The organism is Cryobacterium sp. Hh7 (assembly GCF_004403155.1).
GTDB lineage: Bacteria > Actinomycetota > Actinomycetes > Actinomycetales > Microbacteriaceae > Cryobacterium > Cryobacterium levicorallinum.
Map to the genome: position 1 here is coordinate 170,533 of NZ_SOHG01000040.1, position 56,900 is coordinate 227,432.

54 protein-coding genes and 1 tRNA gene (1 of these 55 running past the window's edge) are annotated in these 56,900 nt (G+C 64.7%); 12 read left to right on the top strand and 43 right to left on the bottom strand.

Annotated features, from left to right (window positions below):
• Positions 1-581: the final stretch of an aminotransferase class III-fold pyridoxal phosphate-dependent enzyme gene (locus E3T43_RS12325; protein ID WP_134472627.1), read on the top strand. 766 nt of this gene lie to the left of the window's left edge; 581 of the gene's 1,347 nt are visible here — the last part of the coding sequence; its start codon lies off the left edge, out of view; it ends in the stop codon at positions 579-581.
• 159 nt (positions 582-740) lie between these two features.
• On the opposite strand, the gene E3T43_RS12330 is transcribed toward E3T43_RS12325, so the two are convergent.
• The 4 genes from E3T43_RS12330 to E3T43_RS12345 form a co-directional block, all read right to left on the bottom strand.
• Positions 741-1,538, bottom strand: a complete 798-nt coding sequence (locus E3T43_RS12330) for a hypothetical protein (protein WP_134472628.1) — start codon at positions 1,536-1,538, stop codon at positions 741-743.
• 156 nt (positions 1,539-1,694) lie between these two features.
• Positions 1,695-2,828 (bottom strand): hypothetical protein, encoded by a 1,134-nt coding sequence (locus tag E3T43_RS12335; RefSeq protein WP_134472629.1) that lies wholly within the window; start codon positions 2,826-2,828, stop codon positions 1,695-1,697.
• Positions 2,825-3,184, bottom strand: a complete 360-nt coding sequence (locus E3T43_RS12340) for a PadR family transcriptional regulator (protein ID WP_134472630.1) — start codon at positions 3,182-3,184, stop codon at positions 2,825-2,827. Before E3T43_RS12340 ends, E3T43_RS12335 begins: the two co-directional genes overlap by 4 nt.
• A 196-nt stretch (positions 3,185-3,380) precedes the next feature.
• A complete protein-coding gene (locus E3T43_RS12345; RefSeq protein ID WP_134472631.1) occupies positions 3,381-3,860 on the bottom strand; it encodes an OsmC family protein in 480 nt (159 codons plus the stop codon).
• 93 nt (positions 3,861-3,953) lie between these two features.
• Here E3T43_RS12345 and gabT point away from each other — a divergent pair, with 93 nt between their 5' ends.
• Positions 3,954-5,321, top strand: a complete 1,368-nt coding sequence (gabT, locus tag E3T43_RS12350; protein WP_134472632.1) for a 4-aminobutyrate--2-oxoglutarate transaminase — start codon at positions 3,954-3,956, stop codon at positions 5,319-5,321.
• Positions 5,302-6,318, top strand: coding sequence for an asparaginase (locus tag E3T43_RS12355; RefSeq protein WP_134472633.1), 1,017 nt, complete (start codon positions 5,302-5,304; stop codon positions 6,316-6,318). The genes gabT and E3T43_RS12355 overlap by 20 nt, the downstream gene beginning before the upstream one ends.
• On the opposite strand, the gene E3T43_RS12360 is transcribed toward E3T43_RS12355, so the two are convergent.
• The gene (locus tag E3T43_RS12360) at positions 6,309-6,656 is read right to left on the bottom strand and encodes an FAD-binding protein (RefSeq protein ID WP_241978966.1); all 348 of its coding nucleotides are present in this window, start codon (positions 6,654-6,656) and stop codon (positions 6,309-6,311) included. The genes E3T43_RS12355 and E3T43_RS12360 overlap by 10 nt on opposite strands.
• Entirely contained in the window at positions 6,653-6,880 is a 228-nt protein-coding gene (locus E3T43_RS19045; protein WP_198414366.1) for a hypothetical protein, read from the bottom strand. The genes E3T43_RS12360 and E3T43_RS19045 overlap by 4 nt, the downstream gene beginning before the upstream one ends.
• Here E3T43_RS19045 and E3T43_RS12365 point away from each other — a divergent pair.
• A complete protein-coding gene (locus E3T43_RS12365) occupies positions 6,827-7,210 on the top strand; it encodes an FAD-dependent oxidoreductase (RefSeq protein WP_198414359.1) in 384 nt (127 codons plus the stop codon). The genes E3T43_RS19045 and E3T43_RS12365 overlap by 54 nt on opposite strands.
• Here the strand turns inward: E3T43_RS12365 and E3T43_RS12370 are convergent.
• The 4 genes from E3T43_RS12370 to E3T43_RS12385 are packed head-to-tail and all read right to left on the bottom strand — an operon-like array spanning position 7,207 to position 11,342.
• Complete coding sequence (locus E3T43_RS12370; protein WP_174843073.1) at positions 7,207-8,013, bottom strand: ABC transporter permease; 807 nt, start codon at positions 8,011-8,013, stop codon at positions 7,207-7,209. The genes E3T43_RS12365 and E3T43_RS12370 overlap by 4 nt on opposite strands.
• Complete coding sequence (locus E3T43_RS12375) at positions 8,010-8,927, bottom strand: ABC transporter permease (RefSeq protein ID WP_134472636.1); 918 nt, start codon at positions 8,925-8,927, stop codon at positions 8,010-8,012. The genes E3T43_RS12370 and E3T43_RS12375 overlap by 4 nt, the downstream gene beginning before the upstream one ends.
• Before the next feature lies 1 nt (position 8,928).
• Positions 8,929-10,128: an ABC transporter ATP-binding protein gene (locus E3T43_RS12380; protein ID WP_104131312.1), complete on the bottom strand. Its 1,200-nt coding sequence runs from the start codon at positions 10,126-10,128 to the stop codon at positions 8,929-8,931.
• Entirely contained in the window at positions 10,128-11,342 is a 1,215-nt protein-coding gene (locus tag E3T43_RS12385) for a PotD/PotF family extracellular solute-binding protein (protein ID WP_134472637.1), read from the bottom strand. The genes E3T43_RS12380 and E3T43_RS12385 overlap by 1 nt, the downstream gene beginning before the upstream one ends.
• Before the next feature lie 220 nt (positions 11,343-11,562).
• On the opposite strand from E3T43_RS12385, the gene ald reads away from it, so the two are divergent.
• A complete protein-coding gene (ald, locus tag E3T43_RS12390) occupies positions 11,563-12,678 on the top strand; it encodes an alanine dehydrogenase (RefSeq protein WP_134472638.1) in 1,116 nt (371 codons plus the stop codon).
• Here the strand turns inward: ald and E3T43_RS12395 are convergent.
• The 8 genes from E3T43_RS12395 to E3T43_RS12430 all read right to left on the bottom strand — a co-directional run bounded on the left by E3T43_RS12395 (position 12,675) and on the right by E3T43_RS12430 (position 22,322).
• Positions 12,675-15,629 carry an FtsK/SpoIIIE domain-containing protein gene (locus tag E3T43_RS12395; RefSeq protein WP_134472639.1) on the bottom strand — a complete coding sequence of 985 codons (2,955 nt, stop codon included), beginning with the start codon at positions 15,627-15,629 and terminating at the stop codon, positions 12,675-12,677. The genes ald and E3T43_RS12395 overlap by 4 nt on opposite strands.
• A 108-nt stretch (positions 15,630-15,737) precedes the next feature.
• Positions 15,738-16,313 (bottom strand): FHA domain-containing protein, encoded by a 576-nt coding sequence (locus E3T43_RS12400; RefSeq protein ID WP_241978961.1) that lies wholly within the window; start codon positions 16,311-16,313, stop codon positions 15,738-15,740.
• 11 nt (positions 16,314-16,324) lie between these two features.
• A complete protein-coding gene (locus tag E3T43_RS12405; protein ID WP_134472640.1) occupies positions 16,325-16,678 on the bottom strand; it encodes a zinc ribbon domain-containing protein YjdM in 354 nt (117 codons plus the stop codon).
• Positions 16,679-16,701: 23 nt separating this feature from the next.
• Positions 16,702-17,235: a hypothetical protein gene (locus E3T43_RS12410; RefSeq protein ID WP_134472641.1), complete on the bottom strand. Its 534-nt coding sequence runs from the start codon at positions 17,233-17,235 to the stop codon at positions 16,702-16,704.
• Positions 17,232-17,615, bottom strand: coding sequence for a PadR family transcriptional regulator (locus tag E3T43_RS12415; RefSeq protein ID WP_134472642.1), 384 nt, complete (start codon positions 17,613-17,615; stop codon positions 17,232-17,234). Before E3T43_RS12415 ends, E3T43_RS12410 begins: the two co-directional genes overlap by 4 nt.
• A gap of 164 nt (positions 17,616-17,779) precedes the next feature.
• A complete protein-coding gene (locus E3T43_RS12420; protein WP_134472643.1) occupies positions 17,780-19,738 on the bottom strand; it encodes an HNH endonuclease signature motif containing protein in 1,959 nt (652 codons plus the stop codon).
• 236 nt (positions 19,739-19,974) lie between these two features.
• Positions 19,975-20,778 (bottom strand): PP2C family serine/threonine-protein phosphatase, encoded by an 804-nt coding sequence (locus tag E3T43_RS12425; RefSeq protein ID WP_134472644.1) that lies wholly within the window; start codon positions 20,776-20,778, stop codon positions 19,975-19,977.
• A 107-nt stretch (positions 20,779-20,885) separates the two neighbouring features.
• Entirely contained in the window at positions 20,886-22,322 is a 1,437-nt protein-coding gene (locus tag E3T43_RS12430) for a gamma-aminobutyraldehyde dehydrogenase (RefSeq protein WP_134441183.1), read from the bottom strand.
• 123 nt (positions 22,323-22,445) lie between these two features.
• Here E3T43_RS12430 and E3T43_RS12435 point away from each other — a divergent pair, with 123 nt between their 5' ends.
• Both E3T43_RS12435 and E3T43_RS12440 read left to right on the top strand, forming a co-directional pair.
• Positions 22,446-22,928: an Lrp/AsnC family transcriptional regulator gene (locus tag E3T43_RS12435; protein ID WP_092448738.1), complete on the top strand. Its 483-nt coding sequence runs from the start codon at positions 22,446-22,448 to the stop codon at positions 22,926-22,928.
• 5 nt (positions 22,929-22,933) lie between these two features.
• Positions 22,934-24,364 carry an aspartate aminotransferase family protein gene (locus tag E3T43_RS12440; protein WP_134472645.1) on the top strand — a complete coding sequence of 477 codons (1,431 nt, stop codon included), beginning with the start codon at positions 22,934-22,936 and terminating at the stop codon, positions 24,362-24,364.
• Between the two features lie 70 nt (positions 24,365-24,434).
• On the opposite strand, the gene E3T43_RS12445 is transcribed toward E3T43_RS12440, so the two are convergent.
• The 4 genes from E3T43_RS12445 to E3T43_RS12460 all read right to left on the bottom strand — a co-directional run bounded on the left by E3T43_RS12445 (position 24,435) and on the right by E3T43_RS12460 (position 30,664).
• Positions 24,435-25,745: a DUF4192 domain-containing protein gene (locus E3T43_RS12445; protein ID WP_134472646.1), complete on the bottom strand. Its 1,311-nt coding sequence runs from the start codon at positions 25,743-25,745 to the stop codon at positions 24,435-24,437.
• A gap of 93 nt (positions 25,746-25,838) precedes the next feature.
• Positions 25,839-27,803 carry an ABC transporter ATP-binding protein gene (locus E3T43_RS12450; protein WP_134472647.1) on the bottom strand — a complete coding sequence of 655 codons (1,965 nt, stop codon included), beginning with the start codon at positions 27,801-27,803 and terminating at the stop codon, positions 25,839-25,841.
• On the bottom strand, positions 27,800-29,533 hold the full coding sequence (locus E3T43_RS12455; RefSeq protein WP_134472648.1) for an ABC transporter ATP-binding protein: 1,734 nt from the start codon (positions 29,531-29,533) through the stop codon (positions 27,800-27,802). Before E3T43_RS12455 ends, E3T43_RS12450 begins: the two co-directional genes overlap by 4 nt.
• Before the next feature lie 168 nt (positions 29,534-29,701).
• Entirely contained in the window at positions 29,702-30,664 is a 963-nt protein-coding gene (locus E3T43_RS12460; RefSeq protein WP_134472649.1) for an aldo/keto reductase, read from the bottom strand.
• A 133-nt stretch (positions 30,665-30,797) separates the two neighbouring features.
• Here E3T43_RS12460 and E3T43_RS12465 point away from each other — a divergent pair, with 133 nt between their 5' ends.
• Positions 30,798-31,295 (top strand): methylated-DNA--[protein]-cysteine S-methyltransferase, encoded by a 498-nt coding sequence (locus tag E3T43_RS12465; RefSeq protein ID WP_134472650.1) that lies wholly within the window; start codon positions 30,798-30,800, stop codon positions 31,293-31,295.
• A gap of 26 nt (positions 31,296-31,321) precedes the next feature.
• On the opposite strand, the gene E3T43_RS12470 is transcribed toward E3T43_RS12465, so the two are convergent.
• The 13 genes from E3T43_RS12470 to prmC all read right to left on the bottom strand — a co-directional run bounded on the left by E3T43_RS12470 (position 31,322) and on the right by prmC (position 42,843).
• A complete protein-coding gene (locus E3T43_RS12470) occupies positions 31,322-32,137 on the bottom strand; it encodes a YaaA family protein (RefSeq protein ID WP_134472651.1) in 816 nt (271 codons plus the stop codon).
• Between the two features lie 13 nt (positions 32,138-32,150).
• Positions 32,151-32,414 (bottom strand): F0F1 ATP synthase subunit epsilon, encoded by a 264-nt coding sequence (locus E3T43_RS12475; RefSeq protein WP_134472652.1) that lies wholly within the window; start codon positions 32,412-32,414, stop codon positions 32,151-32,153.
• A gap of 2 nt (positions 32,415-32,416) precedes the next feature.
• Positions 32,417-33,880, bottom strand: a complete 1,464-nt coding sequence (gene atpD / locus E3T43_RS12480; RefSeq protein ID WP_092448745.1) for a F0F1 ATP synthase subunit beta — start codon at positions 33,878-33,880, stop codon at positions 32,417-32,419.
• A gap of 17 nt (positions 33,881-33,897) precedes the next feature.
• Positions 33,898-34,800 carry a F0F1 ATP synthase subunit gamma gene (locus E3T43_RS12485; RefSeq protein WP_134472653.1) on the bottom strand — a complete coding sequence of 301 codons (903 nt, stop codon included), beginning with the start codon at positions 34,798-34,800 and terminating at the stop codon, positions 33,898-33,900.
• 60 nt (positions 34,801-34,860) lie between these two features.
• Complete coding sequence (gene atpA, locus E3T43_RS12490) at positions 34,861-36,498, bottom strand: F0F1 ATP synthase subunit alpha (protein WP_134472691.1); 1,638 nt, start codon at positions 36,496-36,498, stop codon at positions 34,861-34,863.
• A 113-nt stretch (positions 36,499-36,611) separates the two neighbouring features.
• On the bottom strand, positions 36,612-37,409 hold the full coding sequence (locus E3T43_RS12495) for a F0F1 ATP synthase subunit delta (protein ID WP_134469857.1): 798 nt from the start codon (positions 37,407-37,409) through the stop codon (positions 36,612-36,614).
• A 3-nt stretch (positions 37,410-37,412) separates the two neighbouring features.
• Positions 37,413-37,973 (bottom strand): F0F1 ATP synthase subunit B, encoded by a 561-nt coding sequence (locus tag E3T43_RS12500; RefSeq protein ID WP_134444797.1) that lies wholly within the window; start codon positions 37,971-37,973, stop codon positions 37,413-37,415.
• A 29-nt stretch (positions 37,974-38,002) separates the two neighbouring features.
• Positions 38,003-38,239: an ATP synthase F0 subunit C gene (gene atpE / locus E3T43_RS12505; protein ID WP_092448748.1), complete on the bottom strand. Its 237-nt coding sequence runs from the start codon at positions 38,237-38,239 to the stop codon at positions 38,003-38,005.
• A gap of 53 nt (positions 38,240-38,292) precedes the next feature.
• The gene (atpB, locus tag E3T43_RS12510) at positions 38,293-39,081 is read right to left on the bottom strand and encodes a F0F1 ATP synthase subunit A (RefSeq protein WP_241978968.1); all 789 of its coding nucleotides are present in this window, start codon (positions 39,079-39,081) and stop codon (positions 38,293-38,295) included.
• 195 nt (positions 39,082-39,276) lie between these two features.
• On the bottom strand, positions 39,277-39,753 hold the full coding sequence (locus E3T43_RS12515) for a hypothetical protein (protein ID WP_134444777.1): 477 nt from the start codon (positions 39,751-39,753) through the stop codon (positions 39,277-39,279).
• A complete protein-coding gene (locus E3T43_RS12520) occupies positions 39,750-41,033 on the bottom strand; it encodes an MraY family glycosyltransferase (RefSeq protein WP_134472655.1) in 1,284 nt (427 codons plus the stop codon). Before E3T43_RS12520 ends, E3T43_RS12515 begins: the two co-directional genes overlap by 4 nt.
• A 3-nt stretch (positions 41,034-41,036) precedes the next feature.
• Positions 41,037-41,888, bottom strand: a complete 852-nt coding sequence (locus tag E3T43_RS12525) for an L-threonylcarbamoyladenylate synthase (RefSeq protein WP_134472656.1) — start codon at positions 41,886-41,888, stop codon at positions 41,037-41,039.
• Between the two features lie 70 nt (positions 41,889-41,958).
• Positions 41,959-42,843 (bottom strand): peptide chain release factor N(5)-glutamine methyltransferase, encoded by an 885-nt coding sequence (gene prmC / locus E3T43_RS12530; RefSeq protein ID WP_134472657.1) that lies wholly within the window; start codon positions 42,841-42,843, stop codon positions 41,959-41,961.
• A 90-nt stretch (positions 42,844-42,933) separates the two neighbouring features.
• Between prmC and cysK the strand changes: the two genes are divergently transcribed.
• Positions 42,934-43,884, top strand: coding sequence for a cysteine synthase A (cysK, locus tag E3T43_RS12535; RefSeq protein ID WP_134472658.1), 951 nt, complete (start codon positions 42,934-42,936; stop codon positions 43,882-43,884).
• 15 nt (positions 43,885-43,899) lie between these two features.
• Entirely contained in the window at positions 43,900-44,505 is a 606-nt protein-coding gene (gene epsC, locus E3T43_RS12540) for a serine O-acetyltransferase EpsC (RefSeq protein WP_198414360.1), read from the top strand.
• 90 nt (positions 44,506-44,595) lie between these two features.
• On the opposite strand, the gene prfA is transcribed toward epsC, so the two are convergent.
• The 8 genes from prfA to argS form a co-directional block, all read right to left on the bottom strand.
• Positions 44,596-45,675 carry a peptide chain release factor 1 gene (gene prfA / locus E3T43_RS12545; RefSeq protein WP_092448756.1) on the bottom strand — a complete coding sequence of 360 codons (1,080 nt, stop codon included), beginning with the start codon at positions 45,673-45,675 and terminating at the stop codon, positions 44,596-44,598.
• Positions 45,675-48,176, bottom strand: coding sequence for a transcription termination factor Rho (gene rho / locus E3T43_RS12550; protein WP_134472659.1), 2,502 nt, complete (start codon positions 48,174-48,176; stop codon positions 45,675-45,677). Before rho ends, prfA begins: the two co-directional genes overlap by 1 nt.
• 277 nt (positions 48,177-48,453) lie before the next feature.
• Positions 48,454-49,413 (bottom strand): homoserine kinase, encoded by a 960-nt coding sequence (gene thrB / locus E3T43_RS12555; RefSeq protein ID WP_092448758.1) that lies wholly within the window; start codon positions 49,411-49,413, stop codon positions 48,454-48,456.
• Complete coding sequence (gene thrC / locus E3T43_RS12560; protein WP_134469839.1) at positions 49,410-50,537, bottom strand: threonine synthase; 1,128 nt, start codon at positions 50,535-50,537, stop codon at positions 49,410-49,412. The genes thrB and thrC overlap by 4 nt, the downstream gene beginning before the upstream one ends.
• Positions 50,537-51,874, bottom strand: coding sequence for a homoserine dehydrogenase (locus E3T43_RS12565; RefSeq protein ID WP_241978962.1), 1,338 nt, complete (start codon positions 51,872-51,874; stop codon positions 50,537-50,539). Before E3T43_RS12565 ends, thrC begins: the two co-directional genes overlap by 1 nt.
• Positions 51,871-53,289, bottom strand: a complete 1,419-nt coding sequence (gene lysA, locus E3T43_RS12570; protein WP_134472660.1) for a diaminopimelate decarboxylase — start codon at positions 53,287-53,289, stop codon at positions 51,871-51,873. The genes E3T43_RS12565 and lysA overlap by 4 nt, the downstream gene beginning before the upstream one ends.
• Positions 53,290-53,425: 136 nt before the next feature.
• Entirely contained in the window at positions 53,426-54,187 is a 762-nt protein-coding gene (locus E3T43_RS12575; protein ID WP_166791316.1) for a DUF2993 domain-containing protein, read from the bottom strand.
• A gap of 2 nt (positions 54,188-54,189) precedes the next feature.
• Positions 54,190-55,866 (bottom strand): arginine--tRNA ligase, encoded by a 1,677-nt coding sequence (gene argS, locus E3T43_RS12580; RefSeq protein WP_134472662.1) that lies wholly within the window; start codon positions 55,864-55,866, stop codon positions 54,190-54,192.
• Between the two features lie 41 nt (positions 55,867-55,907).
• Between argS and E3T43_RS12585 the strand changes: the two genes are divergently transcribed.
• Both E3T43_RS12585 and E3T43_RS12590 read left to right on the top strand, forming a co-directional pair.
• Positions 55,908-56,570 (top strand): iron ABC transporter ATP-binding protein, encoded by a 663-nt coding sequence (locus E3T43_RS12585; protein WP_134472663.1) that lies wholly within the window; start codon positions 55,908-55,910, stop codon positions 56,568-56,570.
• A 22-nt stretch (positions 56,571-56,592) separates the two neighbouring features.
• Positions 56,593-56,664, top strand: a tRNA-Arg gene (locus E3T43_RS12590).
• Positions 56,665-56,900: the final 236 nt, after the last annotated feature.

Below are 56,900 nucleotides of genomic sequence, written 5' to 3' on the forward strand. Positions count from 1 at the left end.
TGGCCGATGAGATCCAGGCCGGCCTCGCCCGCACCGGAGTCTGGTACTCGATCGAGCACCACGACGTCGTGCCCGACCTGGTCACCACGGCCAAAGGCATCGCCGGCGGATTCCCGCTCGCCGCCGTCACGGGACGTGCCGACATCATGGATTCCGTGCAGCCCGGCGGTATCGGCGGCACCTTCGGAGGCAACCCGGTCTCGACCGCGGCCGCCCTCGCGGTGTTCAACCTGATCGAGCGCGACGACCTGCTCGGCGAAGCCAAGCGAGTTGAGAAGGCGCTGCAGGCGCGCATCGGCGACTGGGCCGAGAAGTTCTCCATTGTCGGCGAGGTGCGCGGCAAGGGCGCCATGTTCGGCGTCGAGCTCGTGCACCCCGGCACCAAGAAGCCCTATCCCGAGGCGCTCACCGCCGTGATCAAGCACGCGACCACAAACGGTGTCATCGTGCTCGACGCCGGCAGTTGGGACTCAGTGCTGCGCATCATGCCGAGCGTCGTGATCTCCGACGAGCTCATCGACGATGCCGCGACCGTGATCGAAGAGGCCCTCACCGCCCTGGTGGCCGCCTACCCCGCGTAGTAGCCAGCGGCGTCGCTCCCGCGTCGCCGAGCCGTGAGTTTCCAGCACCGACCCGTGAGTATCGGCCCGTTTTCGCCCAGAAATGGACTCAAACTCACGGCTCGGTAACGTAGGACGCCTCAAACTCACGGGTCGGCGGCTCCCTGACGCTTGGGACGGCTACAGGGGCGGGCTCGTCACAATGCTCGTCGTACAGCCCAGTTCGCCGGGCTCGATCCAGGTGGGATCGTAGCCCCAGAACTCCACCACACCATCGGCACCGCGCTCTCCCACAATGCACGCGCGCTCCGCCGAAACACCGACGGCAGCCAGGAGATCGCCATCGACGGTATCCGTGTCAACCGTCACGAAGTCCTGCGGGAAGGCGGCGCGCACGTCTCCGTCCAGGCTGGTGGGTGATGCTGCGGCGAGAACCGCGGCGAGAACGTCCTCGGCGTTGTCGGGCAGAGTAGGGAACGGCACCGCAGAGGGCATCATGATCTCCGGGTCGTTCGGACAGGCGATGCCATGGCGGAGGACCGGGTTCGGCCGGACAAAGACCTCATAGCGGAAGCATTTCGTGGCACTTGCAGACTCGTGGCCGGATCCGAAATAGCCAGTCTCAGCCTCAACGTCGACCCGGATGCGCACCTCGATGCGGGCGCCGGCGTCGTCCCGTGAGTTTCCACTCCACGCCAGTGTGTCCGCGTAGACCGTGGAACCGCGGCCCGACGAGTTCAGGTCTGGGATGTAGGTTGCCGCGAACCACTCCGCATCGCGCACCCTCGACACCGGCGAGTCCAGTTGGTCGGCGAGTTCGTCTGCAACCTGGTTGACCGCCGTGCCGGCCACGCGCTCGCCGGCGGTGCCGCAGCCCGTGAGGGCAAGGGCCACCACCGTCATCGCTGCACCCGCGACGAGCCATCGCGCTCGCGCAACTGTGCGGCTGTGCGACCCGTGGGCGGCGTGTCGACTCATAGTTCCCCCTCGTGCCACCCTAACCCGTGCCATCCTGTCAGGTCGAGGTTCGCGCCTATTCGCCCGTGGCGGCCCACGCAGTTATGTCAACGGACTGGGTGGGCGGCAGGTCGACGGCCGACGGGCTGATGACGGTCTGTACCTCGGACCGGCGCATCATTGTTCGGCCGTCGGCGCAGCGGATGCCGTCGGTCCCGGCGACAGCGTGGGCGCGGCTGTCGGTTCCGGCGATAACGCGGGTGCCGGCGTGGGCGAAGGCTCCCCCACCGCCGGAAGTTCGACCAGCGGCCGCACCTGGGCGAACGGGAACGGCGCGGGCGCGGCATCCGCTTGGTAGGCCTGCCCGAGATGGTCGTAGGTGTAGTCGACATCGTCGGAGGTCACCAGCCGCAGTGGGAACACATTCCAGCCTCCGCCGCCCGGCACCAGCAGGCTCGGCATGACCATATCCTTGTCGCCGGCGGCATCAAACTGGGTCAGGTAGTTGGTATTGACCGGGTCGTTGACCACGTTGAGCGCGCGGCCGTCCTGGTCGAACAACTGCACGTCGGTGAGCGGCTGGCCGTCGGCGTCATAGGCGAACACGTTGGTCACTCCCTGGCCGTTCTGCATCAGTCCCGGCGTTGGCGCCGGGTTGTAGTCCACGCACGCACTGTTCTGCGCTCCGGCATTGTGCGCCGTGGCCAACAGCACGATCGGCAGGACGAGCACCGCGCACACGCTGACCAGGGTACGAAAACGGGGAAGCCAGCGCCAAGGCAGCCACCGGCCACGACCCCACTGCACACTCAGAATCACGAAGGCCGCGAGCACGACCCACCGCAACGGGTCGGTCGGCACCGTGCTGATCCCGCCGCCTGCGAGGACTGCGACGACCGCATAAACAACCCAGCCGCGCAGCACCCACCACACGGGGCGCAACACCAGCAGAAAGTCGAGCAGCGCCGCACCGGCGACACTCGAGCGGATGCGCCGCACCGCGCCAGCCCGCGCCTCACCGATCCGGATGCGCAGCCGGCCAAGCCGCGGCACCCGAACTTCGGGCGCCGTTCCCCGCACCGGAAGCCCGGCAGCGCCGCGCAACTCGTCGGCATAGGCGACCGGATCGCCGAGATCGACGTTGGGCGCAGCCGCATCGCCGGCATCGACGTCGGCGGCCTGCTCCGTGAGGTCGGCCTCGAGGCCGTCGGTGAGGTCATCGACATCGTCGGCCGGCAGGTCGCTCAGTGCCGATCGCACGGCCGCGGCGAACTCACGAATGGACTGGGGAGTCGTAATTGTTTCGCTCATGTGTTGTCACCGATCGGGCGCAGGTGGGCGGTGGGTTGCGGCTTCTCGAGCAACTGGGTGAGGGTATTTGCGAAGTGCGTCCAGTTCGAGCGCTGTTCGGCGAGCATGGCCCGGCCGTTCGCGTTCATTGCGTAGTACTTGCGGTGCGGCCCGCCGTCCGACGGCACGACATAGCTCGACAGCGCCCCGGCGCTGTACAGCCGGCGCAGGGTGCCGTAGACCGACGCGTCACCGACCTCATCGAGTCCGGCGGCGCGCAACCGACGCACAATGTCATAGCCGTAGCCGTCGTCGTCGACGATCACGGCCAGGACGGCCATATCGAGCACCCCCTTCAGTAGTTGGGTGGTATCCATCGGTAGCTCCTTCATCGGTCGAGGCGCACACGCAGGCCTTCAACGGATCCCACACTACTACGCAAACCGCAGTACCGTTCCATGCAGAATCTCGGTCCCCGGCCGAGCCGTGAGTTTCAACCACCGAGCCGTGAGTTTGAGGCCATTTCAGCGCTGAAATCGCCTCAAACTCACGGCTCGGCGACGCCAAAAGCCCTCAGGCGACCGTGACCGGCTCGTGCCCGACCGGAAAGTTCACCGACGCCGCAATGAAGCATTCGCGGGCGGCCTCGGCGTGCAGCGACTGCGCGAACTCCACCTGTTCCGGGTCGGTAATGGTCACTCGGGGCCGCAGGGTGACCGCCGTGAAGTGGCCGCCGCCGGCCACCTGTTCCATGGTGCCGACCGGGGCATCCGTATACGCCGTCACCGTGACTCCGTTGCGGACTGCCACGTGCAGATACGACAGGAGGTGGCACTGGCTGAGCGCCGCGAGCAGCAGCTCTTCCGGATTCCACCGGTCGTTGTCACCGTGGAAGGTCGGGTCGGACGAGCCCAGAATCGGCACCTTCTCAGCGGATGCCCGACCGGCCGGTGAAATCAGATGGTCACGTCCATAGGCCCTGTAGTGGCTGGTTCCGGTACCGCGATTGCCGGTCCACTCAACCCGCACCGCATATTCGTGCACTCCGTTCATGCTTCTCCCCTTGCTCTCAAAGATTCTTGCAGGCGAACTCAGGAACACCGCGCCCATGGTCGGTACAGCACTATTAGGTACAGTAGGGGAATCATGACTGACACCCTCACAAACTCTGCCACCGCCACCGCGTACTCTGTCACGCAGGAACGAAAGATCGTCACGGCTATCCCCGGTCCGATCTCGGCGGCGTTGCATGAGCGGCGTCGGGCGGTCGTCTCCGACGGGGTCAGTTCCATGCTGCCCGTCTACATTGCCAAGGCCAACGGTGCGATTCTGGTCGACGTGGACGGCAACCAGTTCATCGACCTCGGCGCCGGCATCGGTGTGACCACGATCGGCCACACCGAGACCAGTGTCGTCGCGGCCGCCGTCGAACAGTCCCAAGACTTCATCCATACTCTGTTCACCGTCACGCCGTACGAAGAATACGTTCGCGTCGCCGAGCTGCTCGCCGAGCACACTCCCGGTGACTTCGCCAAGAAGAGCGTGCTCATCAACTCCGGCGCGGAAGCCGTTGAGAACGGCGTGAAGATCGCCCGCAAGTACACCGGCCGTCGTGCCGTCGCGGTGCTCGACCACGCCTACCACGGCCGTACCGTGCTGACCATGGCCATGAATTACAAGGCCATGCCGTACGCCACCGGCTACGGCCCGCTCGCCAGCGACGTCTACCACGCACCGAGCTCCTACCCGTATCACGACGGTCTGTCCGGCGCTGAAGCGGCTGCTCGCACCATCGCCTACCTCGACAAGGTGATCGGGGCATCCGATCTGGCCTGCCTGGTCGTCGAACCCATTCAGGGCGAGGGCGGATTCATGGTGCCAGCGGATGGCTACCTGCCCGCGCTCCAGGACTGGTGCACCGCCAACGGTGTCGTCATGATCGCCGATGAAATTCAGAGCGGCATGGCCCGCTCGGGCAAGTACTACGCGAGCGAGCACTTCGGCTGGATCCCCGACCTCGTACTCACCGCCAAGGGCATCGCCGGCGGCTTTCCGCTCGCCGCCGTCACCGGCCGCGCCGAGATCATGGACGCCTCCCAGCCCGGCGGGCTCGGCGGCACCTTTGGCGGCAACCCCGTCTCCTGTGCTGCGGCGATCGCCGTGTTCGACGCGATCAAGGCGAACAACCTGCTGGCCGAGGCGCAGCGCATCGAAAAGTCCCTCACCGCTGGCCTGACCGCACTGAAGAACAAGTACGACATCATCGGCGAAATTCGCGGCCGCGGCGCCATGATGGCGATCGAACTCGTGCAGCCCGGTACCGGCGACACGACGAAGGCCCCGAACGCCGCTGCGGTGACCGCCATCTCCGCCTACGCGAGCCAGCACGGCGTGCTGCTGCTCACAGCCGGCACCTACGGCAACGTGCTGCGGTTCCTGCCGAGCCTCGCGCTGTCCGATGCGCTCATCATCGACGCCCTCTCGGTGATCGACGATGCGATCGCCGCACTCTAACGTGACCACTGAAACCTTCACGGTCAACGATTCCGTCGAACTCGCCGTCGTCGAACGCAGCGGGTTCGTCGAATCCCGGCATGCCGGTTCGGCGATCGTGCTCGGTACCAACGGTGAGGTGCTGCGTGCCCTCGGCGATGTCGCCAGCCCGGTCTTTCCGCGCTCGGCGATGAAACCCTTCCAGGCTGTCGCGGTCATGGCGAGCGGCGTCGCCCTGCGGGGAGCGGATGCTGCGATCGCGACCGCGAGTCACATCGGTACGCCAGAACACGTCGCACTGGTGCGCGGGCTGCTCAGCCGGGCCGGAGTACCCGAAACGGCGCTCGCCTGCCCGGCCGCCTGGCCGATCGACTCCGCCGCGCGGGACGCCCTGGTGCGACTCGGAGCCGGCAAGGCTCCGGTATACATGGAATGCTCGGGCAAGCACGCGGCGATGCTCGTCGCCTGCCAGCAGAACGGCTGGGCGATCGAGGGTTATCTGCAGCCGGAGCATCCGCTGCAAAAACGCATTCTCGACGTGCTCGAACGGTTCACCGGCGAACGTCCGCTGGTCTCGGGCGTTGATGGCTGCGGCGCGCCCGTGCACTCCATTTCGCTTACCGGCCTGGCTCGCGGCATCGCCCGCATCGCCACGAGCAAGTCCAACTCGCCGTTTGCGATCTACCGTGAGGCCGGTTTTCTGGCCGAAGCAGTGCGTGCCAACGGGTGGGTTGTGGCCGGCCCCGGGCACTCCGACAGCATCGTCATCGACCGGCTCGGCCTGTTCGTGAAGGGCGGTGCCGAGGGCATCATGGTGGCCGCCGCCGAAAACGGCACCACCGTGGCGCTGAAGATTCTGGACGGTAACCTGCGCGCCGCAGCGACCGTCGCCGTAGGTCTGCTCGCCGACGCCGGTGCCATCAAGCGAGCGGATGTCGATGAGTTACTGCCCGAGCTCGGACTCACCGTCACCGGTGGTGGCCGGCCGGTCGGGGAAATTCGCGCCAGCTACGTCTGACCGGGTTCGGAACGATCGGGCGCAATCACGTTGAGGGCGCCCGGCCGCACGAACACCCCGACCGGAAGCGGCCCGATCCGGTCGCCGTCAGCGTAGGCATCGACCGGACCGACCGGGACCACGCCCAGGCCGCCGACCACCGAGCTGCCGCCGCCGAACGGAACCAGGGCTATTCGATGCTGCGAGCACAGCGTGATGATCTTGAGCACCTGCTCGTGACTGCCCACAGTCACGATGGCGTCCGGGGCAGCGCTCCCGTCTCCGGAGCGCAGCCGAATCAGATCGGGGGTGGACTTGCCGCCGGTGTGCCATACCCGAGCCTCAGCGTCGATCGTCACGCTGCTGGCGCCGACGATGTCGAGCAGAGCTGAGAGGAAACCTCCGCGCAGATCATTGCCCGGCAGACGCACCGCGCAGGGAATCCGGCCGCGAGCGCGAACTGGCCGAAGCGGCTGACGGCCGGGTCGTCGACCTGCTCGTCGTCGGCCTCGGCGTCACCGGGGCCGGGATGGCCCTCAATGCGGCGACGCGTGGGCTCACCGTCGTGACCGTCGCCGCGCACGACCTGGCCTTCGGCACGTCACGCTGGAGTTCCAAGCTGGAGCACAGGGGGCGGCGCTACCTCGCCAACGGCCAGCTCCTGGTGGCCAGGGAATGCGCCGTCGAACGCGGCATCCTGCTGACCCGCACGGCGCCGCACCCGGTGCATCCACTCCCGATGGTGTTACCGCTCGGCCCGATGGTAGTGCCGGAGCAGGGTGCCAGCGCGGCGGTCGGCCTGGGAGCGCACACGCCGCTCGGCGCGCTGCCCGCACCGCGCCGGCTGTCCCCGGCCGAGGCGCTCGAGCTGGCGCCGGAGCTCCGCCGCCAAGGCCTGCGCCCTCGCGACTAGCTGAGCCTGGCCAGGCGCCGCGCCTTGGCCGCTCCCGTCACCTGCACCGTCACGACCACGACGATGGCAATGATGAACACGGCCGAGGCGAGCACGTTGGCCTCAGCCGGGATGCCGCGGGCCGCCGAAATGTAGATGTATTTCGGAAAGGTCGACACCGCGCCGGAGTTGAAGTTCGTGATGATGAAGTCATCGAAGGACAGGGCGAACGACAGCAGAGCGGCCGCGAGAATACCTGGCAGCAGCAGCGGAAAGGTGATGCGGGCGAACACCTGCGCGGCCGAACCGTAGAGGTCGCGACCGGCCTCTTCGAGCGCCGGGTCGAGGCTCGCAACCCGGGCCTTGACCGTGACCACCACGAAACTGATGCAGAACATGGTGTGCGCGAGAATGATCGTCAGCATGTCCTTCGGCACCCCGACCGACAAGAACTGTGCGGCCAGTCCGGCACCGAGCACGACCTCCGGGGTCGCCATCGGCAGAAACAGCAGGAGGCTGGTCTGCGACCGAAACTTGAACCGGTAGCGCACGATGGCGATCGCGATCATGGTGCCGAGCGTGGTCGCAATAATGGTGGCGACAGCCCCGATAAACAGGCTATTGCCGAAGGCCTGACAGACGGCTCCGTTCTGCACATTGCAGACGTTCAGCCACTTGTCGAAGGTGAAGCCTTGCCAGGTGATGTTCGACTTGAGCGAGTCGTTGAAGGAGTAGACGAAGGTGTACCCGATCGGAATCATCAGGAACAGCAGGGCCAGGGCGCTGTAAACGGGCAGCAACCATTTGCCGAGGGAGAGTTTCACAGCAGCTCCTCCGTTCCGGATCGTTTGACGTAGATGCTGACGATCACCAGGATCACGGTCATCAGAATGATCGACAGGGCCGCGGCTGCCGGAAAGTTCTGCAGCACCAGAAAGTTGGCTTCGATCACGTTGCCCATCATCTGGGTGCCGGTACCGCCGAGAAAGTCCCGGCTGGCATTGATATAGTCGCCCGCCGCCGGAATGAAGGTGAGCAGGGTGCCCGCGACGATACCGGGCATCGACAGCGGGATGGTGACCTTGCGGAAAACGTGGAACGGGCTCGCGTACAGGTCGCTGCCGGCCTCGAGGTAGCGCACGTCAAGCCGCTCCAGGGTCGTGTAGAGCGGCAGGGTCATGAACGGGATGAAGTTGTAGGTGAGACCGAAGATCACCGAAAACGCGGTGCCGGTCACGTGCGCTTCCGGTGCCAGCAGCGACAGGGCCTTGAGCGACTGAACCACGAAAGACTCATCGGAGAACAGCTGCTTCCAGGCCAGGGTGCGCAGCAGAAAGCTGATGAAGAACGGCGCGATCACGAGAACGAGCATGAGGCTCTGCAGCAGCGGCCATCTTCGCGCCTTGACCCCGATGAAGTAGGCCAGCGGGTAGCTGATCAGCAGCGCGAAGAACGTCGCCGCGAGCGCGTAACTGAACGAACGTACAATGTGCGGCCAGTAGGTCGTGACCACTTCGACGTAATTCTGCCAGCGGAAGGCGTAGTCGTACTGGCCGATATCACCGAACTCCCGCGGCGCCTGGAACGAGGTCAGCAGCAGCGACACCAACGGGGTGAGAAAGAACAGCACCAGATAGAGGATGCCCGGCAGCAGCAGAAACAAGGCTACCGGGCTGCGGCGCCTGGCGCCCGGATCGGCGGACGGCGCGGTCGTGGATGAGAATGCGGCAAAGGCCATCTCAGGCCTCCTCGAGCTCCGTGAGCAGCGATGACCGACGCTGCTGGGCGATTGTCTTGGTGTCGAGGTCGGCTTCGAATCTCGGACTCTGGGCGGGATCGTCGTCGAGACCGAAGCCGTGGTCGACGTTCCAGCTGAGCCAACAGGTGGCACCAACGTGCGCGGCCGGGCCGAAAGCCATGTTCTGGGCGAATACCACCAGGGTGCCGACACCCGGCACATCGACCAGGTACTGCGTGCTGACCCCGCTGAACGACACATCGATGACCCGGCCGGGGCCCATCACGTTGCGGCCGGGGTCCTGGAGCGGTGCTTCAGCGTGCAGGGTGAGTTTCTCGGGACGCACTCCGATGGTGACTTCGCCCGACACTCGGTGCGCTCGCTCCAGCGGCACCACGATCTTCTGCCCGGAGACGTCGACGGCGATGGCGGTGCTCGTGGTGCCAACGACCGGACCTGTGAACAGGTTGGACTGGCCGAGAAAGTTAGCGACGAACGCGGTCTTGGGCAGTTCGTAGAGCTGCTGCGGCTCACCCATCTGCTCGATTCGGCCCTTGTTCATGACCGCGATGGTGTCGGCCATGGTCATGGCCTCCTCCTGGTCGTGGGTCACGTGCAGAAAGGTCAGGCCAACCTCTTCCTGGATGGTTTTCAACTCGAGCTGCATCTGACGCCGCAGTTTGAGATCGAGGGCGCCGAGCGGCTCATCGAGCAGGAGCAGGGCCGGCCGGTTGACGATCGCGCGGGCCAGCGCCACGCGCTGCTGCTGCCCGCCGGACAGCTGCTGCGGTTTACGGTGGGCGAGGTGGTCGAGCTCCACCAGGAGCAGCGCCTCGTGCGCCTTGGCCACGGGGCCTTCGATTTTGCGTCGGCGCAGCCCGAAGGCGACGTTCTCCAGCACGGTCATGTGCGGAAACAGCGCATAGCTCTGGAACACGGTGTTGACCGGACGCTGGAAGGATTTCTGATTCGTCACATCCGTTCCCCCGATCAGGATGCGGCCGCTGGTCGGTTCTTCCAGTCCGGCGACGAGGCGGAGGGTCGTCGTTTTTCCGCAGCCGGAGGGGCCCAGCAGCGCGAAGAACGATCCGGCCGGAATGGTGAGGTTGAGATTTTCAATGGCGGTGAACCCGGGGAAACGTTTTTCAATGCCGACCAGTTCCAGGTCAGCACCACGATCGGCGAACGCACCGACGGCCATCAGGCTGCGCCCAGCAGGATCGCTTGGAACTGGGCGTTGAACGTCTGCTCTTCGGTGCCGTCGAGACCGCGGAAAACGTAGGCGTTGGCGAGGGTGGCATCGTCGGGAAAGATCAGCGGGTCTTCAGCCAACGCCGGGTCGATGGCCATCATGGCTTCCTTGGCACCGGCGACCGGGGTGATGTAGTTGACGTAGGCGGCGACCTCGGCGGCAACGGCCGGGTCGTAGTAGTAGTTAATCAGCTCTTCCACGCTCTTCTTGGCGGGCGAGCCGATCGGCACAACGAAGTTGTCGTTCCAGAGGGTGCCACCTTTCTCAGGAACGATGAAGCCCCATTTGTCGCCGTTTTCGGCGTTGAGCTGCACAATGTCGCCGGACCAGACGATGGCGGCGAGGGTGTCTTCGTTGGCGAGGTCTTCCTTGTAAGAGTTGCCCTTGATGTTTCGGATCTGACCGTCGGAGACCTGCTTCTTGAATTCGTCGATGGCCGCGGTGAACTCGTCTTCGCCCCAGTCGCCGGAGATGTCAACGCCCTGGTCGAGCATGATCAGGCCCATCGTGTCGCGCATTTCGGAGAGCACACCGACGCGCCCCTTCAGGTCGGGCGCCCAGAGGTCTTCGACCGATTTGAGTCCCTGGGGATACTTCTCCTTGTTCCAGGCCAGGCCGGCGAAGCCACCCTGCCACGGCACACTCATGGCCCGCCCCGGGTCGAAGTCGACGTCCTGCAGCGACGGCAGCAGATTGGCCAGGTTGGGAATGTTGGCGTGATCGAGTTCCTGGGTGTAGCCGAATCGGATCATGCGGCTGACCATCCAGTCGGTCAGGCACGCGACATCGGCACCGATGTCCTGGCCGAGGGCGAGCTGGTCCTTGACTTTGCCGTAGTAGGAGTTGTTGTCGTCGACGGCCTCGGTGTACTTGACCGAAATGCCGGTCTGAGCTTTGAACCCCGCAAGCGTTGGGTAGCTGCCGGCGTCGTCCACATCAATATAGAGCGCCCAGTTATCCCAGCGGATGGACTTGTCGGTGGCCGAAGTGTCGGCCGCGGCGGTGGGTTTGGCCGTGGCGCCGGAGGAACACGCGGCGAGCGCGAGCGCGGTGGCACCGGCCCCGGCCCCGGCCAGCAGCGTTCGACGACCCAGTTGCGAGTTCTGCGCCTGACGAATGAGCTGGCGGATCATGGGATCAGCGGGCAGCGGCTTGGACTTCATCTGGTTCTCCTAGCATTCTGGGCACGCACACGGTCAAGGCTCACGACGTTGCGAGTTGGTCGATAGTTGCACATATCGGCGGTAATTACACCTAAAAGTGTTCAAAACATTGATTTTGGAACCGATTTGTCACGAAATCAGCACATACTTGCAACACTCGCCCGCGAAATCGTCGGTTCACCGAGACTAGGGTGGTGGTCAGGAGCGAGAGAGGAACACCATGAGAATCGCAGTTCCCACCGAGATCAAGAATAATGAATTTCGGGTCGCGATCACCCCGGCAGGGGTGCACGACCTGGTGTCGCACGGTCACGAAGTGATGGTTCAGGCCGGTGCCGGGGTGGGGTCCTCGATCCACGATGAGCAGTATCGCTCGGCCGGTGCGACGATTCTGCCGGACGCCGCGAGCGTCTGGGCGGCCGCCGATCTCCTGCTCAAGGTGAAAGAACCGGTAGCGAGCGAATACGGCTATTTTCGGGCCGATCTGGTGCTGTTCACCTACCTGCACCTCGCCGCCGAACCCGACCTGACGCGGGCCCTGCTCGCGAGTCAGGTCACCGCGATCGCCTACGAAACTGTGCAGTTGCCCTCCCGCGCGCTTCCGCTGCTCGCGCCCATGAGCGAGGTCGCCGGTCGACTCGCACCGATTGTGGGTGCCAATGCCATGCTCAAACCGAACGGTGGCCCCGGCCTGCTGGTTCCTGGCGTTCCCGGCACGCATCCGGCCAAGATCGCCGTGCTGGGCGGCGGTGTCGCCGGTACCGCTGCGATGCAGGTATCGCTCGGCCTCGGCGCGGAGGTGACCGTGCTCGATACGAATCTGTTTCGGCTGCGTGAGATCGACGCCCTGCACTTCGGCCGGGTCAAGACCATCGCCTCGAACAGCTTCGAGATCGACAAAGCTGTCATGGAGGCCGATATGGTGATCGGTTCGGTGCTCATTCCCGGCGCGAAGGCACCCAAGCTGGTCAGCAACGAGCTGGTGTCACGCATGAAATCGGGCAGCGTGCTCGTGGACATCGCCGTTGACCAGGGCGGCTGCTTTGCCGACAGCCATCCGACCACGCACGCCGACCCCACCTTCACCGTGCACCGATCCCTGTTCTACTGTGTCGCCAATATGCCCGGCGCTGTGCCCCACACCTCGACCTATGCCCTGACGAATGCGACGCTGCCGTATGTGCGGGCCCTCGCGACGCTCGGCTGGCTGAACGCGCTCCGCGCCGATGCCGCGCTGGCGCAGGGACTCAACGTGTTCGGCGGCCGCCTGATCAGCGCCCCGGTCGCGCTCGCCCACGGAATGACGCACCGGCCGCTCGCCGAGGTGCTCCTCTAGCTGCTCACTTGGCCGCTCGCCTGGCCGCTCGCCTGGCCGCCGTCCGGTTCCGGCAGGATCGCCCGGGTCAGGTCGCCGTCGGGGTGCAGGACCCACACTCGTCCGCGCCCGGGAGCCAGCGGCGGCGGCAACTGACGGCTGTGGCTGACCATTCGAAAATCCGACAGGCCGCACCGATCGAAGACGATGCTGGCCCGGCCGCCGGCAGTCTGGCCACGCAGCCGGGTCAGCAGGGTCCAGTGCGCCTGCCACGTTTCCGCATCACCGACGACGACCAGCCGGCCGGGGGCATCCGTTTGACCGGTTTCGACGCTGATCAGAGCGGATGCTGCCGGCGTGGTCGTTCCCGCCAGCTCCACCACCGGCACCCCCAGCACAGCGCGCAGTCGCGCGGCGGAGCGCGCCGGAGATGACGATACGACGAGCAGCGGGCCGTGTTCGGGCAGCTGTGCGGTCGACCGGGCGAGCGGGGTGAGCTGCAACGGCAACGGCGCCAGCAGTTGCACGCGGGTGTTGTGCCAGACTCCCCCGCCGGCTGGCAGGGTGGCGTGGTAGTTGGCCGACAATCCACCCGCGGCGAGGTGATCCTGCACGCTGGGGAGCTTAAGCAGCAGTGTGCTCGGGCAGAGTGAGGCGAGTCCGGGAACCGTGCTGGTCAGCCGCTGCACGGCGACGACGAGGTGCACGCCGGCGGCAGGGCCGTCGCGCAGCAACCCGGTGAGCAGATCGGCGGCGGCAAGTCGATGATCCGGCTGCCAGCGCGCCAAGACCGAATCGAAGTCGTCGAGCAGCAACAGTCGCGGCAGCGCGGCGGTCTGCTGCCCGCTTTCTATGCGCGCGCTCACCCGTTCCAGTGCGTCCCAGGTCACCTCGACATCAGCGCTCACTCGTTCCACGGCAACCGGGGCATCACCCGGACATTCAGCCACCCGAGCGAGGTGGCACAGCAGCGTGGACTTGCCCGAGCCGGACCCGCCCACGACGAGTAGGTGGCCATCGAGCTCGGGAGCGTAGGCGAACACCCGGTACCGCTGACTGTCGGGTTCGTCCAGCAGCCCGAGGGGGTAGCCGGGAGCCGGAGCACCCTCGCCGGCGATCCGGCGCAGATCGGCCTCGGTCACCAGCGTCGGAAGCGCATCCATCCACGGGCGCCGCGGTGCGGTGCCGCCAGAGAAACGCGCCGCAATCTTCAGAATGTCGCTTTCTCCGGTGGAGGCGACCTGGCAGAGCACGGGCTCGACGGTATCGGTGGCGATCACGCACCGGCCGGGTTGATTCGGATCCAGGGTGGCCGCAGCATCCGTTCCGACCAGGGCCTGGCTGTCAGCCCGGTTGTTGACCCGCAGAGACAGATGCAGACTGCAGTTGGCCATCAGGGCATCACGCACCACCCCGGCCGGTCGTTGAGTGCACAGAATCAGGTGCACTCCGAGCGACCGCCCGCGCGCAGCGATGTCGACGAACAGGGCGTGCAGCTCCGGAAAGGCCCCCAGCATGGTCGCGAATTCATCGACAACGATGACCAGCCGGGGCAGCGGATGCTCGAGTTCGGTCAGATCCCGCGCGCCAGCCGTGCTGAGCATCCGCTCTCGAAAGCGCAGTTCGGCCCCCAGACTGGCCAGGGCGCGGGCAGCCGTCTGGGAATCGAGGTCGGTGATGAGCCCGACGCAGTGCGGAAGCCTGCCGAGGGGCGCAAACGCGGCACCGCCCTTGAAATCAACGAGTAAGAAATTCACCTGGTCGGCTGAATGGGCTGCGGCCAGGGACGCCACCCAGGTCGTCAGGAGCTCACTCTTGCCGCTGCCGGTCGTGCCGCCCACGATGGCGTGCGGTCCGGCTCGCACCAGATCGATGTGCACCGGCCCTGCGGGTCCGACTCCGATCACGCAACCCAGGCCGGTCGGGGTGACCGAGGCCGGGTCGGCGGCGGCGGTTACGGCGAGCAGGTCGGTCAGGGTAACGCCGACCGGGATCGCCCCGGCCGAAGTGACGAGGCCGGCATCTCTTGCCTGCCGGGCGAGCGCCACCGCAAAGTCGGCCGCCGCGGCCCGGGTCAGCAGTTCCGGGAAGAAATCGATGGCCGGCGCCCGATTCGGCGATCGGATCAGCTGCGCTCGGCCGGGACCGATCACCCGCACGACGGTTCCGCAACCCGGCGGCAGATCGTCGAGCCGGGTTGCAACGGCGACCAACAGTCGCCCCTGGCCGAGATCGCGCGCGGTGCGGGCAGGCGTTCCCGCCGTCGCCTGATGCAGCACGATGCGCCGAGCCGCTGGTGACACGTCGTCGTGTGGAAACGCGGCTGCCCACTCCCACCCGGGGCCGGGGTTCAGATCCAAGCCGACGTCGGTCGGCGGCAGCGCAAAGCACAGTTGTACGAGCACCGCCCGAGCCAGGGCTTCGGGAAGGGGCGCAGCACCGACGATGCCGAGTCCGTGCATCAGGTCGACGACGATCGGAGCGTCGTTGATGGTCGCGGCCCAGTCCCGAAGTTCTCGATGGTCGTTCGGGGAGGTCGCCCCGCCCAGCCGTATGCCACTCGGGGCCGGCCCACAGCCCAGGGTGACGAGCGTGGCATCCGTTTGTCTCCAGCGCGCGGCAGCGGCCCGGCCGAGCACGATGTCCCTGGCCGAGGGAGTCTGCTGCCAGGCGGACTCCCGCCAGCGGACCTGGCGTTCGGTGATCGCCAGCCGAAGCACCGTGACGGCCTCGGCCTGTGCGGCGGTTTCGGTCCGGCGGCGTTTGCGCCCGGCGCGCCGCGCGTCGACCATGCTGGCGACCGCGATGAGCGGGCTGAGTACGGCGAAGATCAGCGCGAACGCTGACCCGGTGATCGACCAGATCAGGCCGGCGGCAGCCAGTGGCGCCACGGTGGCGAGAAGCGGAAATCCGGCCGGTGGCGGCGCGGTCGACGCTGGCGGCAGGCTGAGGTTCTCGTCAACGGTCGACACAGGACCATCAGAGCAGAGAGTCAGCTCCGCGTGGGCAGTGCGAGAGCCATCCGTGCGTAATCTGCGTCCGGGTCACCGGTGGAGGAGTGACCCGCCGCGGCTAACGGTTCAGGCGACGGTGAATGAGTGGTCGGCGATCTCGACTCGCGTGCCGCGCGGCAGTACGTAGCGTCGGCCCGGTTCGAGCGGCTCGGCCGTTTCGCCGGGCCGGCGAATGACGGTGCCATTGCCGGAGACCCGGTCGCTGACCCAGAATTCGCCGTCGTGCTGGCCGAACTCGAGGTGAGTCTTGGAGACCGAGCGGTCAGCATCCGCTACCCGAATGAGGTCGTCGAAGATCTCGTCGGGTTGCGGCAGGGGCTTGCGCCCGATTAGGCCCGACCCCTGCACGGACACTTTCTGACCGGTGCTGAAGGTCAAAACGAAGGTCGCGCTGCTCGGCAGCGTCGATGCTGAGGGGGGGACGTTCGTCACGGCGGCCGCGCGCACCGGCACGGGCACGAGTGCGGGAATCGGAACGGAGATGATCGCGGCCTTGTGCGGGAGGCGCGCGATGATGGTCGTGTCGTTCGGGCGCGGATCCGGGCGCTTGCGGGATTCCACGGTGGCCGATCGGGAGCTACCGCACTCGCCGCAGAACATGGCACCAACCGGCAGCCAGGCACCGCAAATCTGACACGTCACGACCGGCTCACTTAAACCTTCTTGACCACGCTGGACTTGAGCTGCATGAAACCGAAACCGTCGACCTTGCAGTCGATGTCGTGGCCGTCGACCGGGTCGACCAAGCGGATGTTGCGCACCTTGGTGCCGACCTTGATCGACAGTGCCTGACCCTTGACCTTGAGGTCTTTGATGATCGACACGGTGTCGCCGTCGGTCAGGATGGTGCCGAAGGCGTCCTTGACGACGGCTTCCTGCTCTTCTTCAACCAGTTCATTCGACCATTCGTGGGCGCAGAGCGGGCAAACCAGCAGGGCGCCCATCTCGTAGGTCAGGTCGCTGGAGCATTCAGGGCACGGAGGCAGGGTCTCATTCACTCGTTCCATAATACGCGACTGCCCTGGGCCGGCTATCGGCGACCGATCCGCACCCGCCACAGCCGCCCGGCGATGATGGCGGCAACGACCATGACCATCAGCGGAATGTAGGCAACGGCAGAGGAGGCTTCCCAGCCGATGCCGATGCCGGACTCACGGTTGAAAGCCGATACCGGCAGCCCGAGGAAGTAGGACTCGGCCGACTCCGCTCCGCTGGAGATCAGGGCCGACAGCATGCCGGCCGTGTAAACGAAGGCTAGGGTCCACCAGAGCATCAGCAGGCCGGTGAACCAGTAGATTGCCCGATTCCAGGATGGCCGGTTCCCGCGGCCGTCTTCGGCGAAGCTTCGGGCCAGGGCGCGGGGTGAGCCGAGCGAGTCGAGCGCGGTGTCGATGCCGCGGGCGGCGGCATCCGCTTTGATATTGTCGCGAATCTCCCGCAGAATCGATCGACGTTCGCGCAAGGACACGCGTTCTTCAAGCCAGAGGTCGAGCCGGAACAGGTAGGACTCCCGGCGACGCCAGACTCCGAACGTGGATCGGGTCTCGGTGGTTTGGGTGTTCATTTCTGATCCTCTCGGAGTGGTTCTTCTGCGAGGGTGGCAGTCAGGCCGGTCTGCACGATGGCAATGAGGGCATGCCATCGTGCCGTCGCCAGCTCGAGAGTTGCATCCCCGGCCGGGCTGAGTGAGTAGTACTTGCGGGCCGGGCCAGCCGTGGACGCCACCAGGCGACTGGTGAGCGAGCCGTCCTGCTCGAGCCGCGACAATACCGGGTAGACCGTGCCGGTCGAGAGGTCGCTGAGCCCAATGTTCTGCAGCCGCACCACGAGTTCATAGCCGTACGACTCAGCCAGACGCAGTTGGCTCAGGATTAGCATGGGCAGCACCCCGCGCAAGGACTGCGCGTCTTGCGGCAAGGCCGGCGTGTTCGGTGTGTGCGTCATGACTACTACCCTAGGACTGGTAGTAGGCAATACCTAATAGCGGTGCACGCCAGCAATGTACATGTGCAGGACGGATGTGTTTGCAGACTTGCATGAGGTTGAGACCGAGGCCGATGCCGCCGCCGCCGCCGCCGCGAAGCATGGTCAGTCACGCCGCTCAGCGGTCAGAACGGTGGCGGGTCGGTGTCGTCGGTGTTCCAGTCGGTGTTCGAGGGAGTGTTCCAGGGGTCGGGCGGTGGTGGGGCTGGCGGTTCTGGTGGGGATGGTGCCGGTGGTGGCGTTTCGGTTTGCTGCAGGTGTCGGTTGATGCGGGTGGCGGGGTCGGTGGCGTAGTGTTTGCCGGCGGGGCTGGTCCAGTGCACGGTGCCGTCGGGATCGGCGACGGCTTTCCAATCGGAGAAGTGCTTCAGGTTGTGGTGGGCGGGAGAGAGGAAGTGGAGGTTGGTGGCGGTGGTGGGGCCACCGAATTGTTTATCGATGGTGTGGTCGAGGTCAGAATGGCCGGCGGAGCGGTTGCAGCCGGGGAACCGGCAGGTTCCATCGCGTAGGCGCAGGTATTTCTTCAGCGCGGCGGGCACGCGGAACGGGGTGGAGCTGACGTCGAGGACGATGCCGGTGTGCGGGTGAGTGAGGACGCGCAGGAAACTCGTCGCCGTCCCAGCCAGCCGGCGGGCCGTCTCCGGATCGATCGGGCCGTACCCTTCGAGCTCGGCGGGTTCCTCACTCTGACCCATCAGGGTCAGGACGGGGACGGTGATGTTGACGTTGGCGGTGAGGCCAGCGCCGAGGCCGCTGCCGGTGACGCCCTGCTGGAGCAGGTCAATGGCGACGTCGGCGCGCAACTGGCTGAGGGTGCGGGGCTCGTCGGGGCCCTGCAGACTGATCGCCGCATCGGTGACCCGGGTATAGACGCCTTGCAGGTCGTCGCCGGCCGCGCGCAGCCAGAGGGTGGCCATGCCGTCCTTGTCGGGGAAGAACTGCACCTTGCGGTCGGCCAGGCACCGGGTGCGGCGAACGGTGATGCTGTCGGGGTGGAACCGCTCCCGCAGCTTGCGAGCCTTACCGTCGAACTGCGCCGGAGTGAGTTTACGAGCGTGCGGCAGCAACACCGCCTCCAACTCGGCCCGGGCGGGCTCGGAGACGGAATCGAGCTGGTCGAGCACCTGGCGGGCGTGCCGCAGGGAGATCTCTCCGGTGCGGAGCGCGTCGAGGGTCTCGGGCCGGGATTCGACCAGCACCCGGCTCTCCCGCAACAGGCCGGAGGCGGTGCCGGCCGGGATGCGCAGCGCACAGGCCATTTCGGCGACCAGGCCCTGCTGGGCGGCGAAGGTCGCATCCCAGTCATGCTCATGTTGCGGACCGGCCTGCGGACGGCCGGTCTCGGCACTGTTGGTGGTGTACTCCCACGCCTCAGTCAAGACCTCAGCCTTACTCGCCTGCGCCCAAGCGATGACTTTCTCGAGGTAGAGCACTCGGTCGACGAACTGCGCCTGGTGCCGCTGGAACGGACTCAGCACCTCTGCGGGGCTGTCGTCGGCCGGGTCGGGTTGGTCCGGGTCAGCGTCAGTCGGGTCAGCGTCAGCCGGGTCAGCCTCAGTCGGGTCAGCCTCAGCAGGGTCAGCGTCGGCAGGGTCAGTGTGACGCTCGTCAGCGGTGCATCCGTCAGTGGTGCATCCGCCAGCAGTGCATTCGTCCGGGATGAAATCGACCGGGAGGTAGTTGTCCGCGAGGTAGTTCGTATACAGGAACGCTTCGCGGAGGTCCTCATCGAAGAGGTTCTCGGGCGGCACCGCGGCGAACACCTCGGTCAGGTCCAAGCCGACCGGAATGGTCGGGCCGTCAATCAACTCCGGGCGGTCAGCCGCCGGGCTCACCGGTGTCGGGCTCACTGATGCCGGGCTCACTGGTGCCGGGTTGACCGGTTCCAGATCGACCGGGTCGGTGACCTCGTACGGGGCGAATTGTCCGAGCCCCTCGGCAATTTCACACCGCCAATCGGCCTGGCACTGCGCCCAGAACACCTCGAACTCGGCGCGCTCTTCGGGTGTGGACGGCGGGTAGCCGTGAGATGCGAAGAATGGATCGACACGGCCCGGCTGGGGGGTATCGCCGCTCTGGCTCATAGAAGAAGTGTACCAAAACCATGCCCCAGAGTCGAGGGTTTCTCAGATATGTTTGGATGTCTGTGCGAATATGCATTCGGGCAAACCGCGCGTTCTCGAGACCGGCTCAGACCAGTCCATGGCGGTCTCGGCAAGCTCGACCAACGGCAAGAGTCGCGTTGCACAAACAGGCCACGTTAGGGACGGCACGCTCCGGCACCCACAAAAGATCGCTTAGAAGCCCCAACGCGGGGCAATTAGTCCGTGGGTGCCTCGTAGGGGTCGACCGCCAGCACGTCGACCACGATCGCGGTGACGTTGTCGCGGCCACCGTTTTCGAGGGCCGCGACGACCATCGCTGAGACGGCATCCGCTGCCAGCTTCTTTTCGAGCAAAAAATGACGAATACCGTACGAGGTCAGTTCCTTGGTGAGCCCGTCTGAGCAGACCAGGATGCGCATGCCGGCCTGGATCGGCAGAATGCGATAGTCGGGAATAGGCGGTTCGTGAAAGCCGACCGCCCGGGTGATGATATTGCCGTGCGGGTGCACGTCGGCCTCTTCGCGGGTAATGCGCCCCGCATCGACGAGTTCCTGCACGACCGAGTGGTCGTTGGTGACCTGCTCGAGTACACCGTTGGACAACTGATAAACCCGGGAGTCGCCGATGTTGAAGACGATCCAACTGACGGCATCCGAAACCAGGGCCAGTGCAACCCCGGTCACCGTTGTTCCGGTGCCCTGGTCGGTGACTCCGACACCCTGCGCCATATCCTCGACGGCCAGCACGAGGGCGCGGTCAATCGAACCGGCCTCGGCTACGAGCGTTCCGGACAGCTCTGCCAGCCTGGTGACGACGGCGGCACTGGCGACATCGCCGGCCGAATGCCCCCCCATACCGTCGGCGACGGCGAACAGCGGTGGCGCGGCGAGCAGGCTGTCTTCGTTGACCTCCCGGCGATGACCAACGTCCGTCAGGGCAGCCCACGCCAGCGTCAACGACGTTCCAACGCTGGGCAGTTCGACACGAAATTCGGTCGAACCTTGACCAATCTGGGTCACGGGTAGTGCCTTCCGAGTGTGGGGCGCGAAGCCGGCCCCGCCGTTCCAACGTTCACCGAAGGACTTGCACCATAATAACGGCACCGTCCGGTGGCACCGTACCGCACCTAATGTCCGATGTAGCTCATCACATGCTTGATCCGGGTGTAGTCCTCGAAGCCATACATCGAGAGGTCCTTGCCGTACCCGGAGTGCTTGAAACCGCCGTGCGGCATCTCCGCCACGATCGGTATGTGGGTGTTGATCCAGACGCAACCGAAGTCAAGGTGCTTGGCAAAGCGCATCGCCCGACCGTGGTCCCGGGTCCAGACCGACGACGCGAGACCATACTGCACGTCGTTCGCCCAGCGCAGCGCCTCGGCCTCGTCGGTGAAGCGCTGCACGGTCATCATCGGGCCGAAAATCTCTTGCTGCACGGCCTCGTCGGTCTGCAGCAGTCCGCTCACGATGGTCGCTTCGTGAAAATAGCCGGCCTGGCCGACGCGATGACCGCCGAGTTCGAGTACGGCGTGGTCGGGCAGCCGGTCGACGAAACCGGAGACCTGCGCGAGCTGGTTGACGTTATTCACCGGGCCGAACAGGATTCCCTGTGCGCTGGGAGCTCCAGTGCGCGCGTTCTCTCTGGCGTAGGCGGTGAGCGCGGCGACGAATTCGTCGTGAATGCCGCCCTGGACGAGCAGCCGGGTCGCAGCGGTGCAGTCCTGGCCGGCGTTGAAGAAGCCGGCGGCGACGATGCCGGCCACGGCGAGCTCGATGTCGGCATCGTCGAAGACGATCACCGGTGCCTTGCCACCGAGTTCGAGGTGGACCCGTTTGAGATCGTGTGAGGCAGCTTCGGCGACGGCCATACCGGCCCGCACAGATCCGGTGATCGATACCAGCTGGGGAGTTTTGTGGTCGATCATGGCCGCACCGGTCGTGCGGTCACCGGTGATTACGTTGAGCACTCCCTTCGGCAGGAACTCCGCGGCGATCTCGGCGAGCAGCAGGGTCGCGCTCGGCGTCGTGTCGGAGGGCTTGAGCACGGTCGTATTGCCGGCGGCGAGCGCGGGCGCGAATTTCCAGACCGCCATGTTCAGCGGGTAGTTCCAAGGCGTGACCTGACCGACGACACCGATCGGTTCGCGGCGAATGAAGGAGGTGTGGTCGGTCAGATACTCGCCGGCCGCACGGCCCTCCAGATTGCGGGCGGCTCCGGCGAAGAACCGAATCTGATCGACCGAGAGCAGAATCTCGTCGTCGACGAGGGTCGAACGTGGCTTGCCAGTGTCGAGCGACTCGGCGTCGGCGAATTCCTCGGCACGCGCCTCCACCGCATCCGCTATGCGAAACAGTGCGAGCTGCCGGACCGCCGGGGTCGTTTCGCCCCAAATTTCGAAAGCGGATGCCGCGGCGCGGTAGGCAGCATCGACGTCGGTCGCGTTCGAGACCGGGCTCGAGGCATAGACCGATTCGGTCGCCGGATCGATCAGGTCAAACCGTTCCGTCGACGTCGACTCGGAGTGCTGGCCATTGATGAAGTTGCGTAGTTCGGGGGCGCTCATGCGGCCCAGTGTATCGATTTCGGTTTGAAGCACACCCAGATTCACAAATGAAATCCGCAGTTTTTTGCGAAGACTGCTACGGATTCGCTTGCTGAAGTGCATTTCGACTGACACAATCGATGCATGAATGGACAAAGGCGTGGTCACCCGCCCAAGCCGGCCCAGCTCGACGATGTATCGAAGAAGATCATCGAACAACTGCAGGTCGACGGACGCCGGTCGTACGCGGAGATCGGCAAAGCTGTCGGCCTCAGCGAGGCAGCCGTGCGGCAGCGGGTGCAAAAGCTCACCGATTCCGGCGTCATGCAGGTTGTCGCCGTAACCGACCCGATGCAGCTGGGCTTCTTTCGCCAGGCGATGATCGGAATTCGAGCCTCGGCCGACACCCGCATTCTCGCCGAACAGCTCGCAGCCATTGACGCCGTCGACTATGTCGTACTCACGGCCGGCACTTTTGACATTCTCGCCGAGGTCGTCTGCGAAGACGACGACGAATTACTTGAACTGCTCAACTCCAAGATCCGCAACCTCGATGGGGTTCTCTCCACCGAGACCTTCGTTTATCTCAAACTCCACAAACAGTTCTATAACTGGGGAACACGGTAAAGAACATGACGCTCACCACACCCATCGATTCACCGGTTGCCTTCAGCGACGCGCACAACGCCGAGTTGCAACAAAAGGCCAAGGATCATCTCTGGATGCACTTCTCCCGTCAGTCGGTGATGGAATCCGGCGCCGGAGTGCCCATCATCGTCAAGGGCAAGGGACACCACATCTGGGATTCCCAGGGCAAGCAGTACATCGACGGCTTGAGCGGATTATTCACCGTCAACGCCGGACACGGACGTAAGCGCCTGGCCCAGGTCGCCGCCAAGCAGGCCGAAGAACTCGCATTCTTCCCGATCTGGTCGTATGCCCACCCGAACGCGATCGAGCTCGCTGACCGCCTCGCCTCCTATGCGCCCGGCGACCTCAACCGCGTGTTTTATTCGACCGGTGGCGGCGAAGCCGTTGAAACCGCATTCAAGCTCGCCAAGTACTACTGGAAGCTGATGGGACGCCCGACCAAGCACAAGGTCATCTCCCGCAACGTCGCTTACCACGGCACCCCGCAGGGTGCGCTGGCCATCACCGGCATTCCGGCAATGAAGGAAATGTTCGAACCGGTCACCCCCGGCGGCTTCCGTGTTCCCAACACCAACTTCTACCGCGCCGACGAAATGAGCCCGGGCCTTGGCCTCGGCGACAACCTCGAAATGTTCGGCCAGTGGGCCGCCAACCGCATCGAAGAGATGATCGAGTTCGAAGGGCCGGAGACCGTGGCCGCCGTGTTCCTCGAGCCAGTGCAGAACTCCGGTGGCTGCTTCCCGCCACCTCCAGGCTATTTCAAGCGCGTGCGGGAGATCTGCGACAAGTACGACGTGCTTCTGGTCGCCGATGAGGTCATCACGGCTTTCGGTCGCATCGGCAACATGTTCGCATCGACGACCTATGACATTCAGCCCGACATGATCACCTGCGCCAAGGGCATGACCAGCGGATACTCGCCGATCGGTGCGACCATCATCAGCGACCGCATCTACGAACCGTTCAAGCACGGCGATACGACGTTTTACCACGGCTACACCTTCGGCGGCCACCCGGTCTCCTCGGCCGTCGCCCTTGCCAACCTCGACATATTCGAGGAGGAGAAGATCAACGAGAACGTGCGCGAGAACTCGCCGTTGTTCCGCAAGGAGCTGGAGACGCTGCTCGACCTACCGATCGTCGGCGACGTGCGCGGTGCCGGCTACTTCTTCGGCATCGAGCTGGTCAAGGACAAGGGCACCAAGGAAACGTTCAACGACGACGAGTCCGAGCGTCTGCTGCGCGGCTACCTGTCCAAGGCACTGTATGATGCGGGCCTGTACTGCCGCGCCGATGACCGCGGCGACCCGGTGATTCAGCTCGCTCCCCCGCTGACCATTGGCCCGAAGGAATTCGCCGAGATCAGCGAGATTCTGCACGGCGTGCTCTCGGAGGCACCGAAGCACCTGTAGTTCGTTCGCCGGGACCCGGTCTCGCCTTCAAACGAATGCGCGACCGGGTCGCCGTCGGGCAGCACCTGCCTCAACCGCCGGCGGCCCTCGCCTCGTCGTCGTCTTCGTTGTTCTCGCCTTCGAAGGACCACAGAGCGTCGTCGCTGAGCGCGGCATCTTCGCCAAAGTCTTCGTCGTTTTCGTAGCCGAAATCGTCGCCCTCCTCGTCGTCCCGGCGCGGAACCGCGAACGCCCACTCCGGCAGGTGTCCCGACCCGAGCAGCACTTCCAGCAGGTTCGCCATGCTGTACCGCGGGTCGATGGCGAGCGCTTGGTCCACGAAGAATCCGGCAACGGAGCCACTGCCGAGGGCCCAGGACAGCCAGGCGAGCATGCAGAGCGGCGCCGGTCTGGCGGAACGCGGCGCCAGCGCAACCACGGTGCGCAACAGGGTGATGGCCATCCGGATCCGGTCGACATCCGGTCGTTCCTGCCGCAGCCCGAGCATGATGTCCCCGGTATGTTGGGCGCTCGAGTCGCCGGAGTCCATCTCCTCGGCCACAAGATCGTCGAGGCTACGCCCGGTCTCGTGCTGGAGCAGGACGTAGTGCAGGTTGACCTTGTGGGCGCGAACGCCTTCCTCGCGGCCGAAGGCAAACTGCACCATGATCTGGTCGCGATTGGGCGGTGACTGCACGAGCACGAGCAGCGCTGCCGCGTCATCCTCGGTGGGCGGATTGCTCCAGGTCAGCGCTTCCTCCGCGATCGCGACCGGGTCGAGCAGCGCGCCGAGGGTAGGAAACAACTCCGGGGCATTTTCGGCCCGCGCGATCAGGTGGCGGTAGCGCCGGTAGACCCGGGCAAGGCGTTCCTTGGTGGCCAGATTGACGCCGACCGGTTCCGCGCCATTCTGCAGAGTGCCGAGCGGTCGCGCGGCCGGATCGGTCGCCTCGTCGTTCAGTGGGGACTCTGCAATGTCGCTGAGCGGATGCCCGCCCGCCGGGCACTGCGGGTCGAGATAGCTGCCCCAGGCATCCACTGACACGCAGAGCGAATCACGCAACAGAAAACCGCTGAGTTCGAGCCGCCGGTTCAGTATCTCCGCAAAACCCTCCCGTGGGATTCCGCGGGCTTCGACGAAGGAGTCGTCCGTGTAGATGACGGGAACGACAGCGTCGACGCCGGGAATCTTGCAGAGCATCCCGGCCAGTGTCGTGGCGATGCGTTGATACACCTTCTGCGGTGCGCCATCCTCGGGCAGGTTGAAGCGCAAGGCGCCGCAGGTGCGATTGCCGCGAAACGCGACGAGAACCGCGCTGGTCTCGGGCAGAAACCCGAGCAGCTGGGGAACGAGTGCCAGAAAGTCCTGGGCCTTCTGGGCTTTAACACGGGTTGGTTGCATTCCGCCACTGTGCCCGGTCGCGCGTAAACCCGCCGCTACCGACCGTGTATCTGGGGATCACCGCGGCGGCAGGCCCCCTGTGGAGGAGACGCTCTAAACCTCGTCGGCGACCGGGGCCGCGAACTGCGCCGCATACAGCGCCTGGTACGCACCGTTCGCGGCGAGCAACTGCACATGGCTGCCCTGCTCCACGATGCGGCCAGACTCCATCACGAGAATCAGGTCGGCGTCGCGAATGGTCGACAACCTGTGCGCGATGACAAAGCTGGTGCGTTCGGCCCGCAACGCGCTCATCGCCTTCTGCACGAGCACCTCGGTGCGGGTGTCGACCGAGCTCGTCGCCTCGTCGAGGATAAGAACGCTCGGCTTGGCCAGGAACGCCCGGGCAATGGTGAGCAGCTGCATCTCCCCCGCGCTCACGTTGCCTCCCTCATCGTCGAGCACGGTGTCATATCCGTCCGGAAGCGAGTGCACGAACCGGTCCACGTAGGTGGCTGTGGCGGCAGCGAGAATGTCTTGCTCCGTCGCATCCGGTCGGCCGTAGGCGATATTGTCGCGGATGGTGCCGCCGAACAACCAGGTGTCCTGCAGCACCATTCCCATACGGCTGCGCAGGTCGTGCCGGGTCATGGTCGCCACGTCAACGCCGTCGAGCAGGATGCGCCCGGAATCAATCTCGTAGAACCGCATCATGAGGTTCACGAGGGTGGTCTTGCCGGCCCCGGTCGGGCCGACGATCGCGATGGTCTGCCCGGGTTCAGCAACGAGACTGAGCTCTTCGATCAGCGGCTTCTCGGCGCTATAACGGAACGACACGTTCTCGAAGACCAACCGGCCGTGCGCTTCAGTCGGCGTCTCCGCCAAGTCCGGGTCTTCGCTCTGCTCCTCGGCATCGAGCAGGTCGAAGACCCGTTCAGCGGATGCGACGCCCGACTGCAGCAGGTTGGCCATCGACCCGAGCTGCGCGAGCGGCTGGGTGAACTGGCGGGAGTATTGAATGAACGCCTGCACGTCACCGAGCTGCATGGCGCCGGAGGCGACCTGCAGGCCGCCGACGACCGCGATGGCGACGTAGACGAGGTTGCCGATGAAGGTCATCGCCGGCATAATCAGGCCGCTGATGAACTGCGCGCCGAAGCTGGCCTCATAGAGTTCGTCGTTCTTGGCCTTGAACCGGGCGTCGACTTCCTTCTGCCGGCCGAACACCTTGACCAGGGCATGGCCGGTGAAGGTCTCCTCAATCTGACCGTTGAGCTCCCCGGTGTTCGCCCACTGGGCCACGAACAGCTTCTGCGAACGCTTGGCGATGAACGCGGTGATCACGAGGGTCAGCGGCACGGTGACGAGCGCGATCAGGGCGAGCAGTGGCGACAGGATGAGCATCATCACGATGACGCCGATCACGGTGAGCAGGCTCGTGACTACCTGGCTGAGCGACTGCTGCAGGCTCTGCGAGATATTGTCGACGTCGTTGGTGACCCGGCTGAGCAGTTCACCGCGCGGCTTCTTATCGAAGTAGCTCAGCGGCAGGCGATTGATTTTCGCCTCGATCTCTTCGCGCAGCCGGTAGACGGTGCGCTGCACGACTCCGTTGAGAACGTAGGCCTGCATCCAGCTGAACACGCTCGAGAGTACGTAGAGCGCGAGCGCCCAGAACAGCACGGTAGAAAGCATAGCGAAGTCGATTCCGAGCCCCGGCGTGAGCGTCATGCCGCTGAGCATGTCGGCCTGCGTGCTGTCACCGGATGCCCGCAGCCCCGCGATCACGTCGGCCTGACTGCTGCCGCTCGGCAGCGATTTCGACACCACGCCGGAGAAGATCAGGTTGGTGCCCTCGCCGAGCAGGCGCGGCCCAAGCACCGAGAACGTCACGCTGATCACCGCGAGGGCGAACACGAGCGCGAGCCACAGGCGTTCCGGCCGTAGCTTGCCGAGCAGTCGTTTGCCCGAGGCCGTGAAATTCAGGGATTTCTCGGCGGGCAGGTTCATCCCCCCGAAGGGCCCACCACCGCGCTGCGGGCGCGGAGCCGGCTTGTCGTCAGCGTGTGTCTCGCTCATGCTGCTTCCTCCGCGGTGAGCTGGGATGACACAATTTCCTGGTAGGTCGTGTTGGACTCGAGCAACTGCTCGTGCGTTCCTCGGCCGACGATGCGGCCGTCTTCCAGCACCAGAATCTGGTCGGCGTCGATGATGCTCGACACCCGCTGGGCGACGATGACCATGGTGGCTCCATTGGCGCTCTGTTTGAGCGCGAACCGCAGCCGGGCATCCGTCGAGAGGTCGAGGGCCGAGAACGAGTCGTCGAAAATGTACAGCTCCGGCTGTTTCACCAGGGCGCGGGCGATCGCGAGGCGCTGGCGCTGCCCACCCGACACATTGGTGCCGCCCTGGGAAATCTTCGCATCAAGCCCGCCCTCCATTTCGGTGACGAAATCCCGGGCCTGGGCGATGGTGAGCGCCTGCCAGAGTTCCTCTTCCGTCGCATCCGGTTTGCCGTAGAGCAAGTTGCTGCGCACAGTGCCGGAGAACAGATAGGGCTTTTGCGGTACGAGACCGATATTGCCCCAGAGCAGGTCGGGGTTCAACTCGCGCACATTCACGCCATCCACCAGAACGGAACCGCTTGTGGCGTCGAACAGTCGCGGCAAAAGGTTCACTAGGGTGGTTTTGCCACTCCCCGTACTGCCGATGATCGCCGTGGTCTCGCCGTGGCGAGCGATGAAGCTCACGTTGCGCAGCACCGGTTGTTCGGCGCCGGGATAGGCGAAGCCCACGTCGAGCAGTTCGAGCTCGCCGTGGCCGACGGTCACGTTCACCGGGTTTGCCGGCGGCACGACACTCGACGCGGTGGCCAGCACTTCGCCGATGCGGTCGGCCGAGACGGCGGCCCGCGGAATCATCACGGCCATGAACGTGGCCATCATGACCGCCATCAGAATCTGCATGAGGTAGCTGAGGAAGGCGATCAGTGTGCCGACCTGCATCGAACCGTCTTCGATGCGGAATGCGCCGAACCAGATCACGGCGACGCTCGACACGTTGAGCACGAGCATAACGATGGGGAACATGAGCGCCATCAGCCGACCCGAGCCCAGGGCCACGTCGGTGACGTCTTGGTTGGCCTTGGCGAACCGGGCAATCTCTTGCTTCTCACGAACAAACGCCCGAACGACACGGATGCCGGTGAGTTGTTCCCGCAGCACCCGATTGACGGTGTCGATGCGAGTCTGCATCTTGCGAAACAGGGGAATCATTCGTACGACTATGAGACCAACCGCGATGAGCAGTATCGGCACGCTCACCGCGATCAGCCAGGACAGCTGCACATCCTGGCGGATCGCCATGATCACGCCGCCAATGCTGAGGATGGGCGCGGAGACGAGAAGGGTGCAGGTCGTGAGCACGAGCATCTGCACCTGCTGCACGTCATTGGTGGAGCGGGTGATCAGCGACGGAGCGCCGAACCGGGTGACCTCCTGCTCGGAGAACTCCCCCACCCGGCTAAAGACCGCCCCGCGTAGGTCACGACCAACTTTCATCGCCACCTTGGCACCGAAGTACACGGCGATGATCGCGCACCCGATCTGGGCGAGCGTGATGAGTAACATCAGCCCGCCGACACGCAGAATGTAGCCGGTGTCGCCGGTAGCGACGCCCTCGTCGATGATGTCGGCGTTCAGAGTGGGCAGAAAAAGGGAAGCGATCGACTGGGCCAGTTGAAAGACGATCACCCCGGTGAGCAGTTGCCAGTACGGCCGCAGAAAACTCACGAGCAAGGACCAAAGCACGAAACTCTCCTACTGAACCGTCTAGATGCGTGAATAGGCACCGCCCAGACCGAGGGTTCGGCGCAGCTACCTCTGATGCCATAGTGCACTCTTTCCGACACGTCGTCGACCGAAATATTGCGCTCTGCGCAAAAATCGCCGACTTCGGCACAACTTCACATCAGGCGTTCAGGCAAAGAGGTCCGAAATGTACGCCACCTCGTCGGCGCTGGGCTGCCACTCGGTCGCCGCGCTGGCATTTTGACGGATCTGTTCGGGCTTGGTGGCGCCGGCGATCACACTCGTCAGCCCGGGCTGGGCGAGCAGCCAGGCGAACGTCGCCGCCAACATGCTAACGCCACGTGCATCGCACCACTCCTGGTACTGCTCAATCACGTCCCAGGGAGCATCGTCAACGAGGTGGCGCCGGATCATCATGATGCGGCTGTCAGCTGGCCCACCCGCGCGGGAGAACTTGCCCGTGAACAGTCCGTTATAGAGGGGGAAGAACGGGAGAAAGCCCAGGCCATAAGCGTTCACGGCCGGAAGGACCTCCTCTTCGACATCGCGCACCAGCAGGCTGTACTCGTTCTGGCTCGAGATGAATTTGGGATGCCCGTTCATTTGCGCGGTGAACTCCGCCTCCGCTATCTGCCAGCCGGCCAGATTGGAGTGGCCGATGTAGCGAATCTTGCCCTCGGTGATGAGGTCATCGAGCGTGGACAGCGTTTCCTCGATCGGTGTCAATGGATCGGCGACGTGCAGCTGATACAGGTCGATCCAGTCGGTTTGCAAACGTCGCAGCGATGCCTCAACGGCCAAACGGATGTACCGGCGCGAGCCGCGCGCGCCCCAGTCCGGACCGTTCAACCCGCCCATGTCCATGCCGAACTTGGACGCGAGCACAATCTGGTCGCGTTTGCCGCGCAGCGAGTGACCCATCAGGGTCTCGCTCAGCCCTCGCTCGGCACCATAGATATCTGCCGTGTCGAAGAGCGTCACCCCGGCCTCGAATGCCGCATCGATGACGGCGGTCGTGCCGTCCTGTCCCTCCGACGCCGTGCCGCTGCGGCCGAAGTTGTTGCAACCCAGTCCGATCGTTGAAACGGTCAATCCGGAGGAGCCAAGTCTGCGATATTCAATCTGAGCCATTCCTTTAGACTATGACCGTTCGGCTTGCTCGGGGCAAACCGACCGTCTCCTGCACAGCGCACCGTTGCGGGCGTTCGGCACCGATGTCCGAAATCCGCGAGTGCGCTCATTTGGGTGCGGCTACAGTCGAAATATGACCACCACGCCTCCTGCGCTCCTTCGCTTGCCGAGCCCCCTCGGGCGGCTTGAGCTCACCGCCGATGATGACGGCATCCTCTCCCTCTCGATCGAAACCGACGGTCACCTTCCGCTCGCAGAATACGCCGAGAGCCCCTCCCCCGTGCTGCGACAGGCGGCCGAGCAGCTGGACGAGTACTTTGCGGGCACCCGACACTCGTTCGACCTTCCGGTGCACCTGACCCGCGGCACGGAATTTCAACGCAGCGTGTGGGCTCGCCTCTCAACTCTGGGCTTCGGCGAGGTCATCTCTTACGGTGCGCTCGGCACTGACATCGGGCGCGCCGGATCGGGCCGCGCCATCGGTGGAGCTGTCGGCGCCAACCCGGTGCCGATCATCATCGGCTGCCACCGCGTGCTCGCGACCACGGGGCGAATCACCGGTTACAGTGCCGGTCAGGGCATCCCCACCAAAGCCTGGCTGCTCGATCACGAGGGCATCATGCACCACTAGCCTGCTCCCGAAGACACGTCTGCGTCCTACTGGGCCGTGAAGATCGTCGACTTCGCCGGCTGGCCCTTGCTCGCCAAGTGCTGCTCGACGAGAAGCTGAAGTTCACCGGGCGCACCGGGTGCCAGGCTGATACCGACCGACCGGGCCCAGTCAATCAGGTCGGCAACGGCCCCGAAGTCCTGCCCGCTGTCGATCAATGCCCGCGCGAATTCCCCCTTGGACTTCTTGTTGAAGTGATTGAGAGCGCGTCTCTGGCCGTCGCCGCTGTCGGCGACAACCCGCAGGTAGATCGAGTTCGGGCGCACCGGACGGGCGCCCAGGGCGACATAGGCCTCCGAGCGCAAATCAAGCAACAGGCCCTCGGTTCGGCCGAGGAGCTTCTGCACGTCGGCGGCCCAATGTTGTTTGAGCGAATGCTTGTTCAAGGTCAGATCCGGCACCCGGGAGTCATGCGACAGCCGGTAGGCCGGAATCGGGTCCAGGGCCGCGAGCGGCCCGAGCAGCGCGGAGTGCACGACCAGGTGGGCCTGCGCGAACTCGCGCTGCGGGACCGTCAGGGTCGCAGCATCCAACCCATCGAAGAGCACCCCGGTATAACGGTCAATGACCGGCATGGTCGGCGACCGCAGAAGCTCACGGTTGCGGTCTAGTTCGAACAGCTGGGTGCGACCGAGTTTCAGGGCGGCCATCGCCACTTCCGGGTGCCGCGACAGGCTCACCAGCGCACGCGCCAGGGATCGGCGCTTGCCGCTGAGGGCCGGGTACGCCAGGAGCGACCAGTCCAGGGGTACAGCTTCGCCGCCGGAGCGTTTCGTCTCCGACGGCGGTAGCAGTATCAGCAAAGGTGTTCCGTTGTTAGACGAGTTCAGCCTTGCGAGCCACGACGGTCACAATGTCGTTGTCGACGGACAGAAAGCCATCTTCAGCCTTCGCGACGACCTTGGAACCATCGGCCAGGGTGAGGCGAACATCGCCGACGGCCAGAATCGCCAACATCGGTTCGTGACCGGCAAGAATACCGATCTCGCCCTCGACGGTCTTGGCGACAACCATCGCCGCTTCGCCGGTCCAGACCTGCTGGTCGGCCGACACAACGCTGACGGACAGCGACTTTGCCATGCTTAGTCGTTCTCTTTCTGAATCTGAGCCCACTTCTCTTCGACGTCGTTGATGCCACCGACGTTGAAGAATGCCTGCTCGGCGACGTGGTCGAAGTCACCGTTGGCGATCGCCGTGAACGACTCGATGGTGTCTTTCAGTGGAACCGTGGAGCCCTCAACACCGGTGAACTTCTTCGCCATGTAGGTGTTCTGGGAAAGGAACTGCTGAATACGACGGGCACGGGAAACCGTGACCTTGTCTTCTTCAGACAGCTCGTCAACACCGAGGATCGCGATGATCTCCTGGAGTTCCTTGTTCTTCTGCAGAATTGCCTTCACGCGAACGGCCGTGTTGTAGTGATCGGCACCCAGGTAGCGGGGGTCGAGGATACGGCTGGTCGAGGTGAGCGGGTCGACGGCCGGGTAGAGGCCCTTCGACGCGATTTCACGCGACAGCTCGGTCGTGGCGTCGAGGTGGGCGAACGTGGTCGCCGGAGCCGGGTCGGTGTAGTCGTCGGCAGGAACGTAGATCGCCTGAAGGGAAGTGATCGAGTGGCCACGCGTCGACGTGATGCGCTCCTGCAGGATGCCCATTTCGTCGGCGAGGTTAGGCTGGTAGCCCACAGCGGACGGCATACGGCCGAGCAGCGTGGAGACCTCTGAACCGGCCTGCGTGAAGCGGAAGATGTTGTCGATGAAGAGCAACACGTCCTGCTTCTCGACATCGCGGAAGTACTCCGCCATGGTGAGGGCAGAGAGCGCGACGCGCAGACGCGTTCCCGGCGGCTCGTCCATCTGGCCGAAGACCAGTGCGGTCTTGTCAAAGACGCCGGCTTCTTCCATCTCGGCGATGAGGTCGTTGCCCTCACGGGTACGCTCACCAACTCCCGCGAATACCGAAACTCCACCGTGGTCCTGCGCAACGCGCTGGATCATTTCCTGGATCAGAACGGTCTTACCGACCCCGGCACCACCGAACAGGCCGATCTTTCCACCGAGAACATACGGCGTCAGAAGGTCGATGACCTTGATACCGGTCTCGAACAGCTGAGTCTTCGACTCGAGCTGGTCGAAGGGCGGCGGCTTGCGGTGGATGGGCCAGCGCTCCGTGATCTCGATCTTCTCGCCCGGCTTGGCGTTCAGCACATCGCCGATGACGTTGAAGACCTTGCCCTTGGTGACGTTTCCGACCGGAACCGTGATGGGGCTGCCGGTGTCGCGCACTTCCTGGCCGCGGACAAGTCCGTCGGTCGGGTTGAGTGCGATGGCACGAACCAGGTCGTCGCCGAGGTGCAGGGCAACCTCGAGGGTGATCTCGTTCGACTCGTCGCCGATGGTGATCGTGGTCTTCAGGGCGTTGTAGATGCCGGGGATCGAGTCATGCGGAAACTCGATGTCGACAACAGGGCCCGTGACACGGGCGATGCGGCCAACAGAGCCGGCCGTATCCTCCGCGCGGACTGGCGCGGTTGCGGTGTCAGTCATTGCTCTCTCTTCTCTGGTTACTTCTTGGCGGATGAGAGCGCATCGGCTCCACCCACGATCTCGGAAATCTGCTGGGTGATCTCGGACTGCCGCGCGTTGTTCGACAACCGCGTGTAGTCCGTGATCAGCTTGTCGGCGTTGTCGCTGGCCGACTTCATCGCCTTCTGACGGCTCGCGTGCTCGGAAGCCGCCGACTGCAACATGGCGTTGAACAGACGACTCTCGATGTAGACCGGGAGGAGGCTGTCTAGAACCGTTTCCACGTCGGGTTCGAACTCGTAGAGAGGAAGAACCGTGTTGTTGCCCGGTTCTTCCACACCCTCGACGACCTCGAGCGGGAGCAGTCGAACGACTTCGGGAACCTGGGTAACCATGCTCACGAAGCGGTTGTAGACGATGTGAATCTCATCGACGCCGCCATCGGAGTAGTCCGTGAGGAACGACTCGAGCAGGGCCTCGCCGATTTCCTTGGCCGTTTCGAACTGCGGCTGATCGGTGCCGCCGGTCCAGACTCGCTCAGACGCGCGGCCCCGAAACGTGAAGTAGGCGATGGCCTTACGGCCCACCAGGAAGTAGACGATGTCTTTGCCCTGGCCGCGCAGCAGCTCACTGAGCGACTCCGCTTCACGCAGAACCTGCGAGCTGAACGCGCCAGCCAGGCCACGGTCGGAGGCGAAGATAACGACCGCTGCGCGCTCGATCTTCTCCGGCTCCGTTGTGAGCACGTGCTGGACGTTCGAGTACGTGGCCACGGCCGAGACGGCACGAGTCACTGCACGCGAGTACGGGGTTGACGCAGCGACTCGCGCCTGCGCTTTCTGGATGCGCGAGGCGGAGATCAGCTCCATGGCCCGAGTGATCTTCTTGGTCGTCTGGGCAGACTTGATCTTCTGCCGGTAGACGCGAAGTTGCGCTCCCATGTGTCTGCTTCCTTGTCTTTCAGTTTGATGAGATCAGTGGCACCGCAAGTCGAAAAGCGACTAGCGGCGGTGCTTGACGATCTTTTCCTGGTTGACGTCTTCGGCGGCGATGGCCTCAAACTTCCCTTTGCCAACCGAGGCGAGCGGCTTGCCCTCGCCGGTCTGGAACTCGAGCTTGAACTTGTCGACACCCGCGGTCAGAGCGGCAACGGTCTCGTCGGAGAGAACGTTGGTCTCGCGCAGGTTCTTCAGAATCTCGGTGTTGCGACCGAGGAAGTCGAGCAGCTCGCGCTCGAAACGCAGCACGTCGGGAACCGGAACCTCGTCGAGCTTGCCGTTGATGCCGGCCCAGATCGAGACAACCTGGTCCTCAACGGGGTACGGCGAGTACTGCGGCTGACGCAGAAGTTCGGTCAGACGAGCACCGCGAGCGAGCTGACGGCGGCTGGCCGCGTCGAGGTCGGAGGCGAACATCGCGAAGGCTTCGAGCGAGCGGTACTGAGCCAGCTCAAGCTTGAGCGTTCCCGACACCTTCTTGATCGACTTGACCTGCGCGTCGCCACCGACGCGGGAGACCGAGATACCCACGTCAACAGCGGGACGCTGGTTGGCGTTGAACAAGTCGGACTGCAGAAAGATCTGGCCGTCGGTGATCGAGATCACGTTGGTCGGAATGTAGGCGGCAACGTCGTTGGCCTTGGTCTCGATGATCGGAAGACCGGTCATCGAACCGGCGCCGAGGGCGTCGGACAGCTTGGCACAACGCTCGAGCAGACGGGAGTGCAGGTAGAACACGTCTCCGGGGTACGCTTCGCGTCCCGGCGGGCGACGCAGCAGCAGCGAAACGGCACGGTAGGCCTCGGCCTGCTTGGACAGGTCGTCGAAGACGATGAGAACGTGCTTGCCGGCGTACATCCAGTGCTGGCCGATGGCCGAACCGGTGTACGGGGCGAGGTACTTGAAGCCAGCCGGGTCGGAAGCGGGGGCGGCGACGATGGTGGTGTACTCCATCGCTCCGGCATCCTCGAGCGCACCCTTCACCGAAGCGATGGTGGAGCCCTTCTGTCCGATGGCGACGTAGATGCAACGAACCTGCTTGTTCGTGTCACCGGACTCCCAGTTGGCCTTCTGGTTGATGATGGTGTCGATCGCGATCGCGGTCTTGCCGGTCTGGCGGTCACCGATAATGAGCTGACGCTGGCCGCGCCCGATCGGGATCATGGCGTCGATGGCCTTGATGCCGGTCTGCATCGGCTCGTGCACGCTCTTACGGTGCATGACACCGGGGGCCTGCAGCTCGAGGGCACGACGGGCCTCGCTGACAATCTCGCCGAGACCATCGATCGGCGCGCCGAGCGGGTCGACGACGCGACCGAGGAAGGCGTCACCGACGGGAACGGAGAGAACCTCGCCGGTGCGGTGCACCTCCATGCCCTCAACAACGCTGGCGAACTCGCCGAGGACGACGACGCCGATCTCATCTTCATCGAGGTTCTGGGCAAGGCCCAGGGTGCCGTCGGCGAATTTGATGAGCTCGTTGGCCATCACGCCGGGCAAGCCCTCAACGTGGGCGATACCGTCACCGGCCGTGGTGACGTAGCCGACCTCGGTCGTCGATGTCTTGTTCGGCTCATAGGACTTCACGAAGTCCTGGAGAGCGCCACGGATCTCATCGGGGCTGATCGTTAGTTCTGCCATCATCTTCCCTTTTCTGTACGGCTGTACAGGTTCTGTCTGTTCAAGACGCTGCCGCCCTGAATCTGGTACTGCGTGGTTTACGGTGCTGCCGGTTTTGCCGAACTGCGCAAAAATCAGCTGGCGAGCTGGAGTCTCAAATCGGCCAGGCGGGTTGCAATGCTGCCGTCGATGACCAGATCGCCGATCTGTACGCGTACTCCCCCGACCAGAGCCGGGTCGACGACCTGGTTGATGGTGAGTGCACGCCCATGGCGTTCCTGGAGGCTCTTGCGCAGACGGTCGAGCTGGGCGGGCGTCAAAACGCTCGCCGAAGTGATGGTGGCAATAGACGTTCCGGCCTGATCGGCGACAACGGATGCCGCCTGCCGCAGCAATTCGCCGATGCGACGGCCGCGAGGCTGCTGCACCAGGTGGCGAACGATTGCGAGCGTCTGACCGGACACCTTGCCGGCCAGGAGCTTTTCAACCAGGGCGGCTTTGGCGTCGATTTTGCCAAGCTTGCTGGCCAGGGCCAGTTCGAGCTCGGCGTCAGAGGATACGGTCTTGCCGAAGGAGAACAGTTCGCCCTCGATCGACGTTTCGGCCGAAACAGACAGGGCGGATGCCCGAAGGCCCAATTCTTCGATCCCGGCTAGCAGGTCGTCGTGACTGGACCAGCGTTCGGCAACGGCTGCGGCGAGCAGATCCAGCGCCCGAGGCGTCACGCTCGCACCGAAGACGGCACGAACGAGGGTGACCTTGGCCGCAGCATCCGCTGATGCATCGCCAAGCGCCGACAGGAGCTGCGACGACGAACCGATCACTCGACCGGCGCCGAAGAGGCTTTCGCCCGTCGCCAGATCAGTCGTGCTGCCGGGGACGGACAGTGCCGCCCTCGATGTGGCGAGTGCTTCTCTGGTGGCGCTTCCCATTGGTTAAATCTTTCCTGCTACTGGTGCTTCGCTGGCTTCGAGTTCAGCCAGGAAACGATCGACGATGGCGCTGGCCTTTGCGTCGTCAGACAGGCTTTCACCGATGACGCCCGAGGCGAGGTCAATTGCAAGGGTGCCGACCTCACTGCGGAGCGACACGACTGCGGCCTGACGTTCGGCTTCGATCTGCGTCTTGGCACTGGCCGCGATGCGACCGGCCTCAGCCGCAGCCTGCTCCTTGTGCTCAGCGACGATGCGCTGGCCGTCGGTGCGGGCCTGGTCACGAATAGCAGCGGCTTCGGCGCGAGCGTCAGCGAGCTGGGCCGTGTACTGCACGAGTGCAGCTTCGGCTTTGCGCTGGGCGTCGTCCGCCTTGGCGATGTTGCCCTCGATGGCTTCTGCACGGTCGTCAAGAAGCTTCTGCATCTTCGGGAGCACGAGCTTCCAGAAGAAGAACAAAATCACGACAAAGCAGACCGCCGACCAGATGATGTCGTACCACTCTGGAATTAGCGGGTTCTTCGCCGCTTCTTCAGTCGCGGCTGCAATTACTGCGTGAAGCATCATGCCTCCTAACTAAGTAGTGAAGAGGACTAGTTCGTGAAGATGAAGTAGGTGGCGATGCCGATGAAGGCGAGCGCCTCGGTGAAGGCGATACCGATGTACATCAGCACCTGCAGGCGACCGGCCAGTTCAGGCTGACGCGCGACACCCTCGATGGTCTTGCCAACGACGATACCTACACCGATTGCCGGGCCGATGGCTGCGAGGCCATAACCGACGGTCGCGATGTTTCCGCTGATTTCCGCGAGAACGGTTGTTGCGTCCACGTGTGTTTCCTTCCGTAGTGGTGAATTCGGCGATCGCCGGATTCGTAAAGTGTCTAGTGTTCCTCAGCCAGCGCGAGCTGGATGTAGACGGCGGTGAGTAGGGCAAAAATGTAAGCCTGGAGGACGGCAATCAGCACTTCGAAGAGCGTGAAGGCGAAGCCGAAGACGAGGGTGCCAGCGCCGAAGAGCTTGAACCCGCCATCCGCAGTGAAGAAGAAGAACTGGGTGGCGCTGAAGAACAGCACGAGCAGAAGGTGTCCGACGATCATGTTCATCATCAGTCGAAGCGTGAGGGTGACCGGTCGCACCAGGAACGTCGAGATGAATTCGATTGGCGTCACGATGATGTACAGGGCCGGAGGAACTCCGGGCGGGAAGAGCGAGTTGCGGAAGAACTTCGCAGGGCTCTTCTTGACGCCGGCGTAGATGAAGGTTCCGTAGGAGATGACACCGAGAAGCAGCGGAACCCCGATCACCGAGGTGCCGGCGATATTGAGGAACGGAATGATTCCGGTGATGTTCATGAACAACACCATGAAGAAGATCGTCGTCAGAAGTGACAGAAAACGCTTGCCGTCTTTCTTACCGAGCAGGTCTTCGGCAATGTTGACGCGAACGAAGTCGAGTCCCATTTCGGCCAGGCTCTGGCCGCGGGTCGGAATGATCTTCATACGACGCGTACCGAGCCAGAACACCAGCATCAGGACCGCAACCGCGAGGAAGCGGATCAGGATAATGCGGTTGATCTCGAACGGAGTATCGGCAAAGAAGATTACATCGGGGAAGAACTCATTGATGGAGGGACCGTGGAATTCACCGTCGTCGGTGGCAGACGGGACCATCAGGTTTACGGCGATTTTTAGCAGCGCTTTCTCCTGTTTCGGGGCGGTGAGCTCTGCTCGCGCATCGACGAATATGGGCAGGTTCACTACGCTGTACAGCATGTGCAAACCGGGGTTGGATCGGTGTTTACTCTAGCAAAGATCAGGCGCTGCGCCGAATCGAGAGCGGGATGGGTCGAGGCTTGGGTGCCAAGGTCAGTCGTCGATGGGTGCAGGGGGCAACGTGACGTCACTCGTATAGGGCATTCGACTCTTCATCACCACGACCGCATCGACCACGAGGGAGCCGATCACTCCGGCAATGATGCAGAAGAACAGCACCATTGGCTGGATCCAGGCGCGGTCCTGCAGCAGCACCAAAAGCACCAGGAAGACGACGAACTTGAGCAGCCAGCCGCCCATGATGATGCCAAAGAATCCACCGATGGCGGATTCGTTTCCGGCCACGCGGTTGGCCAGGAGAATACTGCCGGCCGTGATCCCCATGAAGGCGACCGACATGGCAGTTCCGATGAGAGCGCTGAGCACCCCGGTACCGCCGTCGACGACAAAGCCCACAATGGATCCGATCACCGCGATGGCCACGGCGACGTAGACGCCGTAGATCAGGATGCGACGCAGCACGGGGATCGAGGTGGGCTGGGTGGGGGCGGGCGTGTTGGTGCTGGTCATGCGTTCTCCTCGGCAGGCGTCGCCGCGGGGGCGGTCGCTCGTGTCGTTGCGGGGTCTGATAGTACGGGTGTGTCTGTGGCGTGCTGGGCCGCGACGTCGAGCGGGTCGAGCTGATTCAGAACGACCACCGGCAGCGGCGCCGATTGGCTGGCCCACTCGCCGGTCTTGCGGCGACCGAGCGGGGCGAGGGTGACGATGGTGCAGATCAGGAGCGAGGTCACCAGGAAGATGGTGGCGTAGCCGGTGGGAAGACCGAGGTAAACCGGCAGGATGTAGTAGAGCAGGCATCCGATGGATGCTGCGGCTGTCCACCCATAGAAGATCAGCACGGCATGCAGGTGGGAATGTCCCATATCGAGCAAGCGGTGGTGCAGGTGTTTTCGGTCGGCACTGAAGGGTGACTTTCCCGCGTGTACCCGGCGGAGGACGGCAAGCCCGAAGTCCAGCAGCGGGATGATCATGATCGCCAGGGGCAGCAGGAGGGGAATGAAGGCCGGGAACAGCTGCGAACGGTTGAGGGAGGTCAGGTCGATCTGCCCGGTGATGGCTATCGCACTCGTGGCCATGAGCAGGCCTACCAGGAGCGCACCGGCGTCGCCCATGAACATCTTCGCTGGATGCCAGTTCAACGGCAGGAACCCCACACAGGCGCCGACCAGGATGGCAGCAATCAGCGAGGCGAGGTTGAAGTAGTTGGTCGGCGAGGTGTCACGCACGAGCAGGTAGCTGTACAGAAAGAAAACGCCGTTGGCGATGAGGGCGACGCCGGTGACGAGACCGTCGAGGCCATCGATGAAGTTGATCATGTTCATGACGACGACGATGGCGACGACCGTGACGACGATCGACGTCCAGCCGCTCCAGACCGTCAGTCCGCCGATCGGCAGGGAGTAGATCTGCACGCCCTGCCAGGCCACGAGCCCGGCGGCGATGAATTGGCCGGCGAGTTTCGTCATCCAGTCGAGGTCCCAGATGTCGTCGGCCACCCCGACGAGCACGATCAGCAGCGCTGCGCCGAGGATCGCGAGGATCTGCTGCGGGTCGGCAAAGACCAGGCGCAGCGGTGCGAATGCTCCGGCCGTGAGGTAGGCGATACCGAATGCGACCAGGATGCCGAGGAACATGGCGATTCCGCCGAGGCGCGGTGTCGGGCGGGTGTGCACGTCACGTTCCCGAATCTTCGGGTAGAGACGGTACTTGTGGCTGAGCTTGTAGACGACGATCGACAGCCCGAAGGTGACGATCGCCGAAACGAGCGCGAGCAGAATGAATACTGTCATGGGCTACCGGCTGGTATCCGTGTCGTCCAGGGAGAGCGCGGAGAGTGTGGGTGCCGCATCCGTTTCGCCTGCAGCGGCGGGATCGACCGCTGCGTCGGGCGCCGCTGTGTCGGGCGCCGCTGCGTCGGGCGCCGCCTCCGGAGCCAGCAGTGCGCCGATGACGTCGGAGATCGCGTCTCGGGAGATGACCCCGGAGCGCACGATGTGCAGCAGACCGCCATTGGTCTCAAAGCCGGTCGCGTCGACGATGGTCGAGGAACCCTCACCAGCCAGTCCGAAGGCGCTTTCATAGGTGTTGCCGGCCGTGCCGCCGTCGAGATAGACCTCAACGCTTTCGCCGAGGGCAGCCTCGGCGGAAAGCGCGTCGAGGGCGGCGGGCGCGCCGCTGAGGTTCGCGCTCGACACCGCGAGCGGGCCGGTTGCGGCGAGCAAGTCGAGCGCGACCTGGTTGCTCGGCATGCGCAGGGCGACGGTGCCGCGGGTTTCGCCGAGATCCCAGACCAGCGACGGCTGGGCATGGACGATGACGGTCAATCCGCCCGGCCAGAACGCCGCGACCAGGTCGCGTACGGGCTGCGGTACGTCGACGGCGAGGGCATCGAGGGTGCTAACGGTGGGAATCAGCACGGGCGGCGGCGACTGGCGCCCGCGCCCCTTCGCGTCCAGAAGCAGCTGTACGGCTTCGGCATTGAACGCGTCGGCGGCAACCCCGTAGACGGTGTCGGTGGGGATGACGACGAGGGCCCCTCGGCCGATCGCCGAGCGCGCCAGTGCGATGGCCGCCTGGTATTTCGATTGGCTCGTGTCGGACTCGCCCGTGTCCGAGTCGCTCGTGCAGTCGTAGATACGTGTCATTTCCGGCAATTCTAACCCAGCGCGGTTGTGAGAAGCGGATTCCACGGCCACCGGTTGCGTCGCGCGTCGCTCAGGGGTGCAACGCCGTGGTCGCCCGGTCGCGACTCGTGTAGTCACGGTGGGTGGCCGGGGCGCGCCAACCGTCCGCGGCTAGCAGAGCCCGGATAGCCACTCCCTGCAGTTCCCCGTGTTCGATCACGAGCACACCGCCCGGTCGCAGCAGGCGCAGGCCGGTCGCCGATACGCTTCGCACCACGTCGAGGCCGTCCGGACCACCGAACAGGGCGTGGGCCGGATCGAACAGGCGCACCTCGGGGTCGCGGGGAATCGCATCCGCTGGAATGTACGGGGGATTGGAAATGACGACGGCGACCGTGCCGTTGAGTTCGACGAAGGCGTCGGCGAGGTCACCGAAGGTGAGGGTGGCATTGGGGGCAGCGACCTCCGCGAAGTTGCGAGAGGTCCACGGGTACGCTTCCGCCGAGTTCTCGACGGCGAAGATACGGGCGTGCGGCATCTCGGTGGCCAGGGCCAGAGCGATGGCGCCACTGCCGGTGCCGAGGTCGACACCGATCGGCTCCGCGTCGGGCATCGATCGCAGCGCGTCGATAGCGAACTGGGCGACCTGCTCGGTTTCAGGGCGAGGCACGAAGACACCCGGTCCAACGTTGAGGGCCAGCGCCCGGAATGGGGCGCGCCCTGTTATGTGCTGCAGGGGCTCGCGGGCGCTGCGGCGGGCCAGCAGGAGGTCGATGGTGACTGCATCCGCTTTGCTGACGGGTTTGGCCAGGATGCTGGCGGCCTGCACTTCGCCGCGGCTTTGACCGAGTACGTGGCCGATCAGCAGGTCGGCGTCGACCTCCGGGTCGAGGATTCCGGCGGCGCCGAGTCGGGCAATGGCCTGGTTTCTCAGGGAAGTGACGGTGGCGGGCTGGGCAGAATCTGAAGAAGGCACGTAGTGAAATGTAACGCACCCGGCCGTTAGTGGCCGAGGGCCATAGGCTGGTGAAGGCCCTAAACACCATATTTTGCCGAAGATCACCGAATGAAAGTTGCTCACGTGCCCAAGATCTATTCCGACATCACCGAAGCCGTCGGTGGGACCCCCCTCGTCAAGCTGAACCGTTTGACCGCCGGGCTCGGCGCCACTGTTCTCGCCAAGCTCGAGTTCTACAACCCCTCCAGCAGCGTGAAGGACCGCATCGGCGTCGCCATCATCAACGCGGCCGAGAAGGATGGCTCGCTCAAGCCGGGCGGCACCATCGTTGAAGCGACCAGCGGCAACACGGGCATCGCCCTGGCTATGGTCGGCGCAGCCCGTGGCTACAACGTCATTCTGGCCATGCCGGAGACGATGAGCAAGGAACGTCGCGTTATGATGCGCGCGTACGGCGCCGAGATCGTGCTGACCTCCGGTGCCGACGGTATGCGCGGCGCGGTCGAGAAGGCCGCCGAGATCGTTTCCAACACCCCGGGCGCCGTTCTGGCCAGCCAGTTCACAAACCCGGCCAACCCGGCCATTCACCGCGCGACCACCGGCGTGGAGATCTGGAACGACACCGAGGGCACCGTCGACATTCTCGTCGCGGGCATCGGCACCGGCGGCACCATTTCCGGCACCGGCGGCTATCTCAAGGAGCAGAAGCCAGGCCTCAAGGTCGTCGGCGTTGAGCCGATTGACTCCCCCATTCTCTCCGGCGGCAAGCCCGGCCCGCACAAGATTCAGGGCCTCGGTGCGAACTTCGTGCCGGAAACTCTGGACCGTCAGGTCTACGACTCGATCACCGATGTCACCCTGGCCGACTCGCTCGCCACGGCACGCAAGCTCGGCACCGATGAGGGCATCCTCGGCGGCATCTCCGGCGGCGCTGCCGTCTGGGCCGCGCTCGAGCAGGCGAAACTGCCCGAGAACAAGGGCAAGACCATCGTCGTCATCGTTCCCGGCTTCGGCGAACGGTACATCTCAACCGTGCTGTACGAAGACCTGCTCGACTAAGCCGTCAGCCCCTCCATGAATCCCCCAGAGTCAGTGAGCGTTTTCGGGCGCCTCCGCGAAGACATCGCGACGGCGCGCACCCACGACCCGGCCGCGCGCAGCAACACCGAGGTCTTCCTTGCCTACAGCGGGCTGCACGCGGTCTGGTCGTATCGGATCGCGAACCGTCTGTGGCGTCGTGGACTACACCTGCTGGCCCGCCTGATGTCTCAGGTGACCCGGTTTCTGACCGGAATTGAGATTCACCCGGGGGCAACCATCGGGCGTCGCCTGTTCATTGACCACGGCATGGGTGTCGTGATCGGTGAAACCGCGGTGCTCGGGAACGATGTGATGCTGTACCACGCGGTGACGCTGGGCGGCAAGAGCCGGCACGGGCATTCGCGCGGCGTGCGGCGGCATCCGTTTCTCGACGACGGAGTCACCGTGGGAGCTGGCGCCAAGGTCCTCGGCCCGATCACCATCGGTGCCTGGAGCACGATCGGCTCGAACGCGGTCGTAACCAAAGATGCCCCGCCGCGGTCGCTGCTCGTGGGGGTGCCGGCGACGATACGCCCGCAGACGCCCGCGACGGTCGAGTCCGCCCGCGGAGGCACCCTGGAGCCCGAGTACTACCTCTAGAATACGACCGGGCCCGGGCCCGGAAAGTAGGCCCATGTTCTATCGTGGGCCCGCTTTCCGGGCCCGGGCCCGGTTAGGTTAATGCGGGTGCTACTCGGGGTCGCCGAGCTCGGCCAGGCGAGTTTCCTCGTCGGCGTGGATGCAGGAGTCGATCACGGGGCCGAGGGCTCCGTTCATGACGGCGTCGAGGTTGTAGGCCTTGTAGCCGGTACGGTGATCGGCGATGCGGTTCTCCGGAAAGTTATACGTGCGGATGCGCTCGGAGCGATCCATGGTGCGAATCTGCCCCTTGCGCACAAGCGAGGCCGCCGCGTCGATTTCTTCCTGCTGACGCGCCAGAACCCGGGCCCGCAGCACGCGCATCCCGGCTTCCTTGTTCTGCAGCTGCGACTTCTCGTTCTGCATGGCCACCACGATTCCGGTCGGAAGGTGGGTGATGCGCACGGCAGAGTCGGTGGTGTTGACCGACTGGCCACCGGGACCGCTCGAACGATACACGTCGATCTTGAGGTCGTTCGGGTGCAGCTCGACTTCTTCGGGCTCGTCAACCTCGGGGAAGACCAGCACGCCGGCCGCCGACGTGTGAATGCGTCCCTGCGACTCGGTCGCCGGCACGCGCTGCACGCGGTGCACGCCGCCCTCGTACTTCAGGTGCGCCCAGACACCCTCGGCAGGGTCGCTCGAATTGCCCTTGATAGCGAGCTGGATGTCTTTGATGCCGCCAAGATCGCTCGAAGTCTGCTCGATGATCTCGGTTTTCCAGCGATTGGACTCGGCGTAGTGCAGGTACATGCGCAGCAGATCGGCGGCGAACAGCGCCGATTCGGCACCGCCCTCCCCCATCTTGATCTCCATGATCACGTCGCGGGCGTCGAGTTCGTCGCGCGGAATAAGCAGACGTCGCAGCTTCTCAGCCGTAACATCAAGCTGTTCCACCAAATCCGGAATCTCTTCGGCGAAGGCAGCGTCTTCGTCAGCGAGTTCACGAGCGGCTTCGAGGTTATCTTCAACCGCTTTCCACTCGTGGTACGCCGCGATGATGCGACTCAACTCGGCATAGCGCCGGTTGACCTTCTTCGAACGGGCCGGATTCGCGTGCAGCTCCGGATCCGCCAACTGCGACTGCAGGTCGTCGTGCTCGGCCAGCAGCGTGAGGACGGATTCGAACATTACTTATCCTTGTCTGACCCGTTCAGGGTCGGCATCGACTTCTGAACCTGCATGAGGAATTCCACGTTCGAGGAGGTCTCCTTGAGACGGCCGAGGATGAGTTCGAGCGCCTGCTGCTGCTCGAGCCCGGCGAGGGCGCGACGCAGCTTCCAGGTGACCTTGACTTCATCCGCGCTCATCAGCATTTCTTCGCGGCGGGTGCCCGACGCGTTCACGTCGACGGCGGGGAAGATGCGCTTGTCGGCCAGCTGGCGGGACAGGCGCAGTTCCATGTTGCCGGTGCCCTTGAACTCTTCAAAGATGACCTCGTCCATCTTGGAGCCGGTCTCCACAAGCGCGGAGGCGAGAATGGTGAGCGAGCCACCGTTCTCAATGTTGCGCGCCGCACCGAAGAAACGCTTCGGCGGATACAGAGCGGATGCGTCGACGCCGCCGGAGAGGATGCGACCAGAGGCCGGGGCCACCAGGTTGTAGGCGCGGCCCAGTCGGGTGATCGAGTCGAGCAGAACGACGACGTCGTGGCCGAGCTCGACCAGACGCTTGGCACGCTCGATGGCGAGTTCGGCGACGGTGGTGTGGTCTTCGGCCGGACGGTCGAAGGTAGAGGCGATGACCTCACCCTTCACCGTTCGCTGCATGTCGGTGACCTCCTCTGGACGCTCGTCAACCAGAACGACCATGAGGTGAACCTCAGGGTTGTTGGTGGCGATGGCGTTCGCGATCTGCTGCATGACGATGGTCTTGCCGGCCTTGGGCGGTGCAACGATCAGGCCGCGCTGGCCCTTACCGATCGGAGCGACGAGGTCGATGATGCGCTGGGTGAGCTTGCCCGGCTCGGTTTCGAGGCGCAGGCGCTCCGTCGGGTACAGCGGCGTGAGCTTGTGGAAGTCGACACGGGCCGCGGCCTCTTCAACGGTCTGACCGTTGATCGAGTCGACCTTGACGATGGCGTTGTACTTCTGTCGGCCGGACTGGTCACCCTCGTGCGGCTGGCGAATGGAGCCGACGACGGCGTCACCCTTGCGCAGGTTGTACTTCTTGACCTGGCCGAGCGAGACGTAGACGTCGCTCGCACCGGGCAGGTAGCCGGAGGTGCGCACGAACGCGTAGTTGTCGAGCACGTCCAGGATTCCGGCGACGGGAATGAGTACGTCATCGTCGTTGACCTCGGGCTCGAAGTCATCGCCCTGGTTCGGGCCGCGACGCTTGCGGTCACGGTACCGGTTGCGGTTGCCGCGGCCATTCATGTCGTCGTCGAGACGGTCGGGACCCTGGTTGCGATCCTGACCCTGGTTACGGTCCTGGCCACGGTCGTTCTGACCCTGATTGCGGTCCTGATTGCGATCCTGGCCCTGATTACGATCCTGGCCCTGATTACGGTCTTGATTGCGATCGGCCTGCGCCTGCGCGCGCTCCTGATTGCGTTCCTGATTGCGCTCATTGCGCGCCTGACGCTGACTCTGTGCGCGGGTCAGGCCCTCGTCGTTTGAGCCGTTCTGGTTGCGGTCGTTCTGGTTGTTCTGGTTGTTCTGATCAACCTGGTTACGGTCAGCGACCTGCGCACGGTCGCCACCGCGGCTACGGCTGCGGCTGCGGCCCTGGCGCGGCGCGTTCGTCTCGTTGGAGTCGTCGGTCGATTCGTTTGAGTCGTCTACTGCCTCGACCTGCGGGGCCGCTGCGTCGGCGGGCACCTCGACCGGCGCGGCACTGTCGGTGCCGGCATCGGCTGCGGGAACGTTGCGCTGCGACGACGCCCGACGGGACGGACGGCGGGCTGCCGGTGCAGTCTCGGCTGGCGTGCTCTCGGCCGGGACGCTGTCGGTCGGGGTGCTGTCAGCGGCTGCGCTGTCGATCAGGGCGCTGTCAGCGGTGTTGAGGACGACGGCGGCCGCACCATCGAGGTGAACCGGCGCAACCTGCACGCGTTTGCGCGCCTGGCGAACCGGCTTGTCGGTGACCGGTTCGGTGTTCTCGCCGGTGTTTTCAGAAGCGGATGCCGCAGCATCCGCTGTCGGCGCGCTCGTAGCGGCCGCAGCGCCACGAGCGTTGCGTGCAATACGAGAGCCGGCAGCCGGAGCGTCGGGGAGGATGATGCCGAATCCGGAGCTGGCGTCGGCATTGACGTGGGATTTGGCGGGAGCGGCGGTGCTGGTGCTGGCACGACGAGGCGCACGCTTACGCGGAGCAGCATCGATGGCCTCGGCGAGGCTCTCGACCGGTGCGGACTCAGCCGGCGCCGACTCAACTACGGGAGCAGCATCGAGGGGAGCAACGGTCAGGGCCGGAGCAGGGTTACTGGCCTGTTCAGTGCTGGTCTGCTCGGTATCGGCCTGTTCGGTGCCGGACCGAGCCGTTTCGATTGCGTCCACGAGTTCTCCTTTACGAAGCTTGGAAGCGCCGGAGATTCCCAGCTCGAGGGCCAGAGCCTGAAGCTCGGACACGCGAAGGGTACTGAGACGGGGAAGATCCGAGCCAGTGGCGCGGAGGTTGACATCAGTCACGAAGGGGGTTCCTTTCCCCTGCCGAACAAAAATTCAGGCCAGGAGATGTATGCAGCGACGAATGCGCTGCGGGTGATCCAATCCGACAAGTGGAGGGGATTGGTGTAAACACACACAGCTACGCACAAAATCGCAATAGCAGTGAGGTACAGGGAATGCACCGGATGTCGCCGGAGGCGGTTTCTATCGGGTGCGCTTCAACCATAGCACTCCACCATCAGTCGAATCGCCAGTCAGGCCGACGCGCAGGAGGCACGTCAGCCCGATCAAACGAGCGTTACGCGGCGCTCTCGGCCGTGCTCGCGGAAGCGAGCGGATGCACGGTGGCACCCTGCACATCAACGGCGAGCATGAGCGCGCGCCACGGGGTGTCTGACTGGCTCGCAACGAGTTCGGCTGCGACCAGACGCTGGCCCGGGTCACTCGCCAGCACCAGAATGGATGGACCGGCACCGGACACGACGGCCGCGAAGCCGGCTTCGCGCAGCAGGGTGATGAGCTTATTCGTCTCCGGCATGGCAGCGGCGCGGTAGCTCTGGTGCAGCTTGTCCTCGGTCGCGGCCAGCAGCAGTTCCGGGCTCTGAATCAGCGCGGCGATCAGCAGCGCAGAGCGAGACAGGTTGAAAACGGCGTCCTCGTGCGGCACGGAAGCTGGTTGCAGGCTGCGCGCGAGCGCGGTGGACATCTCCTGCTCAGGAACGAACACGAGAGGCTTGACGCCGCGGTGCACAACGAGCTTTTTGTGACGCGGGCCCTCGGGGGTGGTCCAGGCGATGGTCAAACCGCCAAACAGTGCGGGGGCGACGTTGTCCGGGTGCCCTTCCATCTCGGTGGCGAGTACGAGCAGCATTTCGGCGTCGATGTCGACCACGCCCTCCAGCAGTCCCTTGGCCGCCATGATGCCCGACACGATGGCCGCACCGGAGGAGCCGAGGCCGCGCCCGTGCGGAATGACGTTGTGCGCGACGATGTTGAGCCCGGGCATGGGCTGACCCACGGCCTCGAAGGTGTGAATGATCGCACGCACGACGAGGTTGCTCTCGTCGGTGGGCACCTCACCGGCGCCCACTCCGTGCACCTCGACAAAGACGCCGGGTTCGCTGCGCACGGTGACTTCGAGCTGGTCGTACTTGGCCAGCGCGAGCCCGAGCGTGTCGAAACCGGGGCCGAGGTTGGCCGTGGTGGCCGGCACCTGCACCGAGACGGCGCGCCCAATCAGCGAGAGCGGACTGATCATGCCTTGCCCAGGCCGAGCACGCTGGCGATTTCGGCGGTGTCGACCGGCACGATGGTGGGCACGACGTCGGAGCCGTCGGCGGTGCGCAGCGCCCAGTTCGGATCCTTCAGACCGTGGCCGGTGACGGTGATCACGACGGTCGAGCCCTTGGGGATGAATCCGGCCTCGGCGCGCTCGAGCAGGCCGGCCACTCCAATAGCGGATGCCGGTTCTACGAAAATTCCGACCTCGGCCGAGAGAATGCGGTGCGCTTCAAGAATTTTTGCATCGGTGATGGCACCGAAATAGCCGTCGCTCTGCTCCCGCGCGTTCAGCGCGAGGTCCCAGGATGCCGGGTTGCCGATGCGGATGGCGCTCGCGATGGTGTCGGGGTTGTCGACCCGGTGGCCGAGCACGATCGGGGCGCTGCCGGAGGCCTGGAAACCGAACATGCGTGGCAGTTTCGTGGTGGCGCCGCGGGCGACCTCTTCGCTGTAACCGCGAAAATAGGCGGTGTAGTTGCCGGCGTTGCCGACCGGAACGAACTGAAAGTCCGGGGCGTCGCCGAGCACCTCGACGACCTCGAAGGCGGCGGTCTTCTGGCCTTCGATGCGGTCGGGGTTGACCGAGTTGACCAGGTGCACCGGGTAGTTGGTGGCGAGGTCACGGGCGATGTCGAGGCAGTCGTCGAAGTTGCCCTGCACCTGCAGCAGCTGCGCGTTGTGGGCGACGGCCTGGCTGAGCTTGCCCATGGCGATCTTGCCCTCGGGCACGAGCACAGCGGCGGTGATGCCCGCGTGGGTCGCGTAGGCGGCGGCGGAGGCACTCGTGTTGCCGGTCGAGGCGCAGATGACGGCCTTCGCGCCGTCTTCCATGGCCTTGGAGATGGCCATCGTCATTCCGCGGTCCTTGAACGACCCGGTCGGGTTCATGCCCTCGAACTTGATCCAGACCTTTGCGCCGGTGCGCGCGGAGAGCGCTGCGGCGGGGATGAGCGGCGTGCCGCCCTCCCCGAGGGTGATGATCGGGGTCTTCTCGGAGATATTCAGTCGGTCGGAGTATTCGTTCAGCACCCCGCGCCACTGGCGACTGACGATCGCGCCGGGCTTGGTCAGATTGGTACTGGTCTCGCTTGGGCTAAACATCAGACTCCTTCAACTCTCAAAACGGATGCGACTTCGGTGACAACACTGTTGGTGGCCAGGTCCTGCACGGTGGCGGCGAGTGCGGCCTCCGTTGCGTCATGGGTCCCGATCACTAGGGTAGCCGTGGCCGAGCGTGCTGCACGACTCTTCGTTGCCATCACGGCCGGTGTCATGGACTGTTCCACGAGCGCCAACGAGACCTTGCGTTGGCCGAAGACGCTCGCGATGGTCGCGAGCACGCCGGGTTCGTCGGTGACTTCGAGGGTCACCGCGTACCGTGTGGTGACCCGGCCGATATCAAAGATGGGCAGTTCGGCGTAGGTCGACGCGGCAACGCCCGGCCCACCGGCAACGTGACGCCGCGCGATGGAGACAACGTCCCCGAGCACGGCCGAGGCCGTCTCCACTCCCCCGGCTCCGGCGCCGTAGAACATGAGGCTGCCGGCGGATTCCGCCTCGACGAAGACGGCATTGTTGGCGCCGTGCACAGCGGCCAGCGGATGGCTGCGCGGAACCATCGCCGGGTAGACCCGTGCCGACACCCCGTCGACGCCGTTTTCGTCGGTGACCCGTTCGCAAATGGCGAGCAGCTTCACGACATAGCCGGCCTTGCGCGCCGATTCAATCTGCGCGGGGGTGACCGACTCAATGCCTTCTTGGTAAACGGATGCCAGCGGCACCGTCGTGTGAAATGCCAGACTCGCCAGAATGGCCGCCTTCTGCGCGGCGTCGTATCCGCCGATGTCGGCCGTCGGATCGGCCTCGGCGTAACCGAGCGCCGTCGCCTCGGCCAGCGCGTCTTTGAGACTGGACCCGTCGGTGTCCATCCGGTCGAGAATGAAGTTCGTGGTGCCGTTCACGATGCCGAGAATGCGCTTGACTTGATCGCCGGCGAGGCTCTCCCGCAGCGGACGCACGATGGGGATGGCCCCGGCGACCGCGGCCTCGTAGTTGATTTGGGCGCCGACCTGATCGGCGGCGGCGAACAGCTCGGGTCCGGCTTGGGCGAGGAGCGCCTTGTTGGCGGTGACGACATCCGCTCCACTATTGATCGCCAGCAAAATGTGACTGCGAGCCGGCTCGATGCCGCCCATCAGCTCGATCACGATGTCTGCGCCGAGAATAAGCTCCTCGGCGTTGGTCGTGAACAGGTCGCGGGGCAGATCGACCTTGCGTTCCGCGTTCACGTCGCGCACCGCGATGCCGACCAGTTCGAGGGTGGCGCCGACGCGGTTGGCCAGTTCAGGGCCCTGTTCCAGCAACAGGCGGGCCACCTGGGCGCCCACGTTGCCACCGCCGAGGAGCGCGACGCGCAGATTGCGGTATTCGATCTTCAAGATTCTCCTCCATTGGCCGGGCCCGTCGAAGGCATCCCGGTGTCCCGCGCGAGCAGGTCGGCTATCGTTTCGCCGCGCACGAGCACCCGCGCCGTGCCATCCAGCACGGCAACGACGGGCGCGCGGCCCTGGTAGTTGTAGTTGTTGGACAAAGCCCAGCAGTAGGCGCCGGTGGCCGGCACCGCGAGCAGATCGCCGGGGGTCACATCATTCGGCAGATAGTCGGCGTCGACGACGATGTCGCCGCTCTCGCAGTGCTTGCCGGCGATGCGCACGAGCACCGGCTCGGCCGTCGACACCCGATCGGCGAGGCGTACCGCATAGTCGGCCCCATAGAGGGCCGGGCGAACGTTGTCGCTCATGCCGCCATCGACGCTGACGTAGAGGCGCTGCGTACCCGACACGTCGACGGCTTTGGTGGTGCCGACACGGTAGAGGCTCACGCCGGCGCGTCCGATGATGACGCGGCCCGGTTCGAACGCGACGACCGGCAGCGGGATGTTCAGCCGCGCGCACTCGGTGGCGACGATGTCGGCCAGGGCTTCGGCGAGCTCTCGAATCGGCGTGGGTTCGTCGGCGCTCGTGTAGGCGATGCCGAAGCCACCACCGAGGTTGAGTTCGGGCACCGGGCCGTCTTTGAGCAGGACCGCGTGCAGGTCGAGCAGCCGGGCGGCCGACTCGGCGAATCCGTCTGCACCGAAGATCTGAGAGCCGATGTGGCAGTGCAGGCCGACAAAGCCCAGCGCGGGTTCCGCGCGAATCAGCGCGACCAACCTCGGTGCATCGGTAAGCACGACGCCGAACTTCTGGTCTTCGTGCGAGGTGGCCAGAAAATCGTGGGTATGGGCGTGCACGCCGCTGTTCACGCGCAGCCGCACGTTCTGCACCCGGCCGTTGCGCGCGGCGGCTTCGGCGACGCGGCCGATTTCCACCTCGCTGTCGATCACGATCGTGCCGACGCCCACCCGGGTGGCCTGGTCGAGTTCGGCGAGGGACTTGTTATTGCCGTGAAAGCCGAGCCTGGCCGGTTCGGCGCCGCCAGCCAGCGCGACGGCGAGTTCGCCACCGCTGCAGACGTCGATATTGAGGCCCGCGGCGGTGACCCAGCGCACGATCTCGGTCGACAGAAACGCCTTCCCGGCGTAATACACCTTGACGCTCGTGCCGATACGCGCGAACTCAGCCTGGAACACGGTGAGCAGCTCGCTCGCGCGGGCGCGGGCATCCGCTTCATCGATGACATAGAGAGGAGTGCCGAATTCGGCGGCGAGGGCCGAAGCCCTCACCCCACCGATGAGGAGTTCACCGCTGGTGCTGCGGGCGGCCGTCGCCGGCCAGAGGCCGGGTGCCAGCTCGTTCGCGTCGGCGGGAAGGCGCAGCCAGTCGGGGGCCAGAGAATTAGGTTCAGTCGTCACGGGGAATACCTCACGAGAGTCGAAGGGGAATCTCAGCGAGCGAACCCGGATTGGTCCCTGAAGCCGGAAAAATTGGTCAGCCCACGAAAGGGGCAGGCCTGACCAAATTCTACCGCCGCAGGTGACGACGATCGAATTAGTCGGCGCAGCTGCCGAGGGTGGTCAGCGACTGCACGGTGAGCCGCAAAGTGCTCGACTCCAGCGTAACGCGTGCTCGCTCGGGTGAAATGTCAACGTCGCTCAGTTCGACTCCCTCGGGCAGGTAGCTGGCCACGCAGACACCGATCGGGGCCTGCTGGAGGATGAGATTGACCAGCGGTGTTGCGTCGATGTCGCCAATGCCGCTGGTGACGGTCGCTTCGGTCGGGGTGAAGTTCAGGGTGTCGCCGGCGGCGCTGGCCTTGGCCGTGGCGCTGTAGCCGACATCGAACTCGAACAACCTCACCGACGCGGTCAAGGCAACGTCATCATCGCCGAGGGTCAGTACGGCGTCGGCCGGCGCGCTGCCGGAGGCCTGAACGAGCTGATTGAGGGCGGCCTCATCGAGGTCGAGGGTCGCACTGAGCGAGCCAATCGCCTTGGCCGTATTGGTCGACACATCGCGGGCAATGACGTGAACGGATGCCGGCACGCCGTCGACAGTCAGCTTCGGCGCGGTCAGTTCCACCTCGTCGAAATTGCCTCCGATGAACTGGGCGATCACCGAGGTGCCGCCGATGGTCACGGTGACGTCCCCGGTCACGGAGGCGGGCATCCGCTTGCTGATTTCGGTTTCGGCGCGGTCCTGGGCGAAAGCGCGCAGTCCGCTATCGACCAGGAAAAACGCGACCACGAGCAGAACGGCAAGCGTCCCCAGAATTATCAGCGGAACCAGACCGCGACGTTTGCGCTTGGCCACGATTACATACGCTCCGGGGCGGTGACGCCGAGCAGGTCGAGGCCGTTGCGGATCACCTGGCCGGTCGCGTCGTTGAGCCACAGACGGGTGCGGTGCAGGTCGGTGACCGGTTCCTCGCCGAGCGGGATGACGCGGCAGTTGTCGTACCAGCGGTGGTAGTAGCCGGCGACCTCTTCGATGTAGCGGGCGACGCGGTGGGGCTCCCGCAGTTCGGCGGCCTGGGCGACGATGCGCGGGTATTCCTGCAGCACGCCGAGCAGCGCGGATTCGCTGTCGTGCACGAGCAGCTCCGGCGAGAACACGGAGCGCTCGACGCCGCTCGCTGCCGCATTGCGGGCGACCGAGCAGGTGCGGGCGTGGGCGTACTGCACATAGAAGACCGGGTTGTCGTTCGTCTTCTTGCCGAGCAGGTCGAGGTCGATATCGAGCTGCGAGTCGCTGTTCGAGCGCACCAGGGCGTAGCGGCCGGCATCAACACCGACGGCGTCGACGAGGTCGTCCAGGGTGACGATGGTGCCGGCGCGCTTACTCATGCGCACCGGTTCGCCGTCTTTGAGCAGGTTGACCATCTGGCCGATCAGAATCTGCAGGTTCACGCCGGGCTCGTCACCGAAGGCTGACACCATCGCCATCATGCGGCCGACATAACCGTGGTGGTCGGCGCCGAGCATGATCAGGCACTGGTCGAATCCGCGCTCACGCTTGTCGAGGTAGTAGCCGAGGTCGCCCGAAATATAGGCGGGTTCACCGTTGGAGCGGATGATCACCCGGTCACGATCGTCGCCGAAGGTGGTGGTGCGCAGCCAGATGGCGCCATCCGCTTCGAAAATATGACCCTGTTCGCGGAGGCGTTCGATGGCGCGGTTGACGGCGCCGGATTCGTGCAGCGAGTCTTCGTGAAAATACACGTCGAAGTCGACGCCGAAACCGTGCAGCTTGTCCTTGATCTCGGTGAACATGAGGTCGACACCGATCGAGCGGAACACTTCCTGCTGCTCGTCGCGGGGCAGGGCAGCGACGTCGCCGTCGTACTTCGCAAGCACGTTCGCCGCGATATCGCCAATGTACGCTCCGCCGTAGCCGTCTTCGGGAGTGGGCTCGTCGAGGTAGCTCGCCAGCACGCTGCGGGCAAAGCGATCGATCTGCGAGCCGTGGTCGTTGAAGTAGTACTCGCGGGTGACGTCGGCGCCCTCGGCTTGCAGGACGCGGGCGAGGCTGTCGCCGACCGCGGCCCAGCGCACGCCGCCCATGTGGATCGGGCCGGTGGGGTTGGCCGAGACGAATTCGAGGTTGATTTTGAGACCGTCGTAGAGGTGGCCGGTGCCGTAGACCTCGCCCAGGTTGACGATGGTCTTGGCGAGCGCGCCGGCCGCCGCAGCCTCGAGACGGATATTGATGAAGCCGGGGCCGGCGATTTCAACGGATGCGACATCGCTCAGCTGTTCGAGACCGGCGGCCAACTCCGCGGCGATTTCACGCGGGTTGGCGCCGAGCGGCTTGGCGATCTTCAGCGCGATGCTCGAGGCCCAATCACCGTGGTCGCGATTGCGCGGGCGCTCGACGGCGACGTCGGCGAGGGTGAGTCCGAGGTCTACCCTTGCCGTGTCAGCCTCGCGTCGGCGTTCGCTGACGTCCTGGATGAGATCGAAAAGGGACTGGGAGAGTTCGGCAGGAGTCACTGAACAATCGTACCGGCCCCTCCTGTTGGTAAGGTCAACACGTGACTGATACCCGCGTCTACCCCTCATTTGCCCGCACCGCTCCTCGCTTTGCGCGGCGTCGGGCAGGCCTGGTGCTCGCCGGTGGCGCTCTGTTCGCGCTCGTTCTGAGCGGCTGCGCCAGTGGTGACGAGCCGACGCCGACGGATTCTGCGGCGACGAGCACGGCATCCGCTGAACCGACCGAGAGTGCAGCGCCCTCGTCATCGCCGACGCCGACCCCGGAAGCGACCGGTTCTCCGATCGAGCGAGCCTGCGATGAGCTGCTCACCCTGCAGGATCTCTACGATTTCAACCCGAATTACGGCACCGCTCCGAGCTTCGCCCCAGCCGCCGGTGGCTTGGCCGAGTCTGCGCTTGACTACAACGGACTCGCCTGCGGCTACTCGAACCAGACTAGCGGCGAGCTCATCGAGCTCTCGCTGGTAGCGCCGAACGACGTCTTGATGACCACACTCAAGCAGCAAGCGGATGCCGACAGCCAGGCCGTGCCCACCTACGGAACCCCGCCGACCGTCGACGGCTTCTTTGAATACGCCGCCGCCGGCAGCGGCCAGGCACAGGTCTTCACGGGAACCTACTGGGTCACCTTGAGCTCGCCAGCCTTCATCGAGCCGGGCGACTCCGAGCGCCTCATGTCGGCGGTGCTCGGTCACCTCGGGTAGCTGCTAACCTTGAACCACCCTGGCCCCCATAGCTCAGGGGATAGAGCACTGCCCTCCGGAGGCAGGGGCGGCAGTTCGAATCTGCCTGGGGGCACACTTGTCGAGTGCCAGGCTAGTTCGGACTTTTGCCACCTAGTTCGGACAAACGGCACCTTGTGGGCCCTCTCGAACAATCGCTTCCGGGCTAATCATCCGAATGTTTTTACCGTGCGTCCGGCTTACGCCTGAATCTGACTCATTCTTGGCGTTCCCGTCGCCCCCGCGCTGGAAGCAACTCCGACCAGCAGCGCTTCAATGGGGCGCTGTTATGTGGCTCGGCTTCGAACAAGA

Excerpts from the sequence above, each read along its gene's own strand:
- thrC (WP_134469839.1), bottom strand. The coding sequence starts at position 50,537 with ATGTTTAGCCCAAGCGAGACCAGTACCAATCTGACCAAGCCCGGCGCG.
- E3T43_RS12405 (WP_134472640.1), bottom strand. The coding sequence starts at position 16,678 with ATGGAACGAGTGAATGAGACCCTGCCTCCGTGCCCTGAATGCTCCAGC.
- E3T43_RS12515 (WP_134444777.1), bottom strand. The coding sequence starts at position 39,753 with ATGACCAGCACCAACACGCCCGCCCCCACCCAGCCCACCTCGATCCCC.
- epsC (WP_198414360.1), top strand. The coding sequence starts at position 43,900 with ATGAATCCCCCAGAGTCAGTGAGCGTTTTCGGGCGCCTCCGCGAAGAC.
- E3T43_RS12355 (WP_134472633.1), top strand. The coding sequence starts at position 5,302 with ATGCGATCGCCGCACTCTAACGTGACCACTGAAACCTTCACGGTCAAC.
- E3T43_RS12385 (WP_134472637.1), bottom strand. The coding sequence starts at position 11,342 with ATGAAGTCCAAGCCGCTGCCCGCTGATCCCATGATCCGCCAGCTCATT.
- E3T43_RS12340 (WP_134472630.1), bottom strand. The coding sequence starts at position 3,184 with ATGGATACCACCCAACTACTGAAGGGGGTGCTCGATATGGCCGTCCTG.
- E3T43_RS12415 (WP_134472642.1), bottom strand. The coding sequence starts at position 17,615 with ATGACGCACACACCGAACACGCCGGCCTTGCCGCAAGACGCGCAGTCC.
- E3T43_RS12330 (WP_134472628.1), bottom strand. The coding sequence starts at position 1,538 with ATGAGTCGACACGCCGCCCACGGGTCGCACAGCCGCACAGTTGCGCGA.
- E3T43_RS12445 (WP_134472646.1), bottom strand. The coding sequence starts at position 25,745 with ATGCAACCAACCCGTGTTAAAGCCCAGAAGGCCCAGGACTTTCTGGCA.
- thrB (WP_092448758.1), bottom strand. The coding sequence starts at position 49,413 with ATGATCAGTCCGCTCTCGCTGATTGGGCGCGCCGTCTCGGTGCAGGTG.
- atpA (WP_134472691.1), bottom strand. The coding sequence starts at position 36,498 with ATGGCAGAACTAACGATCAGCCCCGATGAGATCCGTGGCGCTCTCCAG.
- E3T43_RS12375 (WP_134472636.1), bottom strand. The coding sequence starts at position 8,927 with ATGGCCTTTGCCGCATTCTCATCCACGACCGCGCCGTCCGCCGATCCG.
- E3T43_RS12365 (WP_198414359.1), top strand. The coding sequence starts at position 6,827 with ATGGCCCTCAATGCGGCGACGCGTGGGCTCACCGTCGTGACCGTCGCC.
- E3T43_RS12435 (WP_092448738.1), top strand. The coding sequence starts at position 22,446 with ATGAATGGACAAAGGCGTGGTCACCCGCCCAAGCCGGCCCAGCTCGAC.
- ald (WP_134472638.1), top strand. The coding sequence starts at position 11,563 with ATGAGAATCGCAGTTCCCACCGAGATCAAGAATAATGAATTTCGGGTC.
- E3T43_RS12440 (WP_134472645.1), top strand. The coding sequence starts at position 22,934 with ATGACGCTCACCACACCCATCGATTCACCGGTTGCCTTCAGCGACGCG.
- cysK (WP_134472658.1), top strand. The coding sequence starts at position 42,934 with ATGAAAGTTGCTCACGTGCCCAAGATCTATTCCGACATCACCGAAGCC.
- atpB (WP_241978968.1), bottom strand. The coding sequence starts at position 39,081 with ATGGTCCCGTCTGCCACCGACGACGGTGAATTCCACGGTCCCTCCATC.
- E3T43_RS12460 (WP_134472649.1), bottom strand. The coding sequence starts at position 30,664 with ATGGCTCAGATTGAATATCGCAGACTTGGCTCCTCCGGATTGACCGTT.
- E3T43_RS12485 (WP_134472653.1), bottom strand. The coding sequence starts at position 34,800 with ATGGGAGCGCAACTTCGCGTCTACCGGCAGAAGATCAAGTCTGCCCAG.
- E3T43_RS12335 (WP_134472629.1), bottom strand. The coding sequence starts at position 2,828 with ATGAGCGAAACAATTACGACTCCCCAGTCCATTCGTGAGTTCGCCGCG.
- prfA (WP_092448756.1), bottom strand. The coding sequence starts at position 45,675 with ATGTTCGAATCCGTCCTCACGCTGCTGGCCGAGCACGACGACCTGCAG.
- E3T43_RS12410 (WP_134472641.1), bottom strand. The coding sequence starts at position 17,235 with ATGAACACCCAAACCACCGAGACCCGATCCACGTTCGGAGTCTGGCGT.
- E3T43_RS12500 (WP_134444797.1), bottom strand. The coding sequence starts at position 37,973 with ATGCTTCACGCAGTAATTGCAGCCGCGACTGAAGAAGCGGCGAAGAAC.
- E3T43_RS12525 (WP_134472656.1), bottom strand. The coding sequence starts at position 41,888 with ATGACACGTATCTACGACTGCACGAGCGACTCGGACACGGGCGAGTCC.
- E3T43_RS12465 (WP_134472650.1), top strand. The coding sequence starts at position 30,798 with ATGACCACCACGCCTCCTGCGCTCCTTCGCTTGCCGAGCCCCCTCGGG.
- E3T43_RS12520 (WP_134472655.1), bottom strand. The coding sequence starts at position 41,033 with ATGACAGTATTCATTCTGCTCGCGCTCGTTTCGGCGATCGTCACCTTC.
- E3T43_RS12380 (WP_104131312.1), bottom strand. The coding sequence starts at position 10,128 with ATGGCCGTCGGTGCGTTCGCCGATCGTGGTGCTGACCTGGAACTGGTC.
- E3T43_RS12495 (WP_134469857.1), bottom strand. The coding sequence starts at position 37,409 with ATGGGAAGCGCCACCAGAGAAGCACTCGCCACATCGAGGGCGGCACTG.
- gabT (WP_134472632.1), top strand. The coding sequence starts at position 3,954 with ATGACTGACACCCTCACAAACTCTGCCACCGCCACCGCGTACTCTGTC.
- E3T43_RS12420 (WP_134472643.1), bottom strand. The coding sequence starts at position 19,738 with ATGAGCCAGAGCGGCGATACCCCCCAGCCGGGCCGTGTCGATCCATTC.
- E3T43_RS12450 (WP_134472647.1), bottom strand. The coding sequence starts at position 27,803 with ATGAGCGAGACACACGCTGACGACAAGCCGGCTCCGCGCCCGCAGCGC.
- atpD (WP_092448745.1), bottom strand. The coding sequence starts at position 33,880 with ATGACTGACACCGCAACCGCGCCAGTCCGCGCGGAGGATACGGCCGGC.
- E3T43_RS12475 (WP_134472652.1), bottom strand. The coding sequence starts at position 32,414 with ATGGCAAAGTCGCTGTCCGTCAGCGTTGTGTCGGCCGACCAGCAGGTC.
- E3T43_RS12345 (WP_134472631.1), bottom strand. The coding sequence starts at position 3,860 with ATGAACGGAGTGCACGAATATGCGGTGCGGGTTGAGTGGACCGGCAAT.
- E3T43_RS12430 (WP_134441183.1), bottom strand. The coding sequence starts at position 22,322 with ATGAGCGCCCCCGAACTACGCAACTTCATCAATGGCCAGCACTCCGAG.